Origin of the sequence: uncultured Microbulbifer sp., assembly GCF_947504145.1 — a bacterium.
In the GTDB taxonomy this organism is placed as follows: domain Bacteria; phylum Pseudomonadota; class Gammaproteobacteria; order Pseudomonadales; family Cellvibrionaceae; genus Microbulbifer.
The window spans coordinates 57,672-107,791 of the sequence record NZ_CANNGQ010000006.1 but is presented as its reverse complement, the minus strand read 5'-3'; the positions used below and the strand labels follow the sequence as shown (position 1 = coordinate 107,791).

At 56.2% G+C, this 50,120-nt stretch carries 44 protein-coding genes (1 of these 44 only partly in view); 21 read left to right on the top strand and 23 right to left on the bottom strand.

Annotation, left to right across the window (positions count from 1 at the left end; translation table 11 throughout):
• From Q1A74_RS17660 to Q1A74_RS17630, 7 genes are all read left to right on the top strand, one after another.
• Positions 1-516, top strand: a 516-nt coding sequence (locus tag Q1A74_RS17660; RefSeq protein WP_299599455.1) for a hypothetical protein, incomplete at its 5' end; no start/stop codon positions are given.
• 589 nt (positions 517-1,105) lie between these two features.
• A complete protein-coding gene (locus tag Q1A74_RS17655; RefSeq protein WP_299599453.1) occupies positions 1,106-1,414 on the top strand; it encodes a hypothetical protein in 309 nt (102 codons plus the stop codon).
• 155 nt (positions 1,415-1,569) lie between these two features.
• Complete coding sequence (locus Q1A74_RS17650) at positions 1,570-1,929, top strand: 4-fold beta flower protein (RefSeq protein ID WP_299599451.1); 360 nt, start codon at positions 1,570-1,572, stop codon at positions 1,927-1,929.
• Positions 1,930-2,498: 569 nt separating this feature from the next.
• Complete coding sequence (locus Q1A74_RS17645) at positions 2,499-3,215, top strand: hypothetical protein (RefSeq protein ID WP_299599449.1); 717 nt, start codon at positions 2,499-2,501, stop codon at positions 3,213-3,215.
• Positions 3,216-3,380: 165 nt separating this feature from the next.
• Complete coding sequence (locus Q1A74_RS17640; RefSeq protein WP_299599447.1) at positions 3,381-3,884, top strand: hypothetical protein; 504 nt, start codon at positions 3,381-3,383, stop codon at positions 3,882-3,884.
• Between the two features lie 239 nt (positions 3,885-4,123).
• Complete coding sequence (locus Q1A74_RS17635) at positions 4,124-4,378, top strand: hypothetical protein (RefSeq protein ID WP_299599445.1); 255 nt, start codon at positions 4,124-4,126, stop codon at positions 4,376-4,378.
• Positions 4,379-4,459: 81 nt separating this feature from the next.
• A complete protein-coding gene (locus Q1A74_RS17630; RefSeq protein WP_299599443.1) occupies positions 4,460-5,710 on the top strand; it encodes a cytochrome C in 1,251 nt (416 codons plus the stop codon).
• Between the two features lie 107 nt (positions 5,711-5,817).
• Here Q1A74_RS17630 and Q1A74_RS17625 read toward each other — a convergent pair whose 3' ends face one another.
• Positions 5,818-7,668 carry a DUF885 domain-containing protein gene (locus Q1A74_RS17625; protein ID WP_299599441.1) on the bottom strand — a complete coding sequence of 617 codons (1,851 nt, stop codon included), beginning with the start codon at positions 7,666-7,668 and terminating at the stop codon, positions 5,818-5,820.
• A gap of 203 nt (positions 7,669-7,871) precedes the next feature.
• Here Q1A74_RS17625 and Q1A74_RS17620 point away from each other — a divergent pair, with 203 nt between their 5' ends.
• Positions 7,872-8,216 (top strand): 4a-hydroxytetrahydrobiopterin dehydratase, encoded by a 345-nt coding sequence (locus Q1A74_RS17620; RefSeq protein ID WP_299599439.1) that lies wholly within the window; start codon positions 7,872-7,874, stop codon positions 8,214-8,216.
• A gap of 132 nt (positions 8,217-8,348) precedes the next feature.
• A complete protein-coding gene (locus Q1A74_RS17615) occupies positions 8,349-8,579 on the top strand; it encodes a DUF1272 domain-containing protein (protein ID WP_299599437.1) in 231 nt (76 codons plus the stop codon).
• A 49-nt stretch (positions 8,580-8,628) separates the two neighbouring features.
• Here Q1A74_RS17615 and Q1A74_RS17610 read toward each other — a convergent pair whose 3' ends face one another.
• Complete coding sequence (locus tag Q1A74_RS17610) at positions 8,629-9,387, bottom strand: TlyA family RNA methyltransferase (protein WP_299599435.1); 759 nt, start codon at positions 9,385-9,387, stop codon at positions 8,629-8,631.
• A 141-nt stretch (positions 9,388-9,528) separates the two neighbouring features.
• Here Q1A74_RS17610 and nhaA point away from each other — a divergent pair, with 141 nt between their 5' ends.
• Entirely contained in the window at positions 9,529-11,049 is a 1,521-nt protein-coding gene (nhaA, locus tag Q1A74_RS17605) for a Na+/H+ antiporter NhaA (RefSeq protein WP_299599433.1), read from the top strand.
• Positions 11,050-11,061: 12 nt separating this feature from the next.
• On the opposite strand, the gene Q1A74_RS17600 is transcribed toward nhaA, so the two are convergent.
• The 5 genes from Q1A74_RS17600 to Q1A74_RS17580 are packed head-to-tail and all read right to left on the bottom strand — an operon-like array spanning position 11,062 to position 14,417.
• Positions 11,062-11,316 (bottom strand): cyd operon YbgE family protein, encoded by a 255-nt coding sequence (locus Q1A74_RS17600; protein WP_299599431.1) that lies wholly within the window; start codon positions 11,314-11,316, stop codon positions 11,062-11,064.
• A 31-nt stretch (positions 11,317-11,347) separates the two neighbouring features.
• Positions 11,348-11,467: a cytochrome bd-I oxidase subunit CydX gene (gene cydX, locus Q1A74_RS17595; protein ID WP_299599429.1), complete on the bottom strand. Its 120-nt coding sequence runs from the start codon at positions 11,465-11,467 to the stop codon at positions 11,348-11,350.
• A 21-nt stretch (positions 11,468-11,488) separates the two neighbouring features.
• Positions 11,489-12,622, bottom strand: a complete 1,134-nt coding sequence (gene cydB, locus Q1A74_RS17590; protein WP_299599427.1) for a cytochrome d ubiquinol oxidase subunit II — start codon at positions 12,620-12,622, stop codon at positions 11,489-11,491.
• Positions 12,623-12,641: 19 nt separating this feature from the next.
• On the bottom strand, positions 12,642-14,216 hold the full coding sequence (locus Q1A74_RS17585) for a cytochrome ubiquinol oxidase subunit I (RefSeq protein WP_299599425.1): 1,575 nt from the start codon (positions 14,214-14,216) through the stop codon (positions 12,642-12,644).
• Positions 14,217-14,417 (bottom strand): hypothetical protein, encoded by a 201-nt coding sequence (locus Q1A74_RS17580; RefSeq protein ID WP_299599423.1) that lies wholly within the window; start codon positions 14,415-14,417, stop codon positions 14,217-14,219.
• 263 nt (positions 14,418-14,680) lie between these two features.
• On the opposite strand from Q1A74_RS17580, the gene Q1A74_RS17575 reads away from it, so the two are divergent.
• On the top strand, positions 14,681-15,736 hold the full coding sequence (locus Q1A74_RS17575; RefSeq protein WP_299599421.1) for a peptidase M42: 1,056 nt from the start codon (positions 14,681-14,683) through the stop codon (positions 15,734-15,736).
• Positions 15,737-15,755: 19 nt separating this feature from the next.
• Here Q1A74_RS17575 and Q1A74_RS17570 read toward each other — a convergent pair whose 3' ends face one another.
• Positions 15,756-16,145, bottom strand: a complete 390-nt coding sequence (locus Q1A74_RS17570; protein ID WP_299599419.1) for a hypothetical protein — start codon at positions 16,143-16,145, stop codon at positions 15,756-15,758.
• Positions 16,146-16,458: 313 nt separating this feature from the next.
• Between Q1A74_RS17570 and Q1A74_RS17565 the strand changes: the two genes are divergently transcribed.
• Both Q1A74_RS17565 and Q1A74_RS17560 read left to right on the top strand, forming a co-directional pair.
• On the top strand, positions 16,459-18,822 hold the full coding sequence (locus Q1A74_RS17565; RefSeq protein WP_299599417.1) for a M1 family metallopeptidase: 2,364 nt from the start codon (positions 16,459-16,461) through the stop codon (positions 18,820-18,822).
• A gap of 164 nt (positions 18,823-18,986) precedes the next feature.
• A complete protein-coding gene (locus Q1A74_RS17560) occupies positions 18,987-19,481 on the top strand; it encodes a DUF6702 family protein (RefSeq protein WP_299599415.1) in 495 nt (164 codons plus the stop codon).
• Here Q1A74_RS17560 and dld read toward each other — a convergent pair.
• From dld to mltF, 4 genes are all read right to left on the bottom strand, one after another.
• Complete coding sequence (gene dld / locus Q1A74_RS17555) at positions 19,478-21,220, bottom strand: D-lactate dehydrogenase (protein WP_299599413.1); 1,743 nt, start codon at positions 21,218-21,220, stop codon at positions 19,478-19,480. The genes Q1A74_RS17560 and dld overlap by 4 nt on opposite strands.
• A 37-nt stretch (positions 21,221-21,257) precedes the next feature.
• Positions 21,258-21,539, bottom strand: coding sequence for a PepSY domain-containing protein (locus Q1A74_RS17550; protein WP_299599411.1), 282 nt, complete (start codon positions 21,537-21,539; stop codon positions 21,258-21,260).
• 27 nt (positions 21,540-21,566) lie between these two features.
• Positions 21,567-22,064 carry a hypothetical protein gene (locus tag Q1A74_RS17545; protein WP_299599409.1) on the bottom strand — a complete coding sequence of 166 codons (498 nt, stop codon included), beginning with the start codon at positions 22,062-22,064 and terminating at the stop codon, positions 21,567-21,569.
• 225 nt (positions 22,065-22,289) lie between these two features.
• Positions 22,290-23,768: a membrane-bound lytic murein transglycosylase MltF gene (mltF, locus tag Q1A74_RS17540; RefSeq protein ID WP_299599407.1), complete on the bottom strand. Its 1,479-nt coding sequence runs from the start codon at positions 23,766-23,768 to the stop codon at positions 22,290-22,292.
• A 549-nt stretch (positions 23,769-24,317) separates the two neighbouring features.
• Here mltF and purL point away from each other — a divergent pair.
• From purL to Q1A74_RS17520, 4 genes are all read left to right on the top strand, one after another.
• Entirely contained in the window at positions 24,318-28,196 is a 3,879-nt protein-coding gene (purL, locus tag Q1A74_RS17535) for a phosphoribosylformylglycinamidine synthase (RefSeq protein ID WP_299599405.1), read from the top strand.
• A 274-nt stretch (positions 28,197-28,470) separates the two neighbouring features.
• Positions 28,471-29,223 carry a carbonic anhydrase family protein gene (locus Q1A74_RS17530; RefSeq protein ID WP_299599394.1) on the top strand — a complete coding sequence of 251 codons (753 nt, stop codon included), beginning with the start codon at positions 28,471-28,473 and terminating at the stop codon, positions 29,221-29,223.
• A gap of 224 nt (positions 29,224-29,447) precedes the next feature.
• Positions 29,448-29,816, top strand: a complete 369-nt coding sequence (locus tag Q1A74_RS17525) for an iron chaperone (RefSeq protein ID WP_299599392.1) — start codon at positions 29,448-29,450, stop codon at positions 29,814-29,816.
• Positions 29,817-29,856: 40 nt separating this feature from the next.
• Positions 29,857-30,180 carry a TfoX/Sxy family protein gene (locus Q1A74_RS17520; RefSeq protein WP_299599390.1) on the top strand — a complete coding sequence of 108 codons (324 nt, stop codon included), beginning with the start codon at positions 29,857-29,859 and terminating at the stop codon, positions 30,178-30,180.
• A 100-nt stretch (positions 30,181-30,280) separates the two neighbouring features.
• Here Q1A74_RS17520 and Q1A74_RS17515 read toward each other — a convergent pair whose 3' ends face one another.
• A complete protein-coding gene (locus Q1A74_RS17515; RefSeq protein WP_299599388.1) occupies positions 30,281-31,399 on the bottom strand; it encodes a cation diffusion facilitator family transporter in 1,119 nt (372 codons plus the stop codon).
• A gap of 247 nt (positions 31,400-31,646) precedes the next feature.
• On the opposite strand from Q1A74_RS17515, the gene Q1A74_RS17510 reads away from it, so the two are divergent.
• Positions 31,647-33,182, top strand: coding sequence for an arylsulfatase (locus Q1A74_RS17510; RefSeq protein ID WP_299599387.1), 1,536 nt, complete (start codon positions 31,647-31,649; stop codon positions 33,180-33,182).
• Positions 33,183-33,234: 52 nt separating this feature from the next.
• Complete coding sequence (locus Q1A74_RS17505; RefSeq protein ID WP_299599385.1) at positions 33,235-35,244, top strand: DUF3604 domain-containing protein; 2,010 nt, start codon at positions 33,235-33,237, stop codon at positions 35,242-35,244.
• Between the two features lie 69 nt (positions 35,245-35,313).
• On the opposite strand, the gene Q1A74_RS17500 is transcribed toward Q1A74_RS17505, so the two are convergent.
• The 8 genes from Q1A74_RS17500 to Q1A74_RS17465 all read right to left on the bottom strand — a co-directional run bounded on the left by Q1A74_RS17500 (position 35,314) and on the right by Q1A74_RS17465 (position 44,718).
• The gene (locus tag Q1A74_RS17500) at positions 35,314-36,882 is read right to left on the bottom strand and encodes an arylsulfatase (RefSeq protein WP_299599383.1); all 1,569 of its coding nucleotides are present in this window, start codon (positions 36,880-36,882) and stop codon (positions 35,314-35,316) included.
• 56 nt (positions 36,883-36,938) lie between these two features.
• Complete coding sequence (locus Q1A74_RS17495; RefSeq protein WP_299599381.1) at positions 36,939-37,964, bottom strand: HAD family hydrolase; 1,026 nt, start codon at positions 37,962-37,964, stop codon at positions 36,939-36,941.
• A 189-nt stretch (positions 37,965-38,153) separates the two neighbouring features.
• Entirely contained in the window at positions 38,154-39,380 is a 1,227-nt protein-coding gene (locus Q1A74_RS17490) for a hypothetical protein (protein WP_299599380.1), read from the bottom strand.
• Positions 39,377-41,023, bottom strand: a complete 1,647-nt coding sequence (locus Q1A74_RS17485) for a VWA domain-containing protein (RefSeq protein ID WP_299599378.1) — start codon at positions 41,021-41,023, stop codon at positions 39,377-39,379. Before Q1A74_RS17485 ends, Q1A74_RS17490 begins: the two co-directional genes overlap by 4 nt.
• Entirely contained in the window at positions 41,020-42,039 is a 1,020-nt protein-coding gene (locus tag Q1A74_RS17480) for a VWA domain-containing protein (protein ID WP_299599376.1), read from the bottom strand. Before Q1A74_RS17480 ends, Q1A74_RS17485 begins: the two co-directional genes overlap by 4 nt.
• Positions 42,036-42,662, bottom strand: coding sequence for a DUF4381 domain-containing protein (locus tag Q1A74_RS17475; protein ID WP_299599375.1), 627 nt, complete (start codon positions 42,660-42,662; stop codon positions 42,036-42,038). Before Q1A74_RS17475 ends, Q1A74_RS17480 begins: the two co-directional genes overlap by 4 nt.
• 5 nt (positions 42,663-42,667) lie before the next feature.
• Entirely contained in the window at positions 42,668-43,696 is a 1,029-nt protein-coding gene (locus Q1A74_RS17470) for a DUF58 domain-containing protein (RefSeq protein WP_299599373.1), read from the bottom strand.
• A 20-nt stretch (positions 43,697-43,716) separates the two neighbouring features.
• Positions 43,717-44,718, bottom strand: a complete 1,002-nt coding sequence (locus tag Q1A74_RS17465) for an AAA family ATPase (protein WP_299599457.1) — start codon at positions 44,716-44,718, stop codon at positions 43,717-43,719.
• 120 nt (positions 44,719-44,838) lie between these two features.
• Here Q1A74_RS17465 and Q1A74_RS17460 point away from each other — a divergent pair, with 120 nt between their 5' ends.
• The gene (locus tag Q1A74_RS17460) at positions 44,839-47,169 is read left to right on the top strand and encodes a lipopolysaccharide assembly protein LapB (RefSeq protein ID WP_299599371.1); all 2,331 of its coding nucleotides are present in this window, start codon (positions 44,839-44,841) and stop codon (positions 47,167-47,169) included.
• 76 nt (positions 47,170-47,245) lie between these two features.
• Here the strand turns inward: Q1A74_RS17460 and Q1A74_RS17455 are convergent, their stop codons facing one another.
• Entirely contained in the window at positions 47,246-48,760 is a 1,515-nt protein-coding gene (locus tag Q1A74_RS17455; protein WP_299599369.1) for an arylsulfatase, read from the bottom strand.
• A gap of 125 nt (positions 48,761-48,885) precedes the next feature.
• On the bottom strand, positions 48,886-49,914 hold the full coding sequence (locus tag Q1A74_RS17450) for an AraC family transcriptional regulator (RefSeq protein WP_299599367.1): 1,029 nt from the start codon (positions 49,912-49,914) through the stop codon (positions 48,886-48,888).
• A 185-nt stretch (positions 49,915-50,099) separates the two neighbouring features.
• Here Q1A74_RS17450 and Q1A74_RS17445 point away from each other — a divergent pair, with 185 nt between their 5' ends.
• Positions 50,100-50,120, top strand: partial view of a 2,4'-dihydroxyacetophenone dioxygenase family protein gene (locus tag Q1A74_RS17445; protein ID WP_299599365.1) — the 5' portion only. 513 nt of this gene lie beyond the right edge of the window; the window shows 21 of its 534 coding nt (coding positions 1-21); the start codon lies at positions 50,100-50,102; its stop codon lies off the right edge, out of view.

Sequence of the window (50,120 nt, the reverse complement as noted above, 5' to 3'; positions counted from 1 at the left end):
TTTTGCGCGGGTCGCTGCGCTCCTATTTTCGCGCAAAACGCGCACAAGGCAAGCTGCCCCTGCCGGCGGCGTTATGCAATCATGAAAAAAATCATAGCAACAATCACGTTTTCAATTATTTCGTCCTTCTCCTTTGGATTTCAGTGTGGGCCTGAGAGGAGCGAGGAAGAGAAATTCCGAGAAGCCGAATCTGTATTGCTGTTCCAGGTGACAGCAACAGAGTTAAAAACCACACAGTTTGATGGTCAAGAACTTAGATACAGCCAAGCCACCTATCGCATGATAGAGTCCTTTAAAGGATCGCAAGAGAAAGAAGGTAAAGTTGTTGAAGTCTTAGGGTATGGCACTGGCTTGGTTGGCTTGATCCCTGGCATCTATTATTTGGCATATGTCGGTGAGAGCAATGAGTACGCCAAATACCCTTGGCTCACTATTTGTGACGTTGAGATGTCAACTTTTAATATCGAGGGAGAAGAGTTCGAGAAGAAATTCAAGAAACTCAGGTCCCTCAAATAAATGCATAACAAACAGCAGCAGAGCGACAGCCAAAGCTACGCACCTTTTGTGTTACTCGCTGGCGCTCAAACATTAACACAAAATGTGCTCCGCGCTGGCTGCGCCTGCGCTGGGCGTTAGTGTTTTTTACAGCAGTGGCATTTTGGGTGTTGGTTTTCGGAAAGTTCCGCGCATTAAACGGTGGTGCCGGCGCGCGGTGTGGTAAAAATTAGCAGCGTGAAATCGAGGCCGCACTATTTGGCATCGGCAATCCGGCTTTTGAATATTTTCCGGCATCTCTATTTGTGCCGTGCCGCTTACAGATAATCGTCGGCTTCGCCCACGGTGGGAAACTGAAGATCTCTGCCAGTAGTGGCGGCACCGCACAGAGGTTTTTCCAAGTACGGAAAGGCCTATTCGCGTTCGTTCTTTGCGGTGGTAACATCAAGCCAAGAAGTGCTAAAGCGAGTTATCAGTGCCCCGAAACACTAACAAGCTGCGGCAGAGCGACAGCCAACACTACGCGCCTTTTGTGTTACTCGCTGTCGCTCAAACATCAACACAAAAGGCGCTCCGCGTTGGCTGCGCCTGCGCAGGGCGTTAAGTGTTCATGAAAATCGAAGAAATATCTAAAGTAGAGATAATAGAAAACGGTGAGTTGTATGTCATTCTGAAGAGTGGTGGTCAGCCGACGTATCAGTATATATATCGTGAAGCTGCCGAGGTGTACTGGGATGAAAGCCAAAAGGGCTTTAAATCTCCACCGCCAAGAAAATGGAGGCATTCTGAGTGGTACCAGCATATTGTAAGCGTTGCGGCTTCAGGCTTGGGTATTTCTCTGAGGCTCACAAAAAATACAGTCTGGAGTAACGTTCCAGAAAGAACAAAAACAGATATCCATGCCACGACCAACACTTAACAAACGCAGGCAGTTTGCTCCGGCCCTTCGGGCCTCCGCGGGACGCCCAACGCTATGCACATTTTGTGCGGGTCGCTGCGCTCCCAGTTTCGCACAAAACGTGCACAGCATTGGCCGCCCCTGCTGCGGGCGTTAAGTGTCATAAGGATTAAAAAATGGCGTTAAATTTCTATGATCAGTCTGGATCTCCAATAGCCTATTCCGAAGATGGAATCCACATTTACCTCTTTACTGGTCAGCCCGCGGCATATTTATCGGGTAATACTGTATATGCGTTTAGTGGTGCTCATATTGGTTGGTTTGAAGATGGCTGGATTAGAGATACTCGTGGCGGATGCGCATTTTTCTCAGAGAGCGCAAAGGGTGGCCCGGTAAAACCAGTGAAGCACGTTAAGCCGGTAAAGGGGGTAAAACACGTAAAGCCTGTTAAAGGAGTGAGGGCGGTTAAAAGTGTAAAAGCCGTAAAATCACTGTCTTGGTCTCCTCTCTCTGGGGTCCAGTTCTTTCATAGCTAAAAAACACTTAACAATCGCAGGCAGTTTGCTCCGGCCCTTCGGCCCTTCGGCCCTTCGGCCCTTCGGCCCTTCGGCCCTTCGGCCCTTCGGGCCTCCGCGGGACGCCCAACGCTACGCACATTTTGGGCGGGTCGCTTCGCTCCCAGTTTCGCACAAAATGTGCATAGCATTGGTCGCCCCTGCTGCGGGCGTTATGTTCTGAGGCCCTAGGATCGGAGGTAAACGTCATGGAATCAAAAAAAGCAGCGTCTATTTTTGTGGCTGTTTATATACTATTTTCGCTAATATCGTTTTCAATTGGTCCATGGGTGAGTAGTTTTATTGACGTTCCAATCACATGGATAGGAATTTTTCTTGGGCCTACCAGCTTTTTATTGAATGTAGAAAGTTACCTATTTAAAGAGATATATTTAATTTCCACATTATGTTTCTTAGCGGCTATTGGATTGATAATCTACATCCCTAGAAATAGGCTTCTGAAGTGCATCGTGGGAGTTTCCTGGTTAGCTTGCGGCTATATAGGAGTCGGATTCTTTCTTGGGCTCCAGCAAATTTAGGCTGCGGCACAAGTGAATGAACATAACAATCAGCGGCAGAGCGACAGCCAACGCTACGCCTTTTGCGTTACTCGCTGGCGCTCAAACATTAACACAAAATGCGCTCCGCGCCGGCTGCGCCTGCGCTGGGCGTTATGTGTCATTGAGTTTATGAGCATCGAGATAGATAAAATCAGAAAATTGGAGCACAGAAAGCAACTGCTCTTACTTCCAGTCGCGATTGTATTTACGTGTGTTTGGGTAGCGCTTTATGTGTTTCATGTAAGAACCGACATCCATGTGTCCGGAAATCACCTTTGGGGTATTTCAAAATACATTTGGCTGAATACCGCCATAGTTTTCTGTGGCCTGGCTATTTGCAGCATATTTTCCTTATTCTCTAGATTACTATTATGGTCTCGTTTAAAAGGCATACCGAATTTTCGCGTGAAAAAAGGAGTCGCTGTAGCTCAATTGGCGAAGTGCATGTTAGTTGCAGTTGTCTCTTCCGTTACCTTCATGATTTTGCAGCAGCTTATCTTTGATAATGTGCAATGGATCAATCGCCAACTGTTAGTCGATTCTGGAGCAGTGGAATTGGTCTCTTTTTATATGTGGCTTATGGGTACATTTCTTATCCTGGGGGCGTATGGTGGCTACTTGGTTTTATCAATTAAGGCACCGTTCCAGTTCGTAAAAAATAATGAGATTCACATTGACTTCAGCGCCAATGACGGTGGTACCACATAACAAACAGCGGCAGAGCGACAGCCAACGCTACGCATCTTTTGTGTTACTCGCTGGCGCTCAAACATTAACACAAAAGATGCTCCGCGCTGGCTGCGCCTGCGCTGGGCGTTATGCATCTAGTACCGGTTATTTATCGTTACTCTACTAGTTGAAGGAACATTTTTAATGAAAACATTTTTGGTTCTTTTCGGGGTTTTTTTGTCAATGTCGGTTTCTGCGAGTAACCAATCTTTCTTCGAGGTGGGCGTCGGAAGCCAGTTTGGAGGATTGTTGGGCGCTAAATACGCTGTAGCTGCTGGTGAAAACAGATACTTTCTTGGTGCAGGCGTGTCGGATTTCCGGGGGACATCGGGTAGGGAGTATGGGGTTTCCCTTGGCTGGGAGAGAGCCTTAAGTCGGAAGCATTCTTTAGGAGCATTTGTTCTTACTAAAAACTACGATGTATATACTCCTACTACTTTTTCTCAGGAAGCAGGACTTCAGCCTGGTACATTGGAGTCTGTTGTTAGTAATTACATTGCCGGTTCGTACACATTCTATTTCAATGGCAGCGATAGCCAAAGCGTAGTAGCTGGTGCGAGTATCGGTAAGAAATACATTCATTCAGACTTTAATACTGGGTTAAAGTCTGAGATGACTTTTGGTTTTCAGTTGGGCTATCAGTTCTAAACTACATAATAATGCGAGGTATTTCGTTCCAGCCCTCTACCGGACAGCTTACAGTGTGCACTTTATGCATGGTTGCTGCGCTCCCATTTTCGCGCACAAGGTGCACAAGGTGCGTCCGTCCCTGAGCACGACGTTATGTGATAACAATATGAAACAAAGACAGTTAGTAGTTTTGTCGGTAGTTGCGTTACCGCTTATTCTGGTTTTTTTTATGTGTAAAGAGTGCCGAAAGCTGGGGAATGCTTGCCGATAATGAAAATGTTCGAGCTTCATACATGCTATGGGCATCAGACGTTCGTGCTGGAAAGTACACAGATGCTGAGATATCAGAAAAGTTTTTAACTCTGGCAAAAGCAGAGGAAGAGTTGATGAAAGGATCTTCTCTTGTGAGGTCAAGTTACATCTTTTGGGGTATTGTGTTTTCCGCCATTGCAGTATTACAGTGGATTCTCCTCCGCCGAGCGCTGAATACACATAACGATCACAGGCAGTAAAGCTCCTCCCCTTCGGGCCTCCGCGGGACGGCGTACCTTGTACACCCCTTCATTTAGCTGACTTTGAGGTGTTTAGATCTGATGAAAAGATATTCTATGTTCAAAGTTTTGTGCCCCCAGTTTGCTCCACTCGCGCTTTTATTCCTCGTTTCTCCGGTGTTGTCTCAAGACAGAGGTTTGCCGGAAGGTGAGGGTAGGGAGCTTGTGGAAACCCAGTGCTCGGCTTGCCACCCTGTTAGCCGGATTACTCAAAGCCTCGGATATAGCCGCGATGACTGGCTTGCGTTATCCGCGACGATGGTTGATATCTCCGCTGAACCGAAGCGCCGCGATATCATTGCTGACTATTTGGCGACCTATTTTCCGCCAAACGATCGCAGAGCGCCGACCATTGTGGATGGTGACGTCCAGGTCTCTTTCCGGGAGTGGGTCGTTCCAACATTGGGGCAGCGTGCACGTGACCCTGTGGAGGCACCTGATGGTAGCGTTTGGTGGGCGGGTCAGTGGGGGAACCTTATAGGTCGGATCAATCCCCTAACCGGCGAAATGCGCGAGTTTCCACTGCCTACCGGGGCTATGCCGCACTCCGTGACGCCGGATATCGATGGCAACGTGTGGTACACGGGAAATAAGAACGCCACAATTGGCAGGCTGAACCCGGCTAATGGTGACATTCAAGTTTACGACATGCCCGATGCCTCGGCGCGAGATCCTCATACAGCGGTTTTTGATACTGGTGGGACCCTCTGGTTTACGCTTCAGCATGCAAATCAAATTGGCCGGCTCGACCCGGGTACCGGCAAGATCAGTCTGGTAGAGATGCCGCGATCCGGCGCGCGACCATACGGCATTAAGATTGATGCTGCGGGCAATCCCTGGGTCGCCTGTAATGGGGGCAATTGCCTGGTTCGCGTTGACCCCAAAACGATGAATCTCACGGAAATCAAGCTGCCTAATGTACAGACCCGTGTTCGGCGACTTGATATTGCAGATGACGGCATGATTTGGTATGTCAACTCCGGGCGTGGTCGATTGGGTCGCTTTGATCCACTCAGTGGAGAGATCCGCGAATGGCCTTCACCGAGTGGAGCCGGCTCTCACCCGTACGCGATCGCGGTGGTGGATGGAGCCGTCTGGTACAACGAGTCAGGTATGCGGCCCGATACCCTGGTGCGTTTTGACCCTGAGACAGAGACGTTCCAGAGCTGGCCTATTCCGTCGGGTGATTTCTATGCGGGTATTGTGCGTCATATGCGTCCGACCGATGAGGGCAACCTGCTTATTCATCAGAGTGCCACCAATCGTATCATTGAGGTAACCATTGGGGACTGATTGCTCATACGCTGTTGTAGTGGTTCCATTCGTAACCGGGCTTTTCCAAGCAGGGATGTCACTGGGGATATCAAGGCGTATTACTCCGCGTGCGTAACCTGTACGTTTTACGCTTCGATATCCGCCAGCATCAGTTCCCGTATTACCGGCACGGGCGCATTACCATAGCTCAGAAACTTTTCGTGAAATTCTTTTAGGTCAAAATCATCCCCCTGAATCTCCTTGATTTCATCTCGCAGCGCCATGATGTCCATATAACCGGCAAAGTAGCTGGTAAGTTGAACCTGACTGAGGGTGGCTCGACGCCATTTTCCCTGGGCTTCGGACTGTTGCTGGAACCCCTGTTTCATCATTAAATCCATGGCCTGCTGTTCGGTCATGCCTTTAACCTGAATGGAGTAATCCAGAATGGTGTTGATCACGGTGCGAAGGTTCCACTTGTAATACATCATCCAGAGTTCTGGGGAGAAGTCGCCGTAGCCGGCTTCCAGCATCATCCGCTCGGTATATACCGCCCAGCCTTCAATCATCGCGCCATTGCCGAGGATATTCTTGATCAGGCTCGGCGATTTATTCGCGTATACAAGTTGAGTGTAATGTCCCGGTATGGCTTCGTGGATATTCAGAATCTGCATCAGATAGGCGTTGTATTCTCGCAGAAAGCTCTCTGCGCGATCGTCAGGAAGATCTTCAATCGGCATGACGTTGTAATAGGTGTTGGCATCTTTGTCGTAGGGCCCTGGTGCGTTGATTGATGCTACGGCGAATCCGCGCATATAGGCTGGGGTAGTGCGCACCACCAGCGGTTTTTCAGCATCCAGTGACAGCAGATTCTTTTCTTCAACAAATGCCACCAGCTCGGGAATCTGTGCCTCTACTGATGCTTTGAAGTTCTCTTTGGTGGCATGATTTTCGGAAAGCTTTTCCAGTACCAGAGAAATTTTTTCGAGAATGTCATTGGGTTTCGATTCATTTTTGAAATGTTTTGGCCAGAGCTTGTTCGCCAGGTCATCCATTTCCAGGTGTAATTTGTCTTTCTCACGCATCGCTCGTTGATAGAGCTGTTTTCCTGTCATGCCAATCTGGATGTCGTACGCGAATTTCTCTTCATAGAGTTTGTCGCCGATGCGGAAGTCGCGAAAATCATCAACTTTTTCCCGGCTGGCATGGAGAGTCTGCAGGTGAACAACATACCCTTCAATGGCTTCACGCGTGGCGGCAAGGCGGCTTTTGAAGAGTTCTTTTTCTTTATCGGAAAGGCCGCTGGCTTCCAGTTTTTTTTCCGTCTCTTCGCCAAACACCGACTGTGATCCTTCATTTTGTTGTATGGCGAGGATGAGCTGTGGCGATGCGGGCTTCGAAAGGGACTGTTCCGCCGCAGCGTAGTAGGCTGGCACCATTTGCATGCGATTGCTGAAACTGCGCAACCGGTCGTCCAGCGGTGCGTAGTCTGTATTCAGAATCAGAGCGAACCCGTGAGAAACGTTGTAGTTAGCGGGGTTCCACTCATGTGGCTTGAATTCAGTGAGGTTCCAGACCGTCTCGTCGAGAAAATTGTGAATCAGGGCCAGATCGGTACGTGCATTTTCGCTCAGAGCTTCGGGCTTGAAGCGCGAAAACTGGTTTCGGTATTCGCGGGCAAAGCCGAGAACTTTCTGGCGATAATTTTTGTCCGGTATTTCAAGTTGTTCCGCAACCTGATAGTAGCCATTGGTGAGTGCCCAGGTGGGAAACAGCCGCCACATGCGCTCGACCATCTGGTTGCTGAGCGTCTGGAACTCTTTTTCTGTCGTAGCGTTTTTCTTACCTGAGGGTCTCTTGTTAGTGTCCACTTCGCTTGCCGAGGGTGTATTGGCGCCGCTATTATCGCCAGTGGCTGGTGGTGTCGGCTGTGCGCTTTTTTCCCCACAACCATGAAGGGCAGTGGCCAGGATGGCGGCGGTAATCAGGTGTTTCATGGGTATCTCGAATTTTTGGCGGAATCTGCTCAAAAACTAGCACAGTCGACTTATAGTTATCGGTTGTTACGGCATTTATTTTGTGTGATCCAGGTCGCCTTGTTTCACATTGAGGCGGGGGCTAAAGTGGCAAAACCTGAATTTGTGGCCGAGTGCCGCGTTTCGATCCGATCAAATTTGTATTGTTATGAAAGGAGTCTGGTATGACAGAACTGGCAGCACAGGCGTGTGAGGCCTGCAGGGCCGATGCGCCACTGGTCTCGGATGAAGAACTGGCGGAGCTGATACGAGAGATCCCGGACTGGACGCCGGAGACCCGGGATGGCGTGATGCAGCTGGAGCGAGTGTTCAAGTTTCGCAACTTCAAGCAGGCACTGGCATTTACCAACCGGGTGGGTGAGATTGCCGAAGAAGTGGGCCACCATCCCGCGTTGCTTACCGAGTGGGGCAAGGTGACGGTGACCTGGTGGAGCCACGAAGCTGGCGGCCTGCACAAAAATGATTTCATCATGGCGGCCCGGACCGACAAACAGCTGGATCAGGACTGAGCCCCGGCGAACTCGCCAGCGGCGAGGTTCTTTCGGCGTGCGACCGTGTGAGCCCGGTAGGCTAGCCTGCCGGGTGCCGATGGAGTCTGCCCGATTCGTTCGATGTATAACGAGTAACAAAGAAGGACCACAATGCTGAAGATGAAAGCCACCTGCGAGCGCTGCAGTGCCAAGCTCGGCCTTTCCGATCGGGCCTTTATCTGTTCCTACGAATGTACTTTCTGCCCTGTGTGTACGGAAGCACTGAAACAGGAGTGCCCCAACTGCCAGGGAAACCTGGTTCTTCGTCCGGGTCGCCGCACGTCACCCACCGAAGTGGCCAAGTCCGGTTTTAAAGCCAAGCTGGAAACTATTCTCCCCTGAGGCCGGCCGCTCTAAACACTCTATTGATGCGTTGCCAGTGAACGTCTAATCACGCGCGCTTCTGTGCCCACAGTAAAAACTCTCTGTTGCCATCACCGCCAGTGATCGGGCTTTCCATATACTTCTGGATGTTGAGATCCAGTTTGTCACATAGTGCGTACATCTTTTCCTGAACGCCCTGGTAGAGCGCCGGGTCGCGTACCAGTCCACCCTTGCCGATGCCCTCGGGACCCACTTCAAACTGGGGTTTGACCAGACTCAGTAGGTGGCTGCCGGTTTTCATCAGTGGGGGCAACTGGGGCAGGATCAGGGTCTGGGAAATAAACGAAACGTCCATTACTACGGCGTCGAAGCCCTGGTCGGCAAATGGGGCTATCTGTGCAGCAGTGAGGTAGCGGGCGTTGACACCCTCGAACAGGTGCATTTGTGGGTTTTCCCGCAGAGGCTTGGCCAGCTGCCCGTGGCCGACATCTACGCCGACGACCTGTGCGGCACCACGTTGTAGCAGGCAATCGCTGAATCCGCCGGTGGAGCAGCCCACGTCCAGAGCGTGCCAGCCGGTAGGATCGAGTCCGGTATCGTCCAGTACCCCAGCGAGCTTCAGGCCCGCGCGGGAAACGTACTGGTCTTCTGGCAAGGCTTCCACCTGGATTCGGGAGTCTTCACTCAGGGATTGGCTGGCCTTGCTGGCCGAGTGCCAGTGGTGACCGTCGGAAACCCGTACACGCCCGGCATCGATCAATTTGCGGGCATGGGTTCTCGAGCTGGCGAGCTGTTGCTGGACCATCAACAGGTCGAGACGGATCATGGATGCTACTCACTATAGTAATGGGGGCGACTGGGTTGGAGGTGTGCTCGGGTGCCATGCTAACCTCTGCTCCCTGCACAGAGAAGACTCTGATAAAGCCACATTTTCATTTCGGAACGGAATAACAGGAGTTGGCGTTAGATGGCGAAAAACATGCTGAGCAAGTTCAGAGTGCGTAAGGGGAAGGTTTTCGAGGCCCCGCTGGAACACGCATTTGGCCGCCTTGTCACGCCATTTGAAGAGTTCATTCATCGCCAGAGCAGCAGTGGCGTGTTGCTGATGGCCTGCGCCGTCATCGCGTTGGTCATTGCAAATTCTCCCTGGCAGGAATGGTACAAGCACCTTCTGCACCTCCCTGTGGGTTACAGCTTTGGCGATTGGTCGCTCTCCATGAGCTTCCATCACTGGATCAACGATGGCCTGATGGCCATCTTCTTCCTGCTGGTCGGGTTGGAGTTGAAGCGGGAGTTTCTCGTTGGTGAACTCTCTGAAGTGAAACATGCGGTGCTGCCAGTGATGGCGGCTATTGGCGGCATGGTGGTGCCGGCGCTGATCTTTTACGCCATGAATGGTGGCACGCCGGCTGAGCGCGGCTGGGGTATTCCCATGGCCACAGACATTGCTTTCGCCGTGGGGTGTATTGCCATACTCGGCAACCGGGTGCCGCGGGCGGTGGTGACCTTTCTGGTTGCGCTGGCCATTGTGGACGACCTCGGTGCCATCCTGGTGATTGCCATCTGGTACACGGAAGACGTCAATACCACAGCCCTGATGGCCGCCTGTGCGCTGGTGGCGGTGCTCTGGCTGCTCAAGTTTGCCGGCGTGCGCCGTTCTGCCGGGTATATTTTTGTGGGTATCCTGCTGTGGTATGCCCTCTATATTACCGGTGTACACGCCACACTCGCGGGCGTGATCACTGCCATGGCGATCCCCGCCAAGCCCAAGTACGACCCGGTGGCATTCAGTACCTTCGTAAAAGATATCATCCGCAGCTTTGACCGCTGCTTTCGTCCTGGCGACAAAATTATTGCCAACGATGCATTGCGTGCACGAGTGACGGCGCTGGATAAAGGCATTCACCTGGTGCAGTCGCCTCTGCAGCGAATGGAAACCCGCCTGCACATCCCAGTGGCCTTTGTCGTGGTCCCCATTTTTGCACTGGCGAATGCGGGTATTCCCATCGACAGTTTCACCAGTTATACAGCGGTGTTCAATCCGCTGACGTTAGGGGTGATCTGCGGTCTGGTGTTCGGCAAGCTGATCGGGATTGTTGGCGCTACCTGGATTGGCTGGAAGCTGGGATGGGGAGAGCTGCCCAAGTCTTCCACCTTCCATCACATCATCGGTGTCGCCCTGCTGGGCGGAATCGGTTTTACCATGTCGATCTTTATTTCCGAGCTGGCATTTGCCGGCGATGAAAAGATGCTGATTCAGGCGAAGGCCGGCGTTTTGCTGGCATCCATCATTGCCGGTGTTGCGGGCTTCCTGGTGTTGCGTCGTGCACCGATCGAGGAATCTACCCAGGGCGACCAGGCTCCGCATCTGGATTCACCCACCACCGACGTGAAACCCGGACAGAGTAAAGTGCAGGATAGCGAAAGCGAAAAGGGCGCGGGTGAAGATGCTGTCGAGGACAAGGATGGGCACCGCAAGCTGCCCTGAGGTTGGCACCTGTTAGGGCAGGGCAAGCCAGCCAATGGCCGCCAGGGCACTCCAGGCAACCAGTGCGCAGCCTAGCTGCCAGTTGCGTGGGGTCTTACTGAGGATGCCGGAGCCGTAGACAACACCAACGCACAACCCCAGCAGTAAAAGGCTGGTCTGCCCGGTGCTGGGGGGCGTTCCATTTTTGTACAGCAGCAGTGGCCAGAAGGTGATGACAAGGCTCACCAGAAGCGCGACGACAAAGGTGGTGATTCGCAGTATTTTCATTTGCGCTGCACTGCTGCTCACTTCTCTACCGTCAGTCTTCAAATTCGGCTTCATGTCGGTCCATATCCTCGGTGACCTCCAGCCACAGCGCATTGACCACGGCGAAGGAACAGGCGAGCAGTACGCCGAGTATCCATGCGAAATACCACATCGGGTTTTCTCCTGACAGAATTCAATAACTGCTGTGTGAGTTGTCTTCGATGTATTCCCGCGTTACCCGCCCGAACATTTTGCGGTAACACCAGAAGGTATACATCAGAATGATGGGTACAAAGATGACGGCGGCGGCGAACATCAGTCCCAGGGTCAGCTGGCTGGATGTGGCGTCCCACATGGTGAGGCTGATATCCGGGTTGCGGGAAGAGGGCATGACGAACGGAAAAAGTGCTACTCCGGCGGTCAGTATCACGCAGGTGACAGAAAGCGCACTGGTGAGAAAGACCAGCACATTTTCCATGCGCGACAACAGCCAGGTAGCCGCGGCCATCATTAGCCCGAGCAGGGGGATGCTCCACAGCAGAGGGTGAGCAAAATAGTTCGCCTGCCAGCCGCTGTTGCCATAGGCCACGGTTTTCATCAGCGGGTTGATGCGGTCTCCCACGGGCTTCATTTCAACAATGTGCATACCGTCGATACCGACCAGCAGCCAGATCCCCGCCAGTAAAAACAGTCCGATAACAGCGAGTGCCGACAGCTCGGTCGCCCGCTGTGCCCGGGTGTGCAGCAGGCCGCGGGTTTTCAGTTGTAGCCAGGCGCCACCGTGCATGGCGAGCATGGCCACAGAAAGCAGGCCGCTGATCAATGCAAAGGGGTGCAAGAGCGCCCAGAAGGAGCCGTGATAGCTGGGGCGGAGCAGGTCGTCCAGTTCGAAAGGCAGCCCCAGCAGAAGGTTGCCAAAGGCGATGCCAAAAATTAGCGGCGGTATTACGCCGCCGATGGTCAGCCCCCAGTCCCACATATCGCGCCAGCGCGGGTCGTCAATTTTGGCGCGGTAATCGAAGCCTGCCGGCCGGAAAAAAAGGGCCAACAAGGTGATCAGCAGAGCAACGTAGAGCCCCGAAAAGGCTGCGGCGTAGACCATGGGCCAGGCGGCAAAAATGGCACCGCCGGCGGTAACAAACCACACCTGATTGCCTTCCCAGTGAGGGCCAACCGAGTTGATCATGATCCGCCGGTCCATGTCGGTTTTGCCGATAACTCGCAGCAGCATGCCCACGCCCATATCAAAACCGTCGGTGACGGCGAAGCCAATCAGCAGTACGCCGATCAGTGCCCACCAGGCCAATTTCAGCGTTTCGTAATCCATTGTGCGCCTCCGTTCGGGTTCAGGTCTGGGCCCGCGGCGTTTCCGGGTTCAGTTCAAAGTGGTATTTGCCGGTGCCCAGGCTCGACGGGCCGAGTCGGGTAAACCGCAGCATCAGATACACCTCAATAACGGCCAGTGCGGTATAGAAGGCGATGATTGCGGTAAGGCTGCCGATGACCTCGCCGCGGGTTATCGAGGATGCTGACATATAGGTGGGAAGTACTTCCGCAATGGACCAGGGCTGGCGTCCGGATTCCGCAACAATCCATCCGCACTCGGCGGCAATCCACGGCAACGGCAGGGCCCACAGGCAGGTATACAGGACCGCCCGGTTGCCGGCACTGCGATGGCGTGTGGATTGAATAAATGCCGCGATAAATACAAACAGCATGATGAAGCCCGAGGCCACCATAATACGGAAGCACCAGAACAGGGGGGCAACTCTGGGAATGGAGCGCTCTGCGGCCATCCTGATCTGCTCATCCGTCGCGTCGGTTACTTTTTCGGTGTAGCGCTTGAGTAGCAGGCCGTAGCCCAGATCGGCCTGCAAATCGGCAAAAGCGTTTTTGGTTTCCTGGCTGGTGTCACCGCCGCGCAATTGCTCCAGCAGGGCGAAGGCCTGCATGCCGCGGCGTATTCGCTGTTCGTTTTCCGGAATAATCCGGTCGAACCCCATGACTTCTTCGTCGAGGGAGCGGGTGGCGATAATCCCGAGTGCCCAGGGGATTTTTACTTCCCAGTGATTTTTCTTTTCTTCCTGATCTGGAATCGCGAACAGGGTGAAGGAGGCTGGTGGTTTTTGTGTCTCCCACTCGGCCTCCACCGCAGCGAGCTTGACCTTTTGCACATCCCCCACGGTGTAGCCGCTTTCGTCGCCGAGCACGATGACCGACAGGATAGACGCCAGGCCGAAGCTGGCAGCGATGGCGAATGATCGGCGCGCAAACGGAATGTCCCGCCGTTTCAACAAGTAATAGGAGGATACGCTGAGTACAAACATGGCGCCGGTGACGTAGCCCGCGGCCACGGTGTGCACAAATTTTACCTGGGCAACCGGGTTGAACAGCACGTCGCCAAAACTTGTCAGCTCCATGCGCATGGACTCGAAATTGAATTCAGCGCCCACCGGGTGCTGCATCCAGCCGTTGGCAATGAGGATCCACAGGGCGGACATATTCGAGCCGATGGCCACCATCCAGGTGACGACGAGATGCTGGACTTTACCCATCCGGTCCCAGCCAAAAAAGAACAGCCCGATAAAGGTGGACTCCAGAAAGAAGGCCATCAACCCCTCGATCGCCAGGGGAACCCCGAAAATATCACCTACATAGTGGGAGTAGTAACTCCAGTTGGTGCCGAACTGGAATTCCAGCGTCAGCCCTGTCGTCACACCAAGCGCAAAGTTGATACCAAACAGCTTGCCCCAGAATTTGGTCATGTCCTTATAGATGGCTTTACCCGTCAGGACATAGCAGGACTCCATGATCGCCAGCAGAAAAGACAGCCCCAGAGTCAGCGGGACAAATAAAAAGTGATACAGCGCCGTGAGGCCAAACTGCAGGCGAGACAGGTCGACGACGACTTCATCGATCACTTAACGCTCCTTGTTCTCGGCGTGTGGTTCCGCAGGGGAAGCCGCCGGCTTCGGTTTGTCAGAGAAAAAGCGCTCGGGAGCGGGCACCGTAGTTTCCGGGTCCGGGCTGAAGTAATGAATCTTGATCAGGGTGATCAAGATGAGCTTGATGATCAGAACCGCGCCGAGCTCGACCAGCAGGCGACGATCGGAAAACGACATGGTGTTCCCATTTTATTAGTCACGCATTAAGCCACCGCGCGGCGTAATTTTAGCAACGATGTGAGAACGTGCCGGGAACCAGCGACGCTTTGGCGCCGGGTCTCTTGTGGTGGCGCCGTTCACGATGTAATGCGGGTTGCGCCCCTTGCTTCGCAGGAGGGAGGAGGCGCGATAAAGTCGTATAAATAAATGTCGCGCAGGAGCAAATGAGCTCGCTATACTCGCGCCAAGTCGCCGGTTTCCGGCAGGGAGAAGCGGACAAAATGCAACAGACTGAACAGTTTATTGACCTTCTGAAACTACTGGTGCGCAGCCCCAGTGTCGTGGGTGCCGAGCACTCGTTTTTTCGGGTGCTGCAGCGGGAGCTGGAAGAGCGGGGCGCACATGTCACCTGGTATGAAGGCCTGCTGGTCGCCCAGGGGCAGCGCCCCAACAGCGCCAAACTCTCCGCGCATATCGATCGCCACGGCTTGATCTGCACCGGCCCCAACGAGTTTCAGTACGCCGCCTTTGTGTCAGGGCGGCGTTCGGACCTGCTGGGTAACTCCGTATCGGAAAAGCTGATGACCAAAATCGTCGACCGGTTCCAGGGGGTTCAGGTAACCGCCTATGAACCCTGGTCTGGCTCCTATTTTGGCTCTGGAACCATCCGCCGGGCTTATGTGTGTGGTTACCGCAACAACCTCATTTTTGAGGTGGCGGGGCTGGAGCATGTGGTGGCGGGGACGCCGGTGGCCTTCACTGATCGCCTGGAGATCAACGACGGGATACTGAGTGCACAATTGGATAATGTGCTGACAGCCGCACACCTGGTGCATCTGTACAGTCTGGGCTTTCAGGGCACGGCGTTTTTTACCGCACAGGAAGAATCGGGCAGTAGCTGGCGCTATCTGCTGGAGTGGTTCCGGCGGTTTAACGGCGGCACCGACAAACTCATTGTGGTGGACACCAGTCCCTATCCGGACCGTGCCAGCGCCGATGCCCAACAGGTGGTCCTGCGCCGGCGGGATGCCAACGCGGAATTTCATCCCGAGACCACCGCGCGCCTGGCGCAGCTGTGCGATGCACAGGGCATTACCTACAGCTATAAAGACGCGTATATCGAATCGCAAAACCAGAAAGCCGTCGTCGAGGGACAGGAACCTCAGTCCCTGGGCAGCACCGAGCTGGGACGAATCGTCGATGCGTCATCGGGGTTCGTGCAGGGCACTACGCTGCAGATCCCAACCACCGGGTACCACACGATGGAGGAATCCGCTTCAGTGGCCGCCAACAGTGCCTTCAGTGATCTGCTGGTTGCTGTCGCTGCGGATCACTGACGACCACTAAAACAGACGGCTAGAACTCGTCGGCAATCTGGTAGAGGTTGCAACGGTTGTTGCAATAAGGGCGGTCTGAACGCAGGGCGCCAGTGTCCGGGTTTACGGTCAACTGGCGCTTTTTCTGGCCGTGGTAGGCCACCACACTCCAGTAGCCATTGCGGAATTGCATACTGGAAAAGGAGTGGAAGCCCAGCCGCTGCAGGCGCAGGCGAACGGCGCCGGCACTGAGGGCAATCTCGGAAGGTGTTCCGCCGTCCAGGTCCGGCCCATAGAGGTGCGGAGGAATCGGGCTCTGTACATTGCCGGAGAAGTTGAAATCGTTGGCGGTAAACGGCCCAGGCTGTTGTGCCTGGGCGGCGGGTGCCAACGCCAGCACCAGCAAGGATGCAATCAGAGCGGTGGTCACGTTTTTGCGTGTGCCCGGTCGTGTCCCGGGTCCTGGGTTGGATCTCGATGTGGTGCGCACGGCAAACTGCATGGTATTCCCCAAATTGCCTTTATCAGGTGATTGATAAGGTGGGGCGGCGCCGTCTCCAAGGAGAATCAAGCCTGCAAAACCAGAGATCAGGCTGGGCAGCGGGCAATGGTTGGCCCAAAGAGGGGGTTGCGGTGAGTGGAGTCCTCTGTGCGATGTCTCCTGCGCCACGGAATCGCCGGTCACTCTCCAGCTGCTAGAATGGCGCGCTATTTATCATTTTGCTTGAGAAATGGCGCCCACAATGACTCTGCATTCTATTTTTCGTCGCTTCGGCGCAGTCCTGCTCGGTTTCGCTGGTAGCACCGGCGCGCTTGCCGCGGACCCCCTTAATGTCACCGGCGACAAGTTCCGCCAGCTGGAAGAGCTCCTGCCCACCCCGAATATCTACCGCGCGGCTTCCGGCGCGCCGGGGCACGCCTACTGGCAGCAGCAGGCAGATTACGACATCAAGGTCTCTCTGGACGATGACAAGCAGCGCATCACTGCGTCGGAAACCATCACCTACAAGAACAATTCCCCTGACACCCTGCGTTACCTTTGGCTGCAACTGGACCAGAACCGCTTCAAACCCAATTCTTCGGGGAACCTGGCAGCGCCAGTGGACGTGCAGTCGATTGCCCCGGATACCATTCCGTTCCGCAGTTTCCGCCGCGAAGTGGTTTCCGCGGAGTTTGACGGCGGCTATCAGATCACCAAGGTGGCTGATGCCCGCGGCCGCGATCTGCGCCATACCATCGTCGACACCAATATGCGCATCGATCTGCCGCAGCCGCTGAAATCCGGCGACAGTGTCAGCTTTCGTGTGGACTGGGAGTACAACATCATCGAGCAGAAGGCGCTCGGTGGCCGCTCTGGCTACGAGTACTTCGAGCGCGACGGCAACTATCTGTACGAAATCGCTCAGTGGTTCCCGCGTATGGCCGCATACAACGACGTGAGTGGCTGGCAGAACAAGCAGTTCCTGGGGCGCGGTGAGTTCGCGTTGGAGTTCGGCGACTATCGTGTGGCCATCGAAGTCCCCGCAGACCATATCGTTGCCTCTACTGGTGTGCTGCAGAACGCGGATGAGGTGCTCAGCCGGGAGCAGCGCGCGCGGCTGAAAAAGGCGGAGACCGCGAAAAAGCCGGTGATGATCGTCACCAAAGACGAAGCGCTGGAGAACGAGAAAGACCGCGCGAGTGGCCGCAAAACCTGGGTGTTTGAAGCGGAAAATGTGCGCGACTTTGCCTGGGCTTCCTCGCGCAAGTTCCTGTGGGATGCGCAGGGCTACAAGAAAGGCGGCACCGATACCATGGCGATGTCGTTCTATCCGGAGGAGGGCACGCCGCTCTGGGATAAGTATTCTACCGAAGCGATCATCCACACGATGGATGTGTATAACCGCTACAGCTTCGATTACCCGTACCCCACGTCCATTTCTGTCAATGGCCCGGTGGGCGGTATGGAATACCCGATGATTACCTTCAACGGCCCGCGCCCGGAGATCGATGAAGAGGATCGCGAGAAGCGCACCTATTCCCGCCGCACCAAGTACGGTCTGATTTCGGTGATCATTCACGAGGTGGGCCACAATTATTATCCGATGATCGTAAACTCCGACGAGCGCCAGTGGACCTGGATGGATGAAGGCCTGAACACTTACGTCCAGTTTCTGGCGGAGCAGGAGTGGGAGGAGAAGTATCCTTCCCGTCGCGGCGATGCGCGCAAGATCGTGGAGTATATGAAGAGCGAGAATCAGGTTCCGATCATGACCAATTCGGAGTCTATTCTCCAGTTCGGGAACAACGCGTATGGTAAGCCGGCGACGGCGCTGAATATTTTGCGTGAGTCCATTCTTGGCCGCGATCTGTTTGATTTTGCGTTCCGCGAGTATGCCCAGCGTTGGAAATTCAAGCGTCCGATGCCGGCGGATTTCTTCCGCACAATGGAAGATGCTTCTGGTATGGATCTCGACTGGTTCTGGCGCGGTTGGTTCTACACCACCGATCACGTGGATATCAGCCTGGATCAGGTGAAGCATTACACGGTGGGCACCAAAGATCCCGATGTCGAAGGTCCGTGGAAGCGTGAAAACTTTGAGCGGGAGCCGGATTCTGTAACTGAGCAGAAGAACCGCGCGAAGAAGATCACGCGTATTGTGGATGGTAAGCCGGAGCTTGCGGATTTCTACAATGAGCACGATGAATTCGATGTTTCCAACGCGGACCGCAATAGCTATCAGGGTATGCTGGAGGGCTTGGAGGACTGGGAGCGCGACCTGCTGAACGTCGAGAGCAACGTGTATGTGCTCGATTTCAGCAACATTGGTGGTCTGGTGATGCCGTTGTTCCTGCGGCTGGATTATGTGGATGGTTCCAGTGAGGAGCTGCGTATTCCGGCGGAGATCTGGGCGCGAAATGCACAGAATACGTCGAAGATGCTGGTGCGTGGTAAAGACAAAACTCTGAAGTCGGTAACGCTGGACCCGCATTGGGAAACGGCAGACACCAACGTTGAGAACAACTACTTCCCCCGTCGTATCATCAAGTCTCGCCTGGAGTTGTTTAAGGACGAGCAGTCCCGCAATTTGATGAAGGATTGGGATGAGGCGCTGAAAGAGGAATAACTTCTCCCTGTTCTTTTTCAGCGTCGTGCCGCTGTCGCCCGTTTTTGTAGTTTGGGTGGCGGCGGTGCTACCGGGTACTCGCTTCGCCCGGACATCTGTGGTTGTTGGCGGCTACTCCCTACACTTCCTTTGAGCTTGCGCTCTACCTCGGCAGGAATCTTTGAATGCTTAAATTTTCATCCAAATTACTTGCGGTTCTTTCTTTGTTGCTTTGCCTGGCCGCCTCCCAGGCCCACGCCCACCGCTACCACTTCGGCCTGACTGAACTCTCGGTAAATGAACGCACCCAGTCCCTGGAGATCGCCCACCGCTTTTTCGTGGCCGATGTAGAGCGGGCGCTGTCGTTGAGTGCGGATAAGGAGATGCAGGATGCGCAGAAGCAGATGGAGGCGTACGTAAATCAGCACTTTCAGTTGCTGTCAGCGTCGGGTGAACGGGTTAAGCCAACGTGGGTGGGAATGGAGTCGGACGTACACGATGTGTGGATCTACCAGGAAATTCCGCTGACGGAGGTGGAGGGTAAGTCTTTCAAGGTGCGTCAGTCGATGCTGATGGAAATCGAGCGGGATCAGGTGAATACGCTGAATCTTACCCGCGATGGCAATACAGAATCATTTACCCTGAAGCCCGGTGCCAGTGTGGTGAAGATCGCGCTTTAACCGCAGCCGCAGTTGCGGCGGTGTTTGTCGGTTTTCCCGATGCCCGGATTGAAGGTGTTGGTGGGGTCGAGGGATTTGTAGAATTGTTTCAGGTCGGTGTCGGCCTGATACAGGTGGCCTACGTTGTGTTCGGCGGGGTAGCGGGCGCGGCGTTGGTCGAGTAGTTTCAGCAGGCCCGCTTTGACCTGTTTGAGGTCGGCGTCTTTTTTCAGGATGTAGTCCTGATGGAAGACGTTGCACAGGAAATGTCCGTAGTACAGCCGGTGTTCCAGCTGGCTTTCAAGCTCTTCCGGTAAGTCTTCCTGCCAGTCTCTGTCGTTGCGGCGCAGGGCGATATCCAGTGGTAAAAGCTCCCCTACCTCTTTGTTGTGTACTGTCTGGTAGCGCATGGCAGCACCGGCGGAGACGAAGCGGTGGAGCATGGCTTTTGTGGCTTCTTCTGGTGTGCAGGGGAAAAAGTCGCCGGTGTTTTCTTCCCGTGCAAAAAATTCTTTCAGCCACTTTTGAGTGGGCGCGATATTTGTGTTCGCCACTTTGAGGATCAGGTGGTGCTCGAAGGTTTTTCGGTAGTCCCGCATGCGTTGGGGGAGGTGCTCGGGCAGCAGGTGGCTTAGCCTCTGTAACACTCGGTCGGTGAGAAAGCTCGGCAGAAAGCCGCGCTTTTCCAGCCAGGCATCCATGCGGCCTTTGATGGCGAAGAAGCGCGGCATGTTTCGGGTGCCGAGTTTTTCGATGATGTAAAAGTTGTCCTTTCCATATCGGGCGGCCAGGTCGAACATGTCCCGGTGCAGGTATTCGCCGAGTATCGGCAACTCAGGGAGTTCGCTGAGCAGTCCGCGGCGCAGGCCTGCGAACACGGCGGGGTCGTTGCTGCCGATGTAGAACGTCTGGGTGTGCTCGGGTATGGGGAAGGTGTCCAGGCGCACAGCAAACACGGCGACCTTGCCGGCGCAGCCGCTGGCTTCAAACAAGCGGCGGGCGTCGGCGTTGAAGCGGGCGGGCGAGTCGGCATCGATGTCGCGGAGGCGCTGGGTATATTCCCGGTCCGAGGCCATGCGCGGCCTGTCGTCCTGCGCGGAGTAGGGCAGGTCTTTTACTTGGGCAAAGGCGCCGTGTTCGAGGTTGGTGAGGATCTGTTCCGGGGTTTCTCCAAGATCGATCCCCAGGTGATTGATCAGTTCCAGCGTTCCGTTTTCGTTTACCCGGGCGAATACGGCGAGTTCGGTATAGGCCGGGCCGCGCTGACACAGGGCGCCGCCGGAGTTGTTGGCGATACCGCCAACAATAGAAGCGCCGATACAGGAGGAGCCGATCTCGGAGTGAGGGGAGCGTTTAAGTGGGGTAAGCAGTTTTTCCAGGCTGTGCAGTGTGGCGCCGGGCAGGGCGACGACCTGCTTGCCCTGCTGTTCGCCATCTCCGAGCAGGTGGATTTCACGCATGTTCAGGGTGTTGATGATGACGATCGGGCGGTCGTAATCCGTGCCGCTGGGCGTGGAGCCTTCTGTCAGTCCGGTATTGGCGGCCTGCAGGATAATGATGGCGCCGGCATCAACGCAGGTGTTGAGTATCCGCCACAGTTCCACAAGGTGGTGGGGGAAGACCACCGCAAGGGCTGGCCCCTCGCCGGAGCGAAAGCCCGTGCGGTAGTGTTCATTGCGCTCCGGGTCCGCAAGGACATTGTCAGTGCCAAGCAACTGCTGCAGTTGTTGCAGCAGTGTTTGCGCGTTGGGTTCAGGCATGTTTGCGGTCCGTATTTGGCGCAATTTCAGGGTGTGGCTAATCTCTATCCTCTTGTACTTTCACGATTTCTCCGCTGTTCGGGTCGACTTCAAGATCCCATCGCTTGCCTTCTCGGTAGGCTTCGACTTCCCAGCGACCGTCGTCCAGAGAGATTTCTACCACGGGTACATAACCCTGTTGCTCCAGTTTGGTGACGATGGCAGACAGCGCCATGGCACCGGGCGGTGGCATCTCATCTTTTGCGCTGGCCTGGGTCGCGGCGACGGCAGCGATACCTCCGAGGGTCACGGCGAGGAGTGAATTCTTTACGTTCTTCATGTGTTCCTCCTTAGAGATGGATATAGGTCAGTCGCTGTTACCGAGACGTTGCTGGATCATGAAACACCACTCATCACTGCCACCATCCGGCCCGTGTGCGCCGTCACCGCCGGTCAGTTTATCCATAGCGATGAACCAATCGTCACTACCGACTGAGGGCAGGCCTGTAGGGTACTGTTCGGTAATGGCCTCACTGTACTCTTCTGTCACTTTGCCGTTGACCCATTCAAACCATGTGGCGTTGCAGATCAGTTGGCCTTCGCTATTGGGGCTTTCCGCATTGTCACTGTCCGCCGCGGCTGAATCACTGCCGGTTTCACCAGTGGAAGATTTGTCAGCGTAATCCGGGGCGCTGGTGTCATCCGGGCGATCGGTTTCAGTGATGGTGGTCTCTTCGATGACTTCGGTTTCCGTCTGCTGCGCCGGGTCTGCAGTGTGGTCGGGATCGTGGGTTTCCGATTTACGGCTGCAGCCGGTGAGGACGATGGAGGTCAGTAGGCTCGCGAGCAACAGGTAACGAATCATATAGGCTCCTGATGGTGATTAATGGAGAATGATTGAGCGTTGGCGCCGATTTAATCGGGCTGCTGACGTTAAGCATAGGAGGATATTTGTGACTTGCACGTTGCTCCCATCACTCCGGCCTCTGGTGAATCGCTCCATTTCAGGGGCGCCAGCCGGTCATTCATCGCCCAAAACGAAAAAATCCCGGAAATTCCGGGATTTTTTCAGCGATATACCATGGGTTTTCTAGAGCGCGGGGGTAGATCCTGCGGCCTCGCTCACCGGCGCATCTGCCAGTGCCTCGCCGTCGTCATTGGCGGCGGCTGCGGCAAGGCGCTGCTCTTCGATACGGCTGCTCCAGGTGAGCAGAGCCTGGTAGTGGCGGATATTCTGTACGTAGGTCACCGGCTCCCAGCCGCGGGCATAGCCGTGTTTCAGGTGCTTATAGTACTGGCGCTTGGCCAGTAGTGGCAGGTGATCCCGCACATCGGGCCAGCGATCCGGATTGCCGCCCATCTGCTGGGTCAGCACGCGGGCATCTTCCAGGTGACCGTAACCGATGTTGTAGGCGGCCAGGGCCATCCAGGTACGGTCCGGCTCGCGGATGCGCTCCGGGATCTTGTCTCTTACCTGGACGATATAGCGGGCACCACCGTCGATGCTCTGAATGGGGTCGAGGCGGTTGACGCCCAGTTCGCGGGCGGTGGCACGGGTCAGCATCATCAGTCCACGCACACCGGTGGGGGACTTGGCGCGGGGGTTCCAGTGAGATTCCTGATAGCTTAGCGCGGCCAGAAGCTCCCAGTTCAGCTCGTATTTGTCGGCTGCTTTCTGCAGCTCGTCGCGCCACTTTGGCAGCCGCTCACGGGTGAGCTGGGCGAAGGTCTGTGCACCGCCCACATTCATTTTACTGACATGGCCAAAGTGCAATTCCCGCAACTCGGCGACCAGCCCACCGGTATTTGCCCGCAGCATAAAGTTGCGCGCGGCGCGGTAGAGGGTGTCGTCGTCGTTTTCGGGGAAAGCCCAGGAAACCGGCTGGAACTGGGTCAGGTTGAAGGCGATGTGGGTATTCGGATACAGGCCGCGGTGTACCGCGTAGGCGTTGGAGTCGACGATGGCATAGTGGTATTTGCCCTCATTGACCATTTCCACCAGCTCCATGGCGTCGACGTCGGAAATCTCTTCCCAGCTGAGGTCTTCATAGCGGTGGGAGAGTTTGCGCAGTTGTTCGCTGTGGGCACTGCCGGCGATGACGGCAATGTTCTTGCCGGCCAGATCGGCCACGCTGCGCGGGCGCGCTTCACCCAGGCGGTAGATGACCTGCTGGCGAATCTCGAAGTAGGAGGGGGCAAAGCGCACCTGTTCGCGGCGCTCGGGAGTAACGGTTAGGCCCGCTGCAGCCAGGTGGGCAGGGGATTCCGGGTTTTCCAGCTCATGGAACAGGTGGCCGAGATCATGCACATCGCGGATTTCGAGTTTGACACCCAGTTCCTTGGCAAATGCGCGCAGCATGCCGTATTCGAAGCCGGTGTAGTTACCATTGGCGTCTTCGTAATAGGTGGTGGGGCCATTCTGGGACAGCACAACCAGTTTGCCAGAGGCCTTGACCTGCTCGAGCAGGCTCGGTGCCTTGCTGGCCACCAAAAGCGAAGCACAACAGGCCAGCGCAGCCCCCTTCAACAGGCGGCGGCTGTATCGCAACAGTCGGCTTTTCATGATCATAGGTTGTTCCCTCGAGTCCGTTCTCAGCTTTATTGTGGGCGCTCGCAGTGTGAAATTTCCGGGCATCAGCCCGCCCCAAAGCGCCATTTCCTGCGGGCGGCGGCTCCGTTGCCGCCCGCACGCAAAGCCTGCTGTCTGTTATTTGAGCAGGCTTGGGTCAAAAGCGCCGCAATTTTACCTCAAACTCCTGCGTGCTGACCAATCGGCGTGAAAGCGGGGTTTCACTTTGTGACCAGTCGGCTTGTCTTGACCTGATAAGTGTAGTAGTTCGCGCCTCTTCGGGTGGGTGATGCGCCAACCTCAGGAAGCCTGAGGCGCCAGAGATTGAGTTCTCGCCGCAATTTACAGTGGTTACTTCTGCACGCGTCATCTTTACTGCAAGAACTCCTTTTAGATACCACTTAGATAACACCCGACAGTGTTGGTGGGGCGGCGCATCGGGTACAATGCGCGCGCTCCGATTCCCGGTGTACCTGCGCGGCTCCTTCTTTTACCCCTGAAACTTCCGCCCGCAGGCGCTCAAATCCAGACAAGAGGCTTAATCCCGCGATGCTAGTTCTGCGTGGTGCTCCCGCACTGTCGAAATTTCGCCATCAAAAACTCCTTAACCAACTCCGCGCCCTGCAGCCCGCGATTGCAGACATCTACGCCGAGTTTGTGCACTTTGCCGACAGCGAATCGCTGGGCAAAAAGGACCAGGGGCTGCTGGAGCGCCTGCTGCAGTACGGCCCAACCGAAGAGAAGCACCAGCCGGAAGGCGAGCTGATGTTGGTGGTCCCGCGCCCTGGCACGATTTCGCCCTGGTCCTCCAAGGCCACCGATATCGCCCACAATGCAGGCCTGACTCAGGTGCATCGCCTTGAGCGGGGTGTTGCCTACTACATTACCGGGGTCAAATTAACCGAAGCTGAACGCACGGAATTTGCCGCATTGCTGCACGACCGCATGGTGGAGAGCGTGTACTCCCAGCTGGAGCAGGCCGAAGCGCTGTTTGAAGTAGAGTCCGCGCGGGAAATGGCCACCGTCGACGTGCTGAACGACGGTCGCGACGCCCTGGTGGCTGCCAACTCGGGCCTCGGCCTGGCACTGGCCGATGACGAGATCGATTACCTGCTGACCAGTTTTGAAGAGCTGGAGCGCAACCCCACGGATGTGGAGCTGATGATGTTCGCCCAGGCGAACTCGGAGCACTGCCGTCACAAGATCTTCAATGCCAGCTGGACCATCGACGGCGAAGAGATGCCGCACTCCCTGTTCGGCATGATCAAGAATACCTATCGACTGGGCGGCGAAGGCGTCCTGTCGGCTTACGCGGATAACGCGGCGGTAGTGGCAGGCCACGAAGCGGGTCGCTTCTACCCGGATCCGGTCACCAAAGAATATGGCTTCAGCCAGGAAGCTATCCACCTGCTGATGAAGGTGGAAACACACAACCACCCGACTGCGATTGCGCCGTTTGCCGGAGCCGGCACTGGTGCCGGTGGCGAAATCCGCGACGAAGGCGCGGTGGGGCGGGGATCCAAACCCAAGGTGGGCCTGACCGGCTTTACCGTGTCCAACCTGCAGTTGCCGGGTGCCCTGCAGCCGTGGGAAGTGAACTACGGCAAGCCCGAGCGCATTGTGACCGCGCTGGACATCATGATCGAAGGACCCATCGGCGGTGCCGCCTTCAACAATGAATTCGGCCGTCCGAACATCTGCGGTTACTTCCGTACCTTTGAAGAAGATTTCAACGGCGAGCGCCGTGGCTATCATAAGCCGATCATGTTGGCCGGTGGCTACGGCAATATCCGTGAAGAACACGTGGACAAGCCGGAGTTCAAGCCCGGCGCAAAACTGATCGTGCTCGGCGGCCCGGCAATGCTGATCGGCCTTGGTGGCGGCGCCGCTTCCAGTATGGCCAGTGGTTCCAGCTCCGAAGATCTGGACTTCGCCTCCGTGCAGCGCCAGAACCCGGAAATCGAGCGTCGCTGCCAGGAAGTGATTGACCAGTGTTGGCAGCAGGGCGACAAGAACCCCATCGCCTTTATTCACGATGTGGGCGCCGGTGGGCTGTCCAATGCCTTCCCTGAGTTGGTCAAAGATGGTGGCACCGGCGGCAAGTTCGAGTTGCGCAACGTGCCCTCCGACGAGCCGGGCATGAGCCCGCTGGAAATATGGTGTAACGAATCCCAGGAGCGCTATGTGCTGGCGGTAATGCCGGACGATCTGGAGCGCTTTGAGAAAATCTGCGAGCGCGAGCGCGCGCCCTTCGCGGTTGTTGGTGAAGCTACCGATGAGAAGCACCTGACCCTGAACGACACCCAGTTCGACGCCAAGCCGGTCGACCTGCCGATGTCAGTGCTGTTCGGCAAGCCGCCGAAGATGCACCGTGTGGCAGACAAAGTGGAAGCCGAGACCAAGGCATTCGACACCAGCGAGATCGACCTGAACGACGCCGCTGAGCGCGTACTGCGCCTGCCCACCGTGGCGAGCAAGAGTTTCCTGATCACCATTGGCGACCGCACTGTCACCGGGCAGGTCTCCCGCGATCAGATGGTTGGTCCCTGGCAGGTGCCGGTTGCCGACTGCGCTGTAACCACCGTGTCGTACGACAGCACCAAGGGTGAGGCCATGTCCATGGGCGAGCGCACCCCGGTCGCCCTTCTGGACGCGCCCGCGTCCGGCCGTCTGGCTGTGGGCGAAGCCATCACCAACATCGCCTCTGCGCCGATCAAGAAGCTGTCCGATATCAAGCTCTCCGCCAACTGGATGTGTGCTGCCGGCCACCCGGGTGAGGAAGAAAAGCTCTACCGCACCGTGGAAGCGGTGGGTATGGAGCTGTGCCCTGACCTCGGTATCACCATTCCCGTGGGCAAGGACTCCATGTCCATGCGCACCGCCTGGAACGACGGCGGCATTGACAAGGCGGTGACTGCGCCACTGTCACTGGTGATCTCTGCCTTCAGCCCGGTCACCGACGTGCGCAAAGTGGTGACCCCGCAGCTGCGCAAAATGCGCAAAGGCGAGAGCGAACTGATTCTGGTTGACCTGGGCGCCGGTAAAAACCGCTTGGGTGGCTCCTGCCTGGCGCAGGTGTACAGCCAGTTGGGTGACACTCCGGCAGACCTGGACGACGCCAAGCGACTCAAAGGCTTCTTCGAAGTCATGCAGGAGCTTCTGGAAGAAGAGAAAGTCATCGCATACCACGACCGCTCCGACGGTGGCCTCTTCGCTACGCTGGCGGAGATGAGCTTTGCCGGCCGTGTGGGTGTGGATGTCGAGCTCTACGACCTGGGCGACGATGCGATCGCGGCACTGTTCAACGAAGAGCTGGGTGCGGTACTGCAGGTGCCCACAGCCGATGCCGATATGCTGGCGATGCGCTTTGCCTCCGTGGGCGTACCCGCCCATCGAATCGGCGAGCTGAACGAAGACGGGCACTTGCGTTTCACCCGTGAAGACCAAGTCATCTTCAGCCGCAGCCGCGCCGAGCTGCAGCAGATCTGGAGTGAAACCAGCTATCGTATCCAGGCACTGCGTGACAATGCCGATTGTGCCAAGCAGGAATTTGATGCGATCGCCAAGAGCGAAGCGGAAGATCCAGGCCTGTCCGTCAAACTGTCTTACGACATCAATGAAGATATCGCCGCGCCGTACATTAAAAAGGGTGTTCGTCCGAAGATCGCGATCCTGCGCGAGCAGGGCGTCAACAGCCAGGTCGAAATGGCGCATGCTTTCCACCGCGCAGGCTTCAATGCCGTAGACGTGCACATGAGCGATATTCTCGCCGGCCGTGTTGAGCTGGATCAGTTCAAAGGTCTGGTGGGCTGTGGCGGCTTCTCATACGGTGACGTGCTGGGTGCCGGTGAAGGCTGGGCCAAAACCATTCTGTTTAACAACCGTGCACGGGATCAGTTTGAAGGCTTCTTCAACCGCAAGGAGACTTTTGGCCTCGGCGTGTGTAATGGCTGCCAGATGTTCTCGGTGATCAAGGAGTTGATCCCGGGTGCCGATCACTGGCCGCGCTTTGTGCGCAACCTCTCTGAACAGTACGAAGCGCGTTTTGCGCTGGTGGGCGTGGAAGATTCCCCGTCGGTGCTCTTTAAGGGCATGGCCGGCTCTTACATGCCGGTGGCGGTGGCCCATGGCGAAGGCCGTGTGGAGTTTGCTGACCAGAAGCAGCTGGAAGCCTGTGAAAAGTCTGGCACCATCGCGATGCGGTACCTGAACAACAACCAGCAGATCACCGAGACCTACCCGGCCAACCCGAATGGCTCGGTCAATGGTATTACCTCGCTGTGTTCCGAAGACGGCCGTGTGAGCATCATGATGCCGCATCCGGAGCGTGTCGCGCGCGCGGTCAGCAACAGCTGGCGCCCGGACGACTGGGATGAGGATTCCGGCTGGATGCGACTGTTCCGCAATGCTCGCGTGTTTGTGGACTAAGCCAACCTCGAAAGCCCCGGTAACCCCGGGGCTTTTTTTATGGTGCTCCGAATTTCTTCTGTGGCGGCCCGCCACCGGGCCTTCGCATCTGGCAGGTGTACTTCGGTTGCAAGTTTGCATGTCGCCAAATTCGTCTAGACTGAAATTAGCTCCTCACAGGGTGGCTTATTACGCCAACGCCGGTCTGCGGTATTCGCAGCACCGGCAACTATTTTCAGCGGACTCGACTATGTGCAACGAACCGAATCGCCCGAACCAGAATTCCGGTACTCGCATGAAATATTCCTCGCATCCGGGCTACCGACCCGGTACCAGCCGTCGCCAGGCACTTAAAAGCGCCCTGACCGCGGGTATTGCTGGGATGGCGGCGGGCGCCGGTCTGATGAGTTTCTCCGGGGTGAGTTTTGCTGCGGCGCTGAGTAAAGCGCAGCGGGATGCGATGAGCCCGGACGATGTGATTGCGATGATGCAGAAAGGCAATGAGCGGTTTCGCTCCGGCAAGATGCAGCAGCACGATTACCTGGCGCAGAAGCGCGCCAGTGGCACAGGGCAGTTTCCGGCGGCGGCAATCCTGAGTTGTATAGATTCCCGTACACCGGCGGAGATTCTGCTGGATATGGGACTGGGGGAGTCTTTCAATACCCGGGTAGCGGGGAATATCTGCAATGACGATATTGTCGGCAGTCTGGAATTTGCCTGCGCTGCTGCGGGCGCCAAGGTGATTCTGGTGATGGGGCATTCGTCCTGTGGGGCGGTGAAGGGCGCCATTGACGATGTGAAGCTGGGCAAGCTCACGGAGTTGCTGGATGAGATCAAGCCGGCGGTGAAGGCGACCAAATACGATGGCGACCGCACCAGTAAAAACGCGGAGTTTGTGGATCTGGTGGCGGCCAATAATGTGCGCCGGGCCATGGATGAAATCCGCGACGACAGTGATGTGCTGGCCAAGATGGAGAAGGAGGGCAAGATCAAGATCGTTGGTGCCATGTATCACCTAAACGGCGGCCGATTGGAACTGCTCACCTGACCCGCTGACCCGCTGACCCGCTGACCCGCTGACCCGCTGACCCGCTGACCCGCTGACCCGCTGACCTGTCCGGTTATTGGGTTTGCCGGGTGCCTTGAACGGGCGCCCTGGTATGCCGCTGTCGCCTGAGGAAATGTGCCCCGAGAATTTAAATCCCTGACTGACCGGGCACTTTTTTGATTCTTTGCTAAACTAAAAACAATAAGCGCAATAACGTTTCACGTATGGACACTCCATCGCAATCTGTAACACCCTCCATACCGACGCTGCTAGCGGAGTACATCAGTTTACTTCCACCCCAGCGCAGTGCGCGCATTCACAAGCTACACAATCTCATCGTTGCCAATTATCCCCGCGTCACACTTTCCCTGAAGTACAAAATGCCCACGTACGAGCTAGGTGAGGGGTGGGTGGCGCTGGCCAGTCAAAAGCACTATGTGTCGCTGTACACCTGTGCCCGGGAACATATACAGCCGTATCTCGATCGGCATCCGAAGGCCAAGTGTGGCACCGGTTGCCTGAACTTTCGTGACAATGACGATATCGTGTTTGAAGACCTGAAACCGGTTCTGGCTTCAGCACTAGAGAAGTAATTCAGTCGAAAGAATTGCGTTTAATAACAAGGAGTTCGCTATGGCGTATAACGAAGAACTGGTGGAAAAGGTCCGCGAAGTGCTCCACGAAGAAGCCGGTCTGACGGAAAAGCAAATGTTCGGCGGCCTCGCCTTTATGTTGAATGGCAACATGGCCTGCGGTGTGGTGGGCGAGGAATTGATGGTGCGGGTGGGCCCGGACAATTACCAGGCCGCTCTCGGCGAGCGCTACACCCGGCCTATGGACTACACCGGGCGCCCACTCAAGGGCATGGTTTACGTCGAGGAAGATGCGATTGAGGCAGACCTCGACGGTTGGGTAACCCGCGGTGTGGAATTTGCGGTTACTTTGCCACCCAAGTAATTTCGGCTTTATTGTTTGGTTTTTATTTAGTTCCTGCAGCGGTCCGTGCATGGCACGCCGCTGCAGTAGTAGACAGGGCGCAGAGAACGCCCGCTTGCATTTATGTAAGTGGGGACAATTGTTCCGGTGTATCCAGCTTGGATGGCGGTGCTATGCCATCGATTTCAATGGTCAGATGGAATACCCGCGGGCAGCGCCTTTTCAGCTCCGCCTCCAGCTCGTCAATCAACTCCTCCGTCGCTTCCAGTGTTGCCTGGACAATCGCTCGGGTCTCCGCGTAATCCAGCACCGCTTCCGTGCGCCGGTGTACGGGTACCCGGTCCAGTAACTGCTGCTCGTGCCGGGCAATTCGATCCTGCATGCCTCGCATCAGTACCTCTTCCCGCAATTCCACTTCCGCGACCACCACCGTATGTGTGTCATCGACAATCACCGAGCGCAAGTCGTGATAGCGCTCCACCTCGCGGTGGCGTTTGACGATGTCGTGAAAGGCGCGTTCGGCGCCCTGATCGCGAATATTGGTGAGGTAGCGCATGTTGATCATGCCGAGGAACACCGCGGTGAGTCCGAGCATGATGGCAATCAATACGGAAAAGCCGATATCCCACATGGGGTTACCCGTGACCTGGGTCATGCCGATACCGGTTGCCGCGAGGATCACGCCGGTCACGGCGATCGAGTCTTCCAGCAGAACCGCGATCAGGGTCGGATCATCTGCGGCTGCCAGGTAGCGGAATGGATTGCGTCTGCCTGCAGCGCGCATGCGCGAAAAAAACTCCTTGCCGGCAATCAGCAGCACATAGCCTTCGAGAACAAAGGCGATGACGAGTACCACTGCGGAAATCCACACGGGGGCGATATCAAAGCCCAGTAGTGAAATGGCGTCCGGGCGTACGAAGTGCCCGAGGTTATGCCAGGCGTGCCAGGCATGGGCAAGCCCCAGCCCGCAACCAATGGAGAAGAGCCCAATGGCACTCCAAAGATTCCACAAATACTTTTTCTGTCCATGGCCAAAGGCGTATTCCGTATCCGCCGGTCGGCTGCCTCGTTTTAGCCCGATCAGCAGAAAGACCTGATTCAGGGTATCCATCAGGCTGTGCACTGCTTCGTTCATCATCGCGGCGGAATGGGTTACCAGTGCGGCAAGCCCTTTGAGGACCGTGATGATGGCATTTACACAGATGGCATAGAGCACTGCTTTTTTTGAGCCTTGAGCCATGTCGCCCCCTCGAAACTTGGCGTAAGTAATTACCGATTTAGAGAGTTTATATCACGTTGAGCCGTTGACGCAGGTCATGGCGTCAGTTGAGTGACAGTGATTTATGGCATCATCAAAACCTCTTCTATTTGCTAATGAGACGTTTCAGCTGCCATTTAACCCGTATAAAAATAGGCGGTGCCTATACTACCCATTGCCAGAATCCGGTAAGTCTGAGCTCATAATTCCGAAATTCTCAGGGGTATGTGTGAAAATATTTCTACTAATTGCGAGCGCGCTCTGTTTTTTTCTATCCCCAACTTATGTATCAGCGGCTGAAAAACCAAATATTCTCATCATTTGGGGTGATGATATTGGCATGTGGAATGTCAGTGCCTACCACCGTGGGATGATGGGTGGCTCTACCCCCAATATTGATCGCATTGCCAAAGATGGCATGATTTTCATGGATCACTATGCCCACGCCTCTTGTACTGCGGGCCGGGCTTCCTTTATTACCGGGCAGTACCCTATGCGCATCGGCCTCAGTACCGTGGGTCTACCCGGTGCTGAACAGGGGTTGCAAGATGAAACCCCGACCCTGGCAGAGATGCTCAAGCCTCACGGATATGTGACAGGGCAGTTTGGCAAGAATCACCTGGGAGACCGGGATGAGCACCTGCCAACCAATCACGGCTTTGACGAGTTTTTCGGAATCCTTTACCACCTGAATGCCGGCGAATACCCGGAGCAATATGACTACCCGAAAGACCCGCAAGTACAAAAAGAGTTCGGGTTGAAGATGCGCGGTGTGGTTCATTCGAAATCCCGGTCGGATGGCAAACAGGAAATTGAAGATATGGGCGCCTGGGGCCAGGAGCGTCAGCGCAATCTGGATCAGGAGGTGCTGGTACAGTCCAAGCGTTTTATCACCGATGCGGTTAAAGCGGGCAAGCCTTTCTTTGTGTGGCACAACACCACCCGAATGCACTACCGCACCAACCTGAGCAAGGAATACGCGGGTAAAAGCGGCTATGGCATTTATGCCGACGGCATGATGGAACTGGACGACGATGTTGGTGAATTACTGGATCTGCTGGATCAGCTTGGCGTCGCAGACAATACCCTGGTGATGTTTTCTACCGACAACGGCGCTGCATCCAACTCCTGGCCCGATGGTGGTAACCAGCCGTTTCACGGTGAAAAGGGTGTCGGCGGATGGGAAGGCGGTTTTCGCGTACCGATGTTGGTGAAATGGAAGGGCCACATTCCAGCGGGTGTCTCCACAGGTGAATTTATGGCCATGGAAGATTGGGTTCCCACCATTATGTCCATCGTTGGTGACAAAGACATCAAAGAGAAACTGCTTTCCGGAACCAAGATCGGCGACAAGAGCTTCAAGGTCCACCTGGACGGGTACGATCAGACCGATCTGCTGCTGAATCAAGGGAAAACAAAGCGAAAAGAATTTTACTACTTCACAGAAACCACTTTCCACGGCATGCGACACGGAGACTGGAAGTTTCTGTTCATTGATCAGGAAGAGTGGTTTCGGGGCACTCAAATACCTCTGACCACGCCATATATCATCAATCTCAAGCTGGATCCGTTTGAGCGCTTTATCGATGCTCGGGGTTACGACGAATGGGCGGAAAATCGCAGTTGGACATTGGGCCCGGCTGGTGCACAGATTCAGAAATTTGTAAAAAGCTTTCAGGAATTCCCACCTGTGCAGGAGAGTATGTCGGTTCAGGTGGGTGAAGTAAGTACATTGATCAATTCACTGGCGCATCAACAACGTTAGCGAACGATGTTAGAGGCCTGGTAAAAAAACTCGATTGCCAAGGAAGGTATTCATGAAAAAGCAGGGACTGGCTATTTCGATTCTGGCGGCGGCTATTGCGTTGTCTGCCTGTAGCGGTGACCGCGATAAGGATAAGCCGGCAGCGAGCGATGCAGCGGGTGGGAAAGCCGGGGTATTGGTAGAGGAAGAATACGGCACTGCGGACGGTCCCGTTTCGGAGACTACGGGAAAGGCACCAATGCCGGGCTCAGAAGCGACGCCCGAAACTTCGCCCTCTGCGTCGGCTCCCAGTACAACTCACCCGTCCCAGGCGTACTTCGGTGATACCCACGTGCACACCGGTTGGTCTGCCGATGCGGGTATGGATGGCGCCATCCTGTCGCCGGATGATGCGTACCGATTTGCCACCGGCGAAGAAGTAAAGTCCAACAGTGGCATGAACGCGAAACTTGGCCGCCCCTATGATTGGTTCATGATCACCGACCACTCCGATGGTATGGGCGTGATTAACGAGCTGATCGCCGGCAATCCGGAATTGATGGCGGATGAGACCCTCAAGCGCTGGCACGATGCCCTTAATTCTGGAGATGAGAAGGCCGCTGCGGATGCGAAAAGCGAACTGATTGTCATGCAATCCGAAGGGAAATTGCCGAAAGCGGTCATGGACCCGAAATGGATGAAGACCGCCTGGGAAAAGACCGTCGACGCGGCAGAAAAATACTATCGCCCCGGTGAGTTCACCACCTTCATTGCATTTGAGTGGACCGTCAACGCCGATGGCGGTAACAACCTGCACCGCAATGTGATCTTCCGCGACGACGCCAGCAAAACCCGAAGCCTGCTGCCGCTCACCACCTTCGAAACAGAGGACCCGGAAAAGCTTTGGGCCTGGATGGCGGCCTACGAAGACAAGACCGGCGGCCGGGTATTGGCGATTCCGCACAATGGCAATATGTCCAACGGGCGCATGTTTGAACACAAGCGCTTTGATGGTTCCCCCATGACCAAAGAATGGGCGGAAATGCGCGCGCGCTTTGAACCCCTGTACGAATTAAGCCAAATCAAGGGACAGAGTGAGTCGCATCCCAGCCTGTCACCAGAAGACGAGTTTGCTGACTGGGATCTTTGGGATCGCGGTAACCTGATTCTGAAACCCAAGCCCGAAGGCTCCTTCCGCTATGAATACTGGCGTCCGGCGCTGATTGATGGCATGCACATTGAGGACAAGCTGGGCGTGAATCCATTCCAGTATGGCGCCAATGGCGGTACCGATGCCCACACCGGCCTGTCGACCCCGGTAGAAGATAACTACTTCGGCAAATTCAAAACCCTGGAACCCAGTAATAAGGAACGCTGGAAGTTCCCGGTTATTTCTGGTCCGGGTGGCCGCGAATATGTGGGTTGGGAGCAGTCCGCCAGCGGGGTAACCGGTGTCTGGGCGACGGAAAACACCCGTGAGGCCATCTGGGACGCGATGATGCGCAAAGAAACATTTGCCACCACCGGCCCGCGTATGACGGTGCGCTTTTTCGGCGGTTTCGACTTTACCCCGGCAGATGCTGAAGCAGACATGGTGAAGCGCGGTTATGAAAAAGGCGTGCCCATGGGCGGCAAACTCAGCGGGGGTAAATCCGGTAAGCCTATTCGCTTCCTTGTCGCCGCCATGAAAGATCCGGACGGGGCCAACCTGGATCGTGTGCAGATTGTCAAAGGCTGGGTCGATGGCCGGGGCCGCCCCCATGAAAAGGTCTACAACGTGAAGTGGTCCGGGAACCGCTCCATGGACACTCAGGGGCACATTCAGCACGTGGGTAATACGGTAAACCTGAAAACCGCCGAGTACACCAACGATATTGGCGATGCCCAGTTGATCGGATACTTCGAGGACAAGGAGTTCAACCCCAAGCACAAGGCGGTGTACTACGTGCGCGTGCTGGAAATCCCAACCCCGCGCTGGACTCTTTTTGACAAGGTACGCAATAAAGTGGAGATGGATAGTGACGTTCCGATGGTATTACAGGAGCGGGCATTTAGTTCTCCCATCTGGTACTCACCAAAGTAACTTTCTGAAGGTTGAATAATAAAAGGGCCCATATCTTTCGATATGGGCCCTTTTTATTTCCCAAAATTTTCAGTTGCTATGACCTGCACCGGATTTCAACTGCTCTTCAATTTTTTTCAGGTTAAACGAACCCGGGGTCTGACTGGGTGGATAATCCTGCATGGTTTTCAGGAACTTGGCCGCCATTTGCTGCATTGGAACGAGTACGAATATGCGGTCAATATACCAGTCCCAATAGGTATTGGAGTTATGCTGGGCACGTTCCAATGGGTCGCGACGTAAGTTAAACAGCAGCGGAATCCGCAGTTCAATGAAGGGCTCCTGCCAGACGCCGAGTCGTTGGCCCCGATTTTCCAGGAATACCGCTTTCCAGGCATCGTATCGCATGGCCACAATCTGACCGTCGTCGTTTACATAGATGAACTCGCGGCGCGGAGATTCATCGACTTTACCTGTCAGATAGTCCATCTGATTGTGTCCGTCGATGTAATTTTTGTAGTTGCGACCGATCAGTTTGGTACCCTTGAGAAGCTGCTCCTTGATGTTAGGGTTGCCACCGGCTGCAGCGAAAGTAGGCAGCCAGTCCTCGTGTGAGACAATGCCGTTTAGCACTTTGCCCGCGGGGAATTTACCCGGCCAGCGCACAAAGGCTGGTACCCTGTAGGCGCCTTCCCAGTTCGAGTTTTTCTCACCACGGAAGATGGTTGTGGCGGCATCCGGCCAGGTATTGAAGTGTGGGCCATTGTCGGTGGAGTAGAAGACGATGGTATTCTCGGCAATTTTCAATTGATCGAGAAGGTCCAATAGCTGTCCGACATGCTGGTCGTGCTCAACCATGCCGTCTTGGTACTCATCGCTGTTGGGACCAGCGAGGTTTTTATGCTCTTCTTTCACATGTGTGCGAAAGTGCATGCGAGTCGCATTCCACCATACGAAGAAAGGTTTGCCTGCATTTACCTGCTGCTTGATGAAATCCATGGCCGCGGCTAGGGTCTCCTCATCCACGGTTTCCATGCGTTTCTTCGTCAGCGGACCGGTATCTTCAATTTTGCCATCGGCGGTGGCCTTGATTACTCCGCGCGGGCCAAATTTTTTGCGGAACTCCGGATCCTTGGGGTAGTCACGGTTTTCCGGCTCTTCCTCAGCGTTCAGGTGATAGAGGTTGCCGAAGAACACATCGAATCCCTGGTTGGTGGGAAGGTGTTCATCGCGGTCACCAAAGTGGTTTTTACCGAATTGACCGGTAGCATAACCAAGACTTTTCATTACGGCGGCAATGGTGACATCAGATTTTTGCCAGCCCTCCGCGGCGCCAGGGAGCCCTACCTTCGTCATGCCGGTTCGGATAGGTACGTTACCTCCCATAAAGGCGGCGCGACCGGCAGTACAGGATTGCTGGCCATAGTAGTCGGTGAACGACAGGCCTTCGTTGGCAATCCGGTCGATGTTGGGGGTTCGATAGCCCATCATGCCTTTACTGTTTGTACTGATATTCCACATGCCGATGTCATCGCCCCAGATCACGAGGATGTTGGGCTTATCTTGCGCCTGCGCGGCGGTATGACACACCGAGAGCAGTGCCGCCGCAGCGACGGAAAGCGGCACCTTGAGCATGCGCCGTAAACTGAGTTTTTTCATGAGTCCCTCCGGGGCTGTGGGAAAAAGAATGATTGAATATTCGTAGGGTCAAAGGATCACGGTTGGTCGAATGGGAAAACCTTCTTCCAGTCGTTTTGCATATCGATCACGATCCAGCCTTTTTTTTCGGCGTCATCGAGTCCTTTGTTCAGTTGGCCGATATGGGACTTGCGGTCGTAGGCCCATTCGCGTTTGGCATCGGTGTGGTGCAGTATCAGACCGAAACGGGGGCCATCACCGGCAGTGGTCCACTCCAGCATTTGATAATCGCCATCGGAGTTGCCTGAGGCGAAGATGGGGCGCTGTCCGATGTACTGGTGAATCCCGACGGGCTTACCTTCCTTGTCGTCCACGAGATTGATTTCCGGAAGTTTGACAATCACCGGTTTTCCATCACGCACTTCGTATTTGGCTTTCAGGCTGGAGCCCACTACCTGATCTGGTGGAATACCATAGGCCTGCTCGGCAAATACCCGCATAAAGTCCACACCGCCGCCGGAGACGATAAAGGTCTTGAATCCGTTTACGCGCAGGTAGTCGAGCAGTTCCAGCATGGGCTGGTAGATCATCTCGTTATAGGGACGATTTGTTTTCGGGTGACGCGCGGTTTTGAGCCAGCTGGCGACATTGCTCTGGAATTCCTCTGCGGTCATATTCGCGTGCGTCGCGGCGAGAATTTTCATCAGGCCTTCTTTGCCACTGGCCATCACCTTTTTCTTATCGCCCTTGAGAATCGAGGCGAAGGGCTCCTGGGTTTTCCACTCGGGATGCTGAGGGGCCATCTTTTTGACTTGGTCCAGCGCATAGATCAATTGGAAATAAACCGGCTGTTCCGCCCACAAATTACCGTCGTTGTCGAAGGTCGCGATTCGCTGGTTTTCTTTGACAAAGTCTGGGGAACCTTCGCGGGTCACCTTATCCACAAATTCGATAATCGCGGTCTTGGTCTTTCCGTCATTCCAGGAGGGCAGTGGGTCGGCAACCGCGGCGGTGGCCGTTATTGCCAGTACACACAACAGGCTCTGCAGAATGCGCAGGGGCGTTGGGAGTAGGCGGGAGTAAGTCTTGTTCGGAAACTGCATGGATACATCTCGCAGTATGGGTTGCCGCGCAATACGGGCAGATAAATCTACATCTCTAATCACCTTAGACGGAATTTCCCGATGTTGCCGGTGGCGTAGGAAAATTTGTGATGTGTATCCGCCGAAGCGAATCGCCCGTTGGGTGGATGGCATATAAGTGACGTATTAATGGCGTATGAATGAGAGACATCAGGGGTTCAGCGGTGGCAGCGATATCTGCTGAATATGGGCCGCATCGGGCCTCAGTGTTTCAATGGCCTGGGTCAGTTGTTGCCAGGCCCCGGCGCAGGAGGCGCCAGCCGGTGTGTTGCCGTACTGCATAGCACCCAGGGTCAGCAGTGCCGGCTGCAGAGATTGTGCGGCCGCAGGGGCGCGGCGCCGGTACTCCGCCGCCGCCTGTAGCACCGCAGAGTAATCCCGCGCATTGCAAGCGGTGTACAGGCGCTGCCAGGCGGCGAGCCCACTGGCTTCCGCGCGCCGCGCGCGCTCGGTTTGATACTGGTGGATTTTCGGCATCCCCCAGCGCCAGGCCAACCACAGCAGCAGTGTCGCCGCCGCGAGTATGAGAAGTTTCTCCCACAGGCTGGTGCCTGTGAATGCACCGGGGCCTTTTGCATGTACTTTTATTGCCTCAACGCTACTGGTTTTTATCTGACCGTCGTCCAGGTCGTACCAGCGCAGGGTAACCGGGGGCAGGGTGCCGCGCGCGCCGCTCTCCGCGACGTAGGTAACACGTTCGCTGCGGATTCCAGTGACCTCATCGGTCCGGGAGTCGGTTTTGTCGTCGGCCTTGTGGGCGTCGGGGTAAGCGGCGAGTCCTTCCGGGGCGCGGCTATCCAGCAGCTGCGGAATAAACATTACCGTGGAGCCTTCGATCGTGGCGGTCACGCTGCGGGTAAAGGCGTCGCCGGGATAAAGCGCGTCGGGTTCACCATCGATTTCCTGATCGAGTTTCAGCTCCCGGGCGGCGATAAACGGCACCAGGCCCTCTGCACCTTTTGGAGTGGTGGCGGTGATGGGGGGCGGTGCCAGTTTGAGTTCGGCCTCCAGGTCACCACCTCCGCCCGGGTCGCTGTAGGTCACCTTGATCTGCCCGGCGGGGAGTTGGTAGCTGCCCGGTGCCAGAGGGATGATCTGATATTCGCGGGCGACACCGGACCAGGTTTTTCCGTCGATAACGCGACTGACCGCAAGCGAAGAGCGCCCCGGCAAGCTGACTGAAAGGTTGGGCTGGTCGAAATCGGGAAAGCTGGCCGGCTGGGTCAGCCAGGTGGGCACCAGTATGGTGACAAAGAGAGATATGGACTGGCCGGGAACAGCCTTTTCTTCCGACAGTTTGTACTCGATCTTCGGCGTATCCTGGGCCTGGGCAAAATTGCTCACCAAGACAATCAAAAACAGGAGCCACCACTTCATGGACGATTCTCTCCTGAGTCTTGAGCATCTGGGTTTTGATTACTCTGGTTTTGGTCATTGGCACCGCCGCTAGCGGCCTCGGCGGCAAACCGCTGTTTCAGGTATTCACTGGTGCCGGTGTCGAGGGTGGACATCCACTGATCGGGGCTGACCGGGTTGTCCTTTTTCGCTACCTCTTGTTCCTGAGGAACCTGTTCCTGTTCGAAGTCGGATTCTTCCCCCTCTTCGTCGGACTGCTCCAGCTTTTCTTCCTCCTCGCCGCGAGATTTCTCCATATACGCGAGTATTTTTTTCGTAATCTCCAGATTTTCCCGCGCCCCGGGAAATTCCGGGTCAAACTGCAATACCTGCTGAAATGCGGCGATGGCGCCCTCGTATTGCCCGGTCTTGGTCATTGCCATTCCTCGGGTAAAGATGGCTTCCGGGGTATCGACCTCGGCAAGTACATTGGCGGCGTCTTCAAACTGACCGGCCTGGTACAGCGCGTAACCTTTCCGATAAGGGTCCTGAAAACTGGCTGCAGCGCGGCGATAATTCTCCCGGTAGCTCAACCACTGCCCCTGCTGGTCTGGCGTCAGTAGTAAGCCAAGGAGCCCACCGGCGGTGGTCGGTTCACTTTCCTCTCTGCTCTGAGAAATCGCCGTATCGGGGATAAAGGGCAACAGCATGAGCAGCACAATGGCGCCGGTACTTTTTACGGCGGCCCCGTTGGGTTTGATCCTGCCTCTCAGGGCCCAGCCGCGGCGGAACCACAGCAGCGCCAGCAATGCGGCGGGCCAGGCCAGCCACCAGCCGCGATCTTCCCACTGCAGGTTTTTGTCGGAGACCAGTGCCTGGCGGAAGGCGCTGTCGAAATAGCGGTTGAGCGCGCGCAGGTCGCTCTTGTCCGGAGTTACTTTCTCCACTTTCGCATTGCGCACTTTGGAAACGGCACCGCCGTTTTCATTGCCCGGTGCGATCAACAGAAAACCGAGCCCATTTTGACCCGCGCGCTGGGACATGGCACTGGCGTCGCCATCGCTCAAATTGTCCAGCAGAAACAGGATGCCGCCGGGCGTCTCATCCTTGGCGAGAATCTGTTCCGCCAGTTTTAGTGCCGCTGTGGCATTTTCGCCCGGCACTGGCATCACTTCGGGGTTGAGCCCTTCCAGATACGGGCGCAGCAGGTCCTGGTCTTCGGTCAGGGGCACCACGCGGTGGGCGCTGCCGGCGTAGGCGACAAGCGCGGTGGGCGCGCCGTCGCGGGTTTCCAGCAGGTCGAGCACTTTCTGTTTGGCGCGGGCCAGACGTTCCGGCGGCACGTCTTTTTCCAGCATGCTGTCGCTGACTTTCAGTACCACCACCAGCGGGGTGGTTTTGGCCATCAGCGGGTCTGGCAGGCGCGTCCAACTGGGGCCTGCAGTGCCGAGGGTCAGTAGCGTAAGCAGTAATATGATCAGGTCTAAAGGCCTGAAACGCTGCTGGGCGCGATCGCCCACAGCGAGGGCCCGTGCAAGGTGTGGCGCAATTTTTCCGTCCGTCTCTAATTCGCTGTGCTGGTCCCGGCGGCCGAACCACCACAAAAGCAGAATCGGTAGCAACAGCAGTAGCCAGCCCGGGCGCAGGAAGTGGAACGCAGAAAAGGCGTCGAGCAGGCCACTCATGAGGTCGCCCTGCGTGTGGTTATTTTCGTGCCCAGTTTTGCAGACAAGCCGTTGCCAAGCAGGCGGGCGGCCAAGGCCAGCAGGCCCAGTAACAGCGCAAGGCCCAAGGGCCAGTGGGCCAGGGAGTGGTGGGGGCGATAGGTTTCGCTGTCGACCATTTTCGGTGCCAGCTTGTCGATCTGCTCATAGACTGCAGCGAGGGCTTTTTCGTCGTTGGCAAAATAGAACTCACCACCGGTGCGTTTGGCGATGGCCTTGAGGGTGTCCACGTCCACGCGGTTTTCTTTTTCTTCACTGTCGGGGTCGCCCACACCGATGGTGAGAATTTTCACGTTGCGCTGGGCGGCAATGGCGGCGGCATTCACCGGGCTCATGGTACTGGCGGTGTCACTGCCGTCACTCAGCAGAATCAACAAGCGCTGTTCCACTTCGCTGCTCTCAAACTGGCGAATGGCGAGGCCAATAGCATCACCCAAAGCGGTATGCGGTCCGGCCATGCCCACGTCGGTCTGCTGCAGCAATTCCAGTAACGTATCCAGGTCGGTGGTCAGTGGCGCCTGCACAAAGGCCTTGGTGCCGAATACGATCAAGGCCACCCGCTCGCCTTCGCGGCCTTCGAGAAATGGCTTGAGAACCCGTTTAACGCCTTCAAGGCGCTCCATTTTTTCACCGTTACCGGCGATAAAGTCCACCTGTTCCATGGAGCCGGAAATATCCACCGCGACAATCAGATCCCGCGCTGGATTTTGCAATGTGACCGCATCGCCCTCGTATTCCGGGCGCGCCATGGCGGTGACGATCAGCGCCCAGATTGCGCAGCCAAGCAGCCACTGCCACCAGTTGCGGTCGAGGACCACGGCACCGGAACCGGGTTTGATGCCGATAGCTTCCACAAGTTGCTGAAAAAAGGGCACCCGCAAAGCGTGTACACGCTCGCGGTGGGCCGGTGCGAACTTCCACACCAGGAATGGCAGCGGCAGCAGTAAAAAAGCCCAGGGTGCAGCAAAGTCAATCACGCGGCGGCCTCCGCGTCTTTTTCTGGAACTTTTTTTTCGGAAACGTTTTTGGGTAAACGCAGCCAGCCAGCGCTTGGCTTTTCGGTTTTGTGCTGGCGAATCCAGTCTCTCGCCGCCTCATACAGGGCGCGGGTATCTGCTGTGGCGGATTTCCGGTAAGGACTTTCAAGCAGGGCGCGGCCGACTTCGCCTTCGAAGGCATTGCCGGGGTAGTGCTGGTTGAGAAACTGGAGCCAGTCGTCTCCGGTAAGTGCGGCCACTTTTTTGCGCGGATAGGCAACGAGTGCGGTGCGGCGAAGAATTTCTGCGATCTTCGCTCCATCGTCTTCGGCCTGTTGCAGTTCGGCGAGGGCGGCGCGGCGATAGGCGTTGGCGCGGTAAATCTGTATTTGCCGCCAGATAAACAACAGCAGCAACAGTAAAATCAGTACGCCGAGGCCTTTTGCTACCGGGGTTGCCGGCCACATGGAAACGGTCGGCGGCTCCGGTGGCGGTACCAGCTGGGCGATCATATCCGGCAGGGTTTCTTCGCCTGCGCTGGGATTGGTATTCGCTGGGTTTTCCGTTTGCGGATTTGGCTCTCGATTTAGCTCGCTATTTTCTTTAGGTTCGGCTTCCTGCATTGGCGTTATTCCTCCCCCGTTTGTGGCGGAGACTGTTTTGCCGATTGCGGAACCAGCCCCAGCAAGCGCTGCAGTTGCGGCAGTGTGTCTTCACCGGTAGAGAGTTGGGCGACCGGGAGGCCGTAGCGCAATCGCCAGTTGTTGATGATTTGGCGGCGCTGGCGGTTGAACTGGTCCATGGCCTCCATTGTGTAGGCACTGCGGGTATCCAGGGTGGCCTGCAGGTCGCCATCGGAAATGGCGCTGACCAGGGATTTGGGTACCGCTTCTCCGGTGGGATCGACCACCGGCACCAGAATCACATCGTTGTGCCGCGCTATGCCACTCAGCAAGCGCTCGGTGGCCGGGCCCACCACATCGAAGTCACTAATCAGCAGCACCAGATGATCTCGACGGGCGATATTCGCCACGGCCTGGAGTACCGTGTCCAGGGAAGTGGGATCCGCGGGGGGCGCGTCCGCATGCAGTTGTTGGTTGGCGAGCGCGATTTCGCTGAGAAAGCGGGTAAGGGCGCGGCGGTTGCGCTTGGGGCGCTGGGTGTAGAGACCGTCGTCGCGTACCACGATACCGCCCACGCGGTCGTCCTGATCCAGTACGGCGAAAGCGGCGAGTGCGGCGGCCTCGGCGGCGGTGGTGGATTTCATCGCGTGGCGGGTGCCAAAGAACATGGACATGCGCTGGTCCACCACAATCAGTGCCGGACGATCGCGCTCTTCGGTATACACCCGCACATGGGGCTCGCCGGTACGCGCGGTTACCTTCCAGTCGATCGCGCGCACATCGTCGGAGGGCCAGTATTCACGCAGCTCTTCAAAATTCAGTCCGCGCCCGCGCAACCGGGAAGCGTGCCGTCCGGCGAGCACGCTGCGGGCCGGTTGGCGTGGCAGCAGGTTGAGTGATTGTGCCGGGCCTTCCAGCGCCTGTAAGTGGGCCAGGTCCACGTGGATACGGGGATCTGTTGCCGTCTCCGGGGCGGTGACGGTGGCAATGTCGGCTCGAGTCCGATTGCGACTGCGAATCTGAAAATTGAACATGGTGGCCTGATCTTCCGGGGTCAGGGTAGGGCGACGACTTTCAGCAGCTCGTCGATCACCCGATCGGCGCTGATACCTTCCCCCTGAGCCTCAAAACTCAATCCCAAGCGGTGGCGCAGGCAATCGTGAATCACCGCGTGTAAATCCTGCGGGTCCACATAATCGCGCCCCTCCAGCCAGGCATTGGTACGCCCGGCTTTGTCCAGGGCAATGGAGCCCCGCGGGCTGGCACCGATCTCGATCCAGCGCGCCAGCTCTTCAGAGAGCTTGGCCGGGTGGCGGCTGGCTTCAATCAGGTCCGCCATATAGCGCGCCATGGCATCGGAGACATGAATGGCGGCAATTTCCCGGCGGGCATCGAATACCGCCTGCTGGGGAATCACGTCCGCGGGTTGATGGGATTCTTCCGGGGCTGCCTCCGAGCTGGCTACATTGGCTGCCGCAATCTCTTCGCTGCGCACCAGTTCGATCACCTCCACCTCGTCTTCCACGGGCGGGTAGGTGATCAATACATGCATCAGGAAGCGGTCCATCTGCGCTTCTGGCAGTGGATAGGTACCTTCCTGTTCGATAGGGTTCTGGGTGGCCATCACCATAAACAGTGGCGCCATCTTGTGGGTCTTGCCGGCCACGGTGACCTGGCGCTCTTCCATGGCTTCCAGCAGTGCCGACTGTACCTTGGCGGGGGCGCGGTTGATCTCGTCCGCGAGAACGATATTGGCGAAGATCGGCCCGGGGTGAAAACGGAACTCGGACTTCTGTTCGTCTCGGTAGAGCATATCGGTGCCGGTGACATCCGCCGGCAGCAGATCGGGGGTGAACTGGATACGGCTGAAATCCGCCTCCAGGTTTTTCGCCAGCGCCTTGATGGCGCGGGTTTTGGCAAGCCCGGGCAGGCCCTCCACCAGCAGGTTGCCGTTGGCCAGCAAACCGATAATCAGGCGCCGGATCACATCCCGCTGGCCCACAATGGCGCGGCCCATACCTTCTTCCAATGCTGCGATCTGTTCCCTTGCCGGCATGGCGCTTCCTTCTTCAGCCACTGAATTGTGTCTTCCATTAACGCTAGCAGATCGAGAGCTGAGGAAGTGGGCGCAAGAAGCTATACTCGGTGCCAATTAAAAACATAATCAGGAGCTTCGATGCGCACGCCAATGATCCTTCTGCTCATCACACTGTTGTGCAGTGCCTGTGACAAAAATGCAGATAAGGCGGGGGCTGAGAGCGAGGGGACCTCCGATACCGCGTCTTCCGTAGAAGTTGAATCCGAAGCTTTTACACAATCCAAGTCAGCGGCTCATGCCAAGTCTGGAGAATCCCCGGATTCAGATGGCAATGCCGACTATGTTGGGGCAGCACAGTGCGCCAGCTGCCACCAGGCGGAATACCAGGACTGGCAGAAATCCCATCACGACCTGGCGATGAAAACTCCAGACGCAGAAACTGTGGTGGGTGATTTCAATAACACGACATTCGACTACTTCGGTACCGAATCCAGCTTCTATCAGCGCGATGGTCAGTATTTTGTACGCACCGACAATGCCAAAGGTGAGCTACAGGAATTCCCCATCGCCTATACCTTCGGTGTTTACCCGCTACAGCAATACCTGATTGAATTTCCCGGTGGCCGCCTGCAGGCGTTGAGTGTTTCCTGGGACTCGCGTCCGAAGGAAGAGGGCGGCCAGCGCTGGTTCCACCTCTATCCTGACGAAGAAATCAAACACAGTGATCCCCTGCACTGGACCGGTATCAACCAGAACTGGAACTTCCAGTGTGCCGACTGCCACTCCACCAATCTGCAAAAAAATTACGATTCCACGTCCCAGACATTTGCCACTCAATGGTCGGAAATCAACGTGGGGTGCGAATCCTGCCACGGCCCGGGGAAGCAGCACTTGGTATGGGCCGAACTGCCGGAAGACAAGCGGGCAGCAGATGCGACCCAGGGCTTCGAGATCTTATTTGATGGCCGCCGCCAGGCCCGCTGGGCAATGGATGCGGAGAGCGGCATTGCCCATATCCAGAATGACGTGCACACCCAGAAAGAAATTCCCGTGTGCGCCCAGTGTCACTCCCGTCGCGGCACCCAGCATCCCGGGGTGCAACCGGATGACGATTTCCTGGATTATTTTCACCCCGCGTTATTGAGCGACGGCCTGTACCACGCCGATGGCCAGATCAACGATGAGGTCTATGTATGGGGTTCCTTCCAGCAAAGCAAGATGCACGCCGCCGGCGTGACCTGTAGCAACTGCCACAATCCCCACAGTCTGGAACTGCGCGCAAAAGGTAACGACGTCTGCGCCCAGTGCCACCTGCCGACAAAATTCGATACCGCGGAGCATCATTTCCATCCCGCTGGCAGCGATGGTGCCCAGTGTGTGAACTGCCATATGACCGACAAGGTGTATATGCAGGTGGATGCGCGCCGCGACCACAGCTTCCGTGTGCCGCGCCCGGACCTGTCGGAAAAAATCGGTTCCCCTAATGCCTGTACCGGGTGCCATACGGACCAGTCCAATACCTGGGCGGCCGAAGTTCTGCACAAAAAATTCGGCGAGCCGGATCCCCATTACGGCGAAGCGCTATACGCAGGGCGTATCGGCACCGCGGATGCGGAGGGCCAGTTGTTGAAACTGGTGATGGATGACAAGCAGCCAGATATTGTGCGGGCCACCGCCATTTCCATGTTGCCGCGCTATCTCTCGCAAACCAGTGCCCAGGTGTTACAGGTGATCGCCCAGGGGGACGATGCACTGCAACACCTCGGTCTGGCCCAGTCTCTCGACCAGGTGCTGCAGCAGGTACGCCCGGCGCTCGCGATTCCACTATTGTATGAAGACGAGCGGGTAACCGCGGCTCTCGCCGCCAGCGCCATGGCGGGGGCGCCCCTCGGCCAGTATCCGGAGGAGGTGCGCAAGCGTTATGAAAAGGCGCTGGCAGACTACGTGACTACTGCGGAATTCAACAGCGATCGCCCGGAATCTCTGGTCAATCTCGCCTCTCTGCGTGGACGCGAGGGAAACATTGCAGAAGCCGAGCGGTTGCTGCAGCAGGCGGTTGAACTTGCCCCGTATTTCACCCCGGGAGTGATCAATCTTGCGGACCTCTACAGGGCAAGTGGGCGCGAGTCGGAGGGGGAGGCGTTGTTGCGCAAGGCTCTGGATAATGCATTCGATAAGGCGCCGATCCAGCATACCCTTGGGCTCAGTCTGGTTCGGCAGAAGAAAATGGCGGAGGCATCTGGCATGTTAATGGCCTCCGCACACAGTGATTCGGCGACACCGCGCTATGTCTATGTGTACGGGATCGCACTCAACTCACAGGGAAAACCCGATCGGGCGATCGATGAGCTGGAGCGGGGGCTGGCGCGTTTCCCTGGTGACCCCCAGATTTTATCGGCGCTGGTATCGATTTACCGGGAGCAGGGGAATGAGGCCATGGCAGCGAAATATGAGCAGCAGCTGCAATAGTTTATTGGACTGAATAGAAAGCGCGCGGCCAGGTAGGCCGCGCGCTTCGTTTGCTGAAAAGTGAAGGCAAGAAGATCTAGCGGTTTTCGTTCACTTGCATCGCCGCTTCAATCGCCTTGTTGATATTCAGCGAGGCGGACTTCTGCCGCGGTGGGAATTCCTTGAAGGTTTCCAGGTGCTCGTTCAGGATCTGGATCGCCGGTTGGAATACCCAGCTCTTGCGCATAATCTGGTGGAATCCGGTCACGCCATCGTAGTGTTCCAACGGGTCCTTGCGCAGGTTGAATAGCTTGGGCATGGTGTGGGTGACCATATCCTCGTAGTAGCGCCCGCCAGGTTTGGTGGCGAAGTGCATTTTCCAGGGGCCCACGCGCAGCGCGGTCAACTGGGATTCGTAGTAGTAGAAAATCTTGTTACGCGCAGATTTCTCGGTTTTACCCATCCAGTAATCGAGGTTGTTTTCACCGTCGATATACACCTTGTCGGATTTCTTGAGTTTTTCCCGCAGGTTTGGCTCGCCCAGTGCCGCGGCGATGGTTGGGAACACGTCTTCATGAGCGGAGATCCCGTTGCGTTTCAGGCCGGCGGGAATCTTTCCGGGCCAGCGCACGAGGAAAGGTGCGCGTACGCCGCCCTCCCAGGTTGTCATTTTTTCGCCGCGAAACTTTGTGGTCCCCGCATCGGGCCAGCTGCTTTGCTCTGGGCCGTTATCGGTGGTGTAGATGACAATGGTGTTGTCGGCAACACCCAGCTCATCGAGCTTGTCCAGCAGCTTACCCACATGGCCATCATGCTCGATCATTCCACTGCCAAACAGGTCATCCTCTGAACTTAGCTGGGTAGCCAGGTTGCGGCTCTCGTCTTTCAGGTGAATGTACACGTGCATCCGGCTGGTGGCGTGCCAGATAAAAAAGGGCTTGCCCGCCTTTTTCGCCCGTTCCATAAAGTTCAGGCTCCGCTCCAGAATTTCCTCATCAAAAGTTTCCATGCGCTCGCGGGTCAGGGGGCCGGTGTCGGATATTTTTCCGTCGGCATAGGATTCGATGACCCCGCGCGGGCCGAACTTTTTCTTGAATTCCGGATCCTTCGGGTAATCTGCCTGCTCCGGCTCTTCCGACACGTTGAGGTGGTAGAGGTTGCCGTAGAACTCATCAAAACCGTGCTTGGTGGGCAAATGCTCATCCAGGTCGCCCAGATGATTTTTTCCGTATTGCGCCGTCATATAACCCTGATCTTTGAGAAATTCCGCCAGGGTTGGGTCCGCCTCTTTAATACCCAGCGGGTTGCCCGGCTGCCCCACCGTAGTAAGACCTGTGCGCACCGGCAGCTGGCCCATCAAAAACGCCGCACGGCCCGCGGTGCAACTGGGCTGTGCATAGTGGTCGGTAAAGAGCACGCCCTCGTTAGCAATGCGGTCAATATTCGGCGTCGGGTAGGTCATACCATGGGAATAGGCGCTCAGAGACACCTGCGCTACATCATCCACCATGATGGCGAGGATGTTCGGTTTTTCTGCGGCCTGCGTGGTTATGGATACGGCGATTCCTGCCAGCAAGGCCGCGGTGGCGGAAAATAATGGTCTAGCTTTCACGTGAACTCCTGGTACCACAAAAACATGTCCCAGCAATCATAGTTGAGTGGGCATAGTTGAACGGACACGGTTGACCGGACACAGTTGATCGGGGTTCGCACCATGGCTAATCCGGAGGCTTGGGATTAAAGGCGCGACTTTGTGATTGGTGTCATCGGCGCTTTCTGGTGCCTGGCCTTCCAGTCCCGTGGGGATTGCCCGGTCCAGCGTTTGAAATTTCGACTGAAAATGGCGACATCGGCATAGCCGAGATTGAGCGCCAGGTCGGTGATACTGAGCTGCCCGTACTGCAGGTTGCGCTTGGCAATTTCCAGTCGGGCTTTCTGCAGCAGCTCGCGAAAGGTCGTTTTTTCTGCCTGCAGCGCCTTTTGTAAAACTCGCGGGTGGAGATTGAGGGCCGCGGCGACACGCTCAATGTTGCACTCACCACTGGGCAGCAGGTTACCGATGATATGGCGGACCTGGGCCTGCAGGTTCCCGGGGTAGATGGTTTCCAGTAACTGGATCCGCTGCTGGAAGTGCGCCCGCAGCAGCGCCTCATCAAACTGTGGTTTTCGCGGCAGCCAGCTGAGTGGAAAGCTGATGCCCGCGAACTCGCTGTGGTACAGGATGTGTCCCGCGTATCGCTGGGGTGTCGTCCGTATTTCGGAAGGTGCCGCTTGTGGCAGGTGCAGCTTCACACTTGCGGTACTCCCCCCCATTTGTGAGAGCAGGTTGAATGCCTGGCCGGCGCTCAGTTGCATGAGCTGGGCGAGCCCGGAGGTGTTGGAAAAATCGAACGACAGGTGTAGTTCCAGTGAGTCTGCGCGGGTGACCTGCTGTACGTGAACGCCATAGGCGTGCAGGCTGATATGTTGCCTGGAGTACGCAAGGGCATCGGTAATTGTGGGTTGCTGGCGGATGGATAAACCGATCTCGCCCAGCGCCAAAGGCCCCTGGGTCGCACTCAGGTTAAGGCTGAACAGCGTGTCGCGGCAGGCGAGGGCAGTCGCGTCCAGCAGGTCGGCGAGCCGGTTATAGGACACATAGGTATTGGGGTCACGCAGCTGGGCGCTGCTGAAACCGAATTGCTGCAGTAGCGCAGCCGGGTTCTGCCCGTACTGGCTCACCAGATGCTCGTAGCCTTCGATGGCTCCGCTGCGGATCAGGAACATGTTTGATTCTTCGCTCTCTATATAGACGCGCGACAGTTCGCAAATAGTCAAGTTGTGTTCGCAAAAAGTCAAGTTGGTGGCGGGCTGTCTTTCTAGACTGGCGTAACCCCTAAATTATGTGCGCTGGCGCTGTGAGCAGGGGAAAACACAATAAAAACTATCGACGCAACTATTGGAGAACGGCGATGAGTGACGCGAAAACCCCG

Coding starts and splice junctions, on each gene's coding strand:
- Q1A74_RS17655 (WP_299599453.1), top strand. CDS start 1,106: ATGAAAATCGAAGAAATATCTAAAGTAGAGATAATAGAAAACGGTGAG.
- Q1A74_RS17650 (WP_299599451.1), top strand. CDS start 1,570: ATGGCGTTAAATTTCTATGATCAGTCTGGATCTCCAATAGCCTATTCC.
- Q1A74_RS17640 (WP_299599447.1), top strand. CDS start 3,381: ATGAAAACATTTTTGGTTCTTTTCGGGGTTTTTTTGTCAATGTCGGTT.
- Q1A74_RS17635 (WP_299599445.1), top strand. CDS start 4,124: ATGCTTGCCGATAATGAAAATGTTCGAGCTTCATACATGCTATGGGCA.
- Q1A74_RS17630 (WP_299599443.1), top strand. CDS start 4,460: ATGAAAAGATATTCTATGTTCAAAGTTTTGTGCCCCCAGTTTGCTCCA.
- Q1A74_RS17625 (WP_299599441.1), bottom strand. CDS start 7,668: ATGAAACACCTGATTACCGCCGCCATCCTGGCCACTGCCCTTCATGGT.
- Q1A74_RS17620 (WP_299599439.1), top strand. CDS start 7,872: ATGACAGAACTGGCAGCACAGGCGTGTGAGGCCTGCAGGGCCGATGCG.
- Q1A74_RS17615 (WP_299599437.1), top strand. CDS start 8,349: ATGCTGAAGATGAAAGCCACCTGCGAGCGCTGCAGTGCCAAGCTCGGC.
- Q1A74_RS17610 (WP_299599435.1), bottom strand. CDS start 9,387: ATGATCCGTCTCGACCTGTTGATGGTCCAGCAACAGCTCGCCAGCTCG.
- nhaA (WP_299599433.1), top strand. CDS start 9,529: ATGGCGAAAAACATGCTGAGCAAGTTCAGAGTGCGTAAGGGGAAGGTT.
- Q1A74_RS17600 (WP_299599431.1), bottom strand. CDS start 11,316: ATGAAAATACTGCGAATCACCACCTTTGTCGTCGCGCTTCTGGTGAGC.
- cydX (WP_299599429.1), bottom strand. CDS start 11,467: ATGTGGTATTTCGCATGGATACTCGGCGTACTGCTCGCCTGTTCCTTC.
- cydB (WP_299599427.1), bottom strand. CDS start 12,622: ATGGATTACGAAACGCTGAAATTGGCCTGGTGGGCACTGATCGGCGTA.
- Q1A74_RS17580 (WP_299599423.1), bottom strand. CDS start 14,417: ATGTCGTTTTCCGATCGTCGCCTGCTGGTCGAGCTCGGCGCGGTTCTG.
- Q1A74_RS17575 (WP_299599421.1), top strand. CDS start 14,681: ATGCAACAGACTGAACAGTTTATTGACCTTCTGAAACTACTGGTGCGC.
- Q1A74_RS17565 (WP_299599417.1), top strand. CDS start 16,459: ATGACTCTGCATTCTATTTTTCGTCGCTTCGGCGCAGTCCTGCTCGGT.
- Q1A74_RS17560 (WP_299599415.1), top strand. CDS start 18,987: ATGCTTAAATTTTCATCCAAATTACTTGCGGTTCTTTCTTTGTTGCTT.
- dld (WP_299599413.1), bottom strand. CDS start 21,220: ATGCCTGAACCCAACGCGCAAACACTGCTGCAACAACTGCAGCAGTTG.
- Q1A74_RS17550 (WP_299599411.1), bottom strand. CDS start 21,539: ATGAAGAACGTAAAGAATTCACTCCTCGCCGTGACCCTCGGAGGTATC.
- Q1A74_RS17545 (WP_299599409.1), bottom strand. CDS start 22,064: ATGATTCGTTACCTGTTGCTCGCGAGCCTACTGACCTCCATCGTCCTC.
- mltF (WP_299599407.1), bottom strand. CDS start 23,768: ATGATCATGAAAAGCCGACTGTTGCGATACAGCCGCCGCCTGTTGAAG.
- purL (WP_299599405.1), top strand. CDS start 24,318: ATGCTAGTTCTGCGTGGTGCTCCCGCACTGTCGAAATTTCGCCATCAA.
- Q1A74_RS17530 (WP_299599394.1), top strand. CDS start 28,471: ATGAAATATTCCTCGCATCCGGGCTACCGACCCGGTACCAGCCGTCGC.
- Q1A74_RS17525 (WP_299599392.1), top strand. CDS start 29,448: ATGGACACTCCATCGCAATCTGTAACACCCTCCATACCGACGCTGCTA.
- Q1A74_RS17520 (WP_299599390.1), top strand. CDS start 29,857: ATGGCGTATAACGAAGAACTGGTGGAAAAGGTCCGCGAAGTGCTCCAC.
- Q1A74_RS17515 (WP_299599388.1), bottom strand. CDS start 31,399: ATGGCTCAAGGCTCAAAAAAAGCAGTGCTCTATGCCATCTGTGTAAAT.
- Q1A74_RS17505 (WP_299599385.1), top strand. CDS start 33,235: ATGAAAAAGCAGGGACTGGCTATTTCGATTCTGGCGGCGGCTATTGCG.
- Q1A74_RS17500 (WP_299599383.1), bottom strand. CDS start 36,882: ATGAAAAAACTCAGTTTACGGCGCATGCTCAAGGTGCCGCTTTCCGTC.
- Q1A74_RS17495 (WP_299599381.1), bottom strand. CDS start 37,964: ATGCAGTTTCCGAACAAGACTTACTCCCGCCTACTCCCAACGCCCCTG.
- Q1A74_RS17490 (WP_299599380.1), bottom strand. CDS start 39,380: ATGAAGTGGTGGCTCCTGTTTTTGATTGTCTTGGTGAGCAATTTTGCC.
- Q1A74_RS17485 (WP_299599378.1), bottom strand. CDS start 41,023: ATGAGTGGCCTGCTCGACGCCTTTTCTGCGTTCCACTTCCTGCGCCCG.
- Q1A74_RS17475 (WP_299599375.1), bottom strand. CDS start 42,662: ATGCAGGAAGCCGAACCTAAAGAAAATAGCGAGCTAAATCGAGAGCCA.
- Q1A74_RS17470 (WP_299599373.1), bottom strand. CDS start 43,696: ATGTTCAATTTTCAGATTCGCAGTCGCAATCGGACTCGAGCCGACATT.
- Q1A74_RS17465 (WP_299599457.1), bottom strand. CDS start 44,718: ATGCCGGCAAGGGAACAGATCGCAGCATTGGAAGAAGGTATGGGCCGC.
- Q1A74_RS17460 (WP_299599371.1), top strand. CDS start 44,839: ATGCGCACGCCAATGATCCTTCTGCTCATCACACTGTTGTGCAGTGCC.
- Q1A74_RS17450 (WP_299599367.1), bottom strand. CDS start 49,914: ATGTTCCTGATCCGCAGCGGAGCCATCGAAGGCTACGAGCATCTGGTG.